The organism is Clostridium sp. Cult3 (genome assembly GCF_021655115.1).
Taxonomy (GTDB): Bacteria; Bacillota; Clostridia; order Tissierellales; family Tepidimicrobiaceae; genus PPXY01.
The window spans coordinates 1-57,671 of sequence record NZ_PPXY01000023.1 but is presented as its reverse complement, the minus strand read 5'-3'; the positions used below and the strand labels follow the sequence as shown (position 1 = coordinate 57,671).

The 57,671-nt window shown below is 33.3% G+C and carries 62 protein-coding genes (1 of these 62 running past the window's edge); all 62 read left to right on the top strand.

Going from position 1 to position 57,671, the window contains the following annotated elements:
- Positions 1-1,083: the 3' portion of a type I DNA topoisomerase gene (gene topA, locus C3E88_RS05860; protein ID WP_236909233.1), read on the top strand. 1,002 nt of this gene lie to the left of the window's left edge; the window shows 1,083 of its 2,085 coding nt (coding positions 1,003-2,085); its start codon lies off the left edge, out of view; its stop codon occupies positions 1,081-1,083.
- 106 nt (positions 1,084-1,189) lie between these two features.
- A complete protein-coding gene (gene hslV / locus C3E88_RS05855; RefSeq protein WP_236909249.1) occupies positions 1,190-1,720 on the top strand; it encodes an ATP-dependent protease subunit HslV in 531 nt (176 codons plus the stop codon).
- Positions 1,721-1,732: 12 nt separating this feature from the next.
- A complete protein-coding gene (hslU, locus tag C3E88_RS05850; protein WP_236909232.1) occupies positions 1,733-3,118 on the top strand; it encodes an ATP-dependent protease ATPase subunit HslU in 1,386 nt (461 codons plus the stop codon).
- 16 nt (positions 3,119-3,134) lie between these two features.
- Positions 3,135-3,914: a GTP-sensing pleiotropic transcriptional regulator CodY gene (codY, locus tag C3E88_RS05845; RefSeq protein WP_236909231.1), complete on the top strand. Its 780-nt coding sequence runs from the start codon at positions 3,135-3,137 to the stop codon at positions 3,912-3,914.
- Between the two features lie 241 nt (positions 3,915-4,155).
- On the top strand, positions 4,156-4,563 hold the full coding sequence (gene flgB, locus C3E88_RS05840) for a flagellar basal body rod protein FlgB (RefSeq protein WP_236909230.1): 408 nt from the start codon (positions 4,156-4,158) through the stop codon (positions 4,561-4,563).
- Positions 4,564-4,565: 2 nt separating this feature from the next.
- Positions 4,566-5,003 carry a flagellar basal body rod protein FlgC gene (flgC, locus tag C3E88_RS05835; RefSeq protein ID WP_236909229.1) on the top strand — a complete coding sequence of 146 codons (438 nt, stop codon included), beginning with the start codon at positions 4,566-4,568 and terminating at the stop codon, positions 5,001-5,003.
- Between the two features lie 4 nt (positions 5,004-5,007).
- A complete protein-coding gene (fliE, locus tag C3E88_RS05830; protein ID WP_236909228.1) occupies positions 5,008-5,307 on the top strand; it encodes a flagellar hook-basal body complex protein FliE in 300 nt (99 codons plus the stop codon).
- Between the two features lie 31 nt (positions 5,308-5,338).
- A complete protein-coding gene (gene fliF / locus C3E88_RS05825; RefSeq protein WP_236909227.1) occupies positions 5,339-6,862 on the top strand; it encodes a flagellar basal-body MS-ring/collar protein FliF in 1,524 nt (507 codons plus the stop codon).
- A gap of 12 nt (positions 6,863-6,874) precedes the next feature.
- Entirely contained in the window at positions 6,875-7,879 is a 1,005-nt protein-coding gene (gene fliG, locus C3E88_RS05820; RefSeq protein WP_236909226.1) for a flagellar motor switch protein FliG, read from the top strand.
- Positions 7,872-8,633: a FliH/SctL family protein gene (locus tag C3E88_RS05815; protein ID WP_236909225.1), complete on the top strand. Its 762-nt coding sequence runs from the start codon at positions 7,872-7,874 to the stop codon at positions 8,631-8,633. Before fliG ends, C3E88_RS05815 begins: the two co-directional genes overlap by 8 nt.
- 5 nt (positions 8,634-8,638) lie before the next feature.
- A complete protein-coding gene (gene fliI, locus C3E88_RS05810) occupies positions 8,639-9,970 on the top strand; it encodes a flagellar protein export ATPase FliI (RefSeq protein ID WP_236909224.1) in 1,332 nt (443 codons plus the stop codon).
- Between the two features lie 16 nt (positions 9,971-9,986).
- Positions 9,987-10,430, top strand: coding sequence for a flagellar export protein FliJ (gene fliJ, locus C3E88_RS05805; RefSeq protein WP_236909223.1), 444 nt, complete (start codon positions 9,987-9,989; stop codon positions 10,428-10,430).
- An 11-nt stretch (positions 10,431-10,441) separates the two neighbouring features.
- Positions 10,442-11,695 carry a hypothetical protein gene (locus C3E88_RS05800; RefSeq protein WP_236909222.1) on the top strand — a complete coding sequence of 418 codons (1,254 nt, stop codon included), beginning with the start codon at positions 10,442-10,444 and terminating at the stop codon, positions 11,693-11,695.
- Between the two features lie 31 nt (positions 11,696-11,726).
- The gene (locus tag C3E88_RS05795; RefSeq protein WP_236909221.1) at positions 11,727-13,070 is read left to right on the top strand and encodes a flagellar hook-length control protein FliK; all 1,344 of its coding nucleotides are present in this window, start codon (positions 11,727-11,729) and stop codon (positions 13,068-13,070) included.
- A gap of 12 nt (positions 13,071-13,082) precedes the next feature.
- Positions 13,083-13,487, top strand: coding sequence for a flagellar hook assembly protein FlgD (locus tag C3E88_RS05790; protein WP_236909220.1), 405 nt, complete (start codon positions 13,083-13,085; stop codon positions 13,485-13,487).
- Positions 13,488-13,502: 15 nt separating this feature from the next.
- The gene (locus C3E88_RS05785; RefSeq protein ID WP_236909219.1) at positions 13,503-13,883 is read left to right on the top strand and encodes a TIGR02530 family flagellar biosynthesis protein; all 381 of its coding nucleotides are present in this window, start codon (positions 13,503-13,505) and stop codon (positions 13,881-13,883) included.
- 76 nt (positions 13,884-13,959) lie between these two features.
- Entirely contained in the window at positions 13,960-15,351 is a 1,392-nt protein-coding gene (locus tag C3E88_RS05780) for a flagellar hook protein FlgE (protein WP_236909218.1), read from the top strand.
- A 48-nt stretch (positions 15,352-15,399) separates the two neighbouring features.
- A complete protein-coding gene (locus C3E88_RS05775; RefSeq protein ID WP_236909217.1) occupies positions 15,400-15,612 on the top strand; it encodes a flagellar FlbD family protein in 213 nt (70 codons plus the stop codon).
- Positions 15,613-15,615: 3 nt separating this feature from the next.
- Positions 15,616-16,401, top strand: coding sequence for a flagellar motor protein (locus C3E88_RS05770; protein WP_236909216.1), 786 nt, complete (start codon positions 15,616-15,618; stop codon positions 16,399-16,401).
- Positions 16,401-17,117: an OmpA family protein gene (locus tag C3E88_RS05765; protein WP_236909215.1), complete on the top strand. Its 717-nt coding sequence runs from the start codon at positions 16,401-16,403 to the stop codon at positions 17,115-17,117. Before C3E88_RS05770 ends, C3E88_RS05765 begins: the two co-directional genes overlap by 1 nt.
- Before the next feature lie 21 nt (positions 17,118-17,138).
- Positions 17,139-17,564, top strand: coding sequence for a flagellar basal body-associated FliL family protein (locus tag C3E88_RS05760; RefSeq protein ID WP_236909214.1), 426 nt, complete (start codon positions 17,139-17,141; stop codon positions 17,562-17,564).
- A 19-nt stretch (positions 17,565-17,583) separates the two neighbouring features.
- A complete protein-coding gene (gene fliM / locus C3E88_RS05755; protein WP_236909213.1) occupies positions 17,584-18,576 on the top strand; it encodes a flagellar motor switch protein FliM in 993 nt (330 codons plus the stop codon).
- Entirely contained in the window at positions 18,569-19,708 is a 1,140-nt protein-coding gene (fliY, locus tag C3E88_RS05750) for a flagellar motor switch phosphatase FliY (protein WP_236909212.1), read from the top strand. The genes fliM and fliY overlap by 8 nt, the downstream gene beginning before the upstream one ends.
- Before the next feature lie 32 nt (positions 19,709-19,740).
- Complete coding sequence (locus tag C3E88_RS05745) at positions 19,741-20,103, top strand: response regulator (RefSeq protein ID WP_236909211.1); 363 nt, start codon at positions 19,741-19,743, stop codon at positions 20,101-20,103.
- 2 nt (positions 20,104-20,105) lie between these two features.
- Positions 20,106-20,615: a flagellar biosynthetic protein FliO gene (locus C3E88_RS05740; protein ID WP_236909210.1), complete on the top strand. Its 510-nt coding sequence runs from the start codon at positions 20,106-20,108 to the stop codon at positions 20,613-20,615.
- The gene (gene fliP, locus C3E88_RS05735) at positions 20,599-21,357 is read left to right on the top strand and encodes a flagellar type III secretion system pore protein FliP (RefSeq protein WP_236909209.1); all 759 of its coding nucleotides are present in this window, start codon (positions 20,599-20,601) and stop codon (positions 21,355-21,357) included. The genes C3E88_RS05740 and fliP overlap by 17 nt, the downstream gene beginning before the upstream one ends.
- Positions 21,358-21,367: 10 nt before the next feature.
- A complete protein-coding gene (gene fliQ / locus C3E88_RS05730; RefSeq protein WP_236909208.1) occupies positions 21,368-21,637 on the top strand; it encodes a flagellar biosynthesis protein FliQ in 270 nt (89 codons plus the stop codon).
- A gap of 16 nt (positions 21,638-21,653) precedes the next feature.
- Complete coding sequence (gene fliR, locus C3E88_RS05725; protein WP_236909207.1) at positions 21,654-22,430, top strand: flagellar biosynthetic protein FliR; 777 nt, start codon at positions 21,654-21,656, stop codon at positions 22,428-22,430.
- Positions 22,431-22,434: 4 nt separating this feature from the next.
- Positions 22,435-23,523: a flagellar biosynthesis protein FlhB gene (gene flhB, locus C3E88_RS05720; protein ID WP_236909206.1), complete on the top strand. Its 1,089-nt coding sequence runs from the start codon at positions 22,435-22,437 to the stop codon at positions 23,521-23,523.
- Positions 23,524-23,534: 11 nt separating this feature from the next.
- Positions 23,535-25,562, top strand: coding sequence for a flagellar biosynthesis protein FlhA (flhA, locus tag C3E88_RS05715; RefSeq protein WP_236909205.1), 2,028 nt, complete (start codon positions 23,535-23,537; stop codon positions 25,560-25,562).
- Positions 25,559-26,650 (top strand): flagellar biosynthesis protein FlhF, encoded by a 1,092-nt coding sequence (locus tag C3E88_RS05710; RefSeq protein ID WP_236909204.1) that lies wholly within the window; start codon positions 25,559-25,561, stop codon positions 26,648-26,650. Before flhA ends, C3E88_RS05710 begins: the two co-directional genes overlap by 4 nt.
- The gene (locus C3E88_RS05705; protein ID WP_236909203.1) at positions 26,634-27,524 is read left to right on the top strand and encodes a MinD/ParA family protein; all 891 of its coding nucleotides are present in this window, start codon (positions 26,634-26,636) and stop codon (positions 27,522-27,524) included. Before C3E88_RS05710 ends, C3E88_RS05705 begins: the two co-directional genes overlap by 17 nt.
- 1 nt (position 27,525) lies before the next feature.
- On the top strand, positions 27,526-28,191 hold the full coding sequence (locus tag C3E88_RS05700; RefSeq protein ID WP_236909202.1) for a flagellar brake protein: 666 nt from the start codon (positions 27,526-27,528) through the stop codon (positions 28,189-28,191).
- The gene (locus C3E88_RS05695) at positions 28,192-29,238 is read left to right on the top strand and encodes a protein-glutamate methylesterase/protein-glutamine glutaminase (protein WP_272878451.1); all 1,047 of its coding nucleotides are present in this window, start codon (positions 28,192-28,194) and stop codon (positions 29,236-29,238) included.
- Positions 29,239-29,240: 2 nt separating this feature from the next.
- On the top strand, positions 29,241-31,616 hold the full coding sequence (locus C3E88_RS05690) for a chemotaxis protein CheA (protein WP_236909201.1): 2,376 nt from the start codon (positions 29,241-29,243) through the stop codon (positions 31,614-31,616).
- A gap of 13 nt (positions 31,617-31,629) precedes the next feature.
- Entirely contained in the window at positions 31,630-32,061 is a 432-nt protein-coding gene (locus C3E88_RS05685; RefSeq protein WP_236909200.1) for a chemotaxis protein CheW, read from the top strand.
- 13 nt (positions 32,062-32,074) lie between these two features.
- A complete protein-coding gene (locus C3E88_RS05680; RefSeq protein ID WP_236909199.1) occupies positions 32,075-32,683 on the top strand; it encodes a chemotaxis protein CheC in 609 nt (202 codons plus the stop codon).
- 1 nt (position 32,684) lies between these two features.
- On the top strand, positions 32,685-33,167 hold the full coding sequence (locus tag C3E88_RS05675) for a chemotaxis protein CheD (RefSeq protein ID WP_236909198.1): 483 nt from the start codon (positions 32,685-32,687) through the stop codon (positions 33,165-33,167).
- Positions 33,168-33,190: 23 nt separating this feature from the next.
- Positions 33,191-33,937 (top strand): FliA/WhiG family RNA polymerase sigma factor, encoded by a 747-nt coding sequence (locus C3E88_RS05670; protein ID WP_236909197.1) that lies wholly within the window; start codon positions 33,191-33,193, stop codon positions 33,935-33,937.
- Positions 33,938-33,950: 13 nt separating this feature from the next.
- The gene (locus C3E88_RS05665) at positions 33,951-35,363 is read left to right on the top strand and encodes a DUF342 domain-containing protein (RefSeq protein ID WP_236909196.1); all 1,413 of its coding nucleotides are present in this window, start codon (positions 33,951-33,953) and stop codon (positions 35,361-35,363) included.
- A gap of 10 nt (positions 35,364-35,373) precedes the next feature.
- A complete protein-coding gene (locus C3E88_RS05660; protein ID WP_236909195.1) occupies positions 35,374-35,688 on the top strand; it encodes a hypothetical protein in 315 nt (104 codons plus the stop codon).
- A gap of 28 nt (positions 35,689-35,716) precedes the next feature.
- Positions 35,717-36,178, top strand: a complete 462-nt coding sequence (locus tag C3E88_RS05655; RefSeq protein ID WP_236909194.1) for a hypothetical protein — start codon at positions 35,717-35,719, stop codon at positions 36,176-36,178.
- Between the two features lie 141 nt (positions 36,179-36,319).
- Positions 36,320-37,027, top strand: a complete 708-nt coding sequence (rpsB, locus tag C3E88_RS05650; protein ID WP_236909193.1) for a 30S ribosomal protein S2 — start codon at positions 36,320-36,322, stop codon at positions 37,025-37,027.
- A gap of 74 nt (positions 37,028-37,101) precedes the next feature.
- Positions 37,102-37,749: a translation elongation factor Ts gene (tsf, locus tag C3E88_RS05645; protein WP_236909192.1), complete on the top strand. Its 648-nt coding sequence runs from the start codon at positions 37,102-37,104 to the stop codon at positions 37,747-37,749.
- A gap of 78 nt (positions 37,750-37,827) precedes the next feature.
- The gene (gene pyrH, locus C3E88_RS05640) at positions 37,828-38,544 is read left to right on the top strand and encodes a UMP kinase (protein ID WP_236909191.1); all 717 of its coding nucleotides are present in this window, start codon (positions 37,828-37,830) and stop codon (positions 38,542-38,544) included.
- 2 nt (positions 38,545-38,546) lie between these two features.
- Positions 38,547-39,104 carry a ribosome recycling factor gene (gene frr, locus C3E88_RS05635; RefSeq protein ID WP_236909190.1) on the top strand — a complete coding sequence of 186 codons (558 nt, stop codon included), beginning with the start codon at positions 38,547-38,549 and terminating at the stop codon, positions 39,102-39,104.
- Between the two features lie 51 nt (positions 39,105-39,155).
- Positions 39,156-39,899 (top strand): isoprenyl transferase, encoded by a 744-nt coding sequence (locus C3E88_RS05630; protein WP_236909189.1) that lies wholly within the window; start codon positions 39,156-39,158, stop codon positions 39,897-39,899.
- The gene (locus C3E88_RS05625) at positions 39,900-40,679 is read left to right on the top strand and encodes a phosphatidate cytidylyltransferase (protein ID WP_236909188.1); all 780 of its coding nucleotides are present in this window, start codon (positions 39,900-39,902) and stop codon (positions 40,677-40,679) included.
- A 20-nt stretch (positions 40,680-40,699) separates the two neighbouring features.
- Complete coding sequence (gene rseP / locus C3E88_RS05620) at positions 40,700-41,713, top strand: RIP metalloprotease RseP (protein WP_272878450.1); 1,014 nt, start codon at positions 40,700-40,702, stop codon at positions 41,711-41,713.
- 4 nt (positions 41,714-41,717) lie between these two features.
- Positions 41,718-42,767 (top strand): flavodoxin-dependent (E)-4-hydroxy-3-methylbut-2-enyl-diphosphate synthase, encoded by a 1,050-nt coding sequence (gene ispG / locus C3E88_RS05615; RefSeq protein WP_236909186.1) that lies wholly within the window; start codon positions 41,718-41,720, stop codon positions 42,765-42,767.
- Positions 42,768-42,790: 23 nt separating this feature from the next.
- Positions 42,791-43,465 (top strand): MgtC/SapB family protein, encoded by a 675-nt coding sequence (locus C3E88_RS05610; protein WP_236909185.1) that lies wholly within the window; start codon positions 42,791-42,793, stop codon positions 43,463-43,465.
- Between the two features lie 14 nt (positions 43,466-43,479).
- Positions 43,480-47,766, top strand: coding sequence for a PolC-type DNA polymerase III (locus C3E88_RS05605; RefSeq protein WP_236909184.1), 4,287 nt, complete (start codon positions 43,480-43,482; stop codon positions 47,764-47,766).
- 162 nt (positions 47,767-47,928) lie between these two features.
- Positions 47,929-48,393 (top strand): ribosome maturation factor RimP, encoded by a 465-nt coding sequence (gene rimP, locus C3E88_RS05600; protein WP_236909183.1) that lies wholly within the window; start codon positions 47,929-47,931, stop codon positions 48,391-48,393.
- Positions 48,394-48,408: 15 nt separating this feature from the next.
- Positions 48,409-49,458 carry a transcription termination factor NusA gene (gene nusA / locus C3E88_RS05595; RefSeq protein ID WP_236909182.1) on the top strand — a complete coding sequence of 350 codons (1,050 nt, stop codon included), beginning with the start codon at positions 48,409-48,411 and terminating at the stop codon, positions 49,456-49,458.
- Between the two features lie 18 nt (positions 49,459-49,476).
- Entirely contained in the window at positions 49,477-49,746 is a 270-nt protein-coding gene (gene rnpM, locus C3E88_RS05590) for an RNase P modulator RnpM (RefSeq protein ID WP_236909181.1), read from the top strand.
- Positions 49,747-49,790: 44 nt separating this feature from the next.
- Complete coding sequence (gene infB, locus C3E88_RS05585) at positions 49,791-51,809, top strand: translation initiation factor IF-2 (protein WP_236909180.1); 2,019 nt, start codon at positions 49,791-49,793, stop codon at positions 51,807-51,809.
- 15 nt (positions 51,810-51,824) lie between these two features.
- Complete coding sequence (rbfA, locus tag C3E88_RS05580; RefSeq protein WP_272878448.1) at positions 51,825-52,202, top strand: 30S ribosome-binding factor RbfA; 378 nt, start codon at positions 51,825-51,827, stop codon at positions 52,200-52,202.
- Positions 52,195-53,169 (top strand): DHH family phosphoesterase, encoded by a 975-nt coding sequence (locus C3E88_RS05575; protein WP_236909179.1) that lies wholly within the window; start codon positions 52,195-52,197, stop codon positions 53,167-53,169. The genes rbfA and C3E88_RS05575 overlap by 8 nt, the downstream gene beginning before the upstream one ends.
- Positions 53,170-53,173: 4 nt before the next feature.
- The gene (gene truB / locus C3E88_RS05570; protein ID WP_236909178.1) at positions 53,174-54,067 is read left to right on the top strand and encodes a tRNA pseudouridine(55) synthase TruB; all 894 of its coding nucleotides are present in this window, start codon (positions 53,174-53,176) and stop codon (positions 54,065-54,067) included.
- Between the two features lie 10 nt (positions 54,068-54,077).
- Complete coding sequence (locus C3E88_RS05565; protein ID WP_236909177.1) at positions 54,078-54,998, top strand: bifunctional riboflavin kinase/FAD synthetase; 921 nt, start codon at positions 54,078-54,080, stop codon at positions 54,996-54,998.
- Positions 54,999-55,126: 128 nt separating this feature from the next.
- Positions 55,127-55,390: a 30S ribosomal protein S15 gene (rpsO, locus tag C3E88_RS05560; protein ID WP_272878453.1), complete on the top strand. Its 264-nt coding sequence runs from the start codon at positions 55,127-55,129 to the stop codon at positions 55,388-55,390.
- Positions 55,391-55,487: 97 nt separating this feature from the next.
- A complete protein-coding gene (locus tag C3E88_RS05555) occupies positions 55,488-57,599 on the top strand; it encodes a polyribonucleotide nucleotidyltransferase (protein ID WP_236909175.1) in 2,112 nt (703 codons plus the stop codon).
- The last annotated feature ends 72 nt before the right edge of the window (positions 57,600-57,671 follow it).

Below are 57,671 nucleotides of genomic sequence, written 5' to 3'. Positions count from 1 at the left end.
AAGACATATAGCAACAAGAGTAAAAAAGAAACTCAAGATGCTCACGAAGGTATTAGACCTTCTTCGATATTGAGAAAACCTGAAGATATTAAAAAATCTTTAACTCCAGATCAATTTAAGTTGTATGATTTAATATGGAAAAGATTTGTAAGCTCTCAGATGAGTCCTGCTAAGTTTGATACTATTTCTGTTAAGATTATTTCTAATGGGAATATATTCAGAGCTTCCGGATCTAAGATGAGCTTTGATGGATTTTTAAAGGTATATAGCAATCAAGAAGATAAAGATAAGGACTTAGAAATACCTATTTTGGAGGAAGGAGAAAAGTTAAAGGTAAATAAAATCGAACCTAATCAACATTTCACTCAACCACCTTCTAGATATACTGAAGCTTCTTTAATTAAAACCTTAGAGGATTTGGGTATTGGTAGGCCAAGTACTTATGCACCGACTATATCTACAATATTAAATAGAGAGTATGTAAATTTAAATAATAGGTCTTTTGCACCTACAGAGTTAGGGATTTTAGTTAATGATTTGCTAGGAGAGTATTTTGAAGATATAGTAAACGAAGAATTTACTGCAGAATTAGAAGAAAAGTTGGATAGAATAGCAGAAGGTGATTATGAATGGCAGTTAGTAGTAGATGATTTTTATAAAGATTTCGAGGTAGTGTTGAGAAAAGCTGAGGAGGAAATAGACAAGATAGAAATTGAAGATGAAGTAACTGATGAAATCTGTGAAAAATGTGGCAGGAATATGGTTGTTAAGTATGGCAGATATGGAAAGTTCTTGGCTTGTCCTGGATACCCTGAGTGTAAAAACACCAAAGCCATAGTAGATGAACTGAATGTGCCTTGTCCTCTTTGTGGTGGAAATATAATTAGAAGAAGATCCAGGAAAGGAAGGATCTTCTATGGATGCAGTAATTTTCCAGATTGCAATTTTATTTCTTGGGATGAACCAATTGAGGAAAAATGCCCTCAGTGTAATGGAGTTTTGGTAAAGAAGAAGACTAAAAAGGGAACGAAAATTAGATGTATGGATAAGGAATGTGGTTATAGTAGGATCGAAAAAGAATAAAAAATTACTGTACATTTTGACTGATGTATAGTAATGTATAATATATATGATAGAATATTCAGAATACATTATCTTTGACGAATTTATTGGAATTGAGGTGTTGACAGTGTTAAAAGGTACCACTATCGTAGCGGTTAAAAAGGAAGGGAAAGTCGCTATAGCAGGGGATGGGCAGATTACCTTTGGGGATTCGACAATAATGAAAAATACTGCGAAAAAGGTTAGAAAAATATATGATGATAATGTTGTTGTAGGATTTGCTGGTTCGGTGGCTGATGCTCTAACTTTAGCAGAAATTCTAGAGGAAAAGTTGGAACAATATGGTGGGAACCTTAGAAGGTCTGCTGTGGAACTAGCTAAAGAGTGGAGAAGGGATAAGGTTCTAAGACGGCTAGAAGCTATGTTGATTGCAGCAGATAAGGAAAATTTACTTCTCATATCAGGAAACGGGGAAGTAATTGAACCGGAAGATGGAATCATAGCTATAGGCTCTGGGGGTAACTATGCCTATGCTTCTGGGAAAGCCCTCCTAAGACACTCAGAATTAACTGCAGAGGAAATAGCCCAGGAGTCCATCCTAATAGCTTCATCTATCTGTATATATACAAATAACTGTATTACCATTGAAGTAATTTAGGGGGGTTGTTATATGGTTGAACTTACACCAAAACAAATAGTAGAAGAATTAGATAAATATATTATAGGTCAGAACCCAGCCAAAAAGGCTGTTTCCATCGCCCTTAGAAATAGATATAGAAGGAACCTACTATCTGAAGAGTTTAAAGAAGAAGTCAAACCTAAAAATATTCTTATGATAGGACCAACGGGAGTAGGAAAAACTGAAATAGCAAGACGATTATCTAAACTAGTAGAAGCCCCTTTTATAAAAGTGGAGGCTACAAAGTTTACAGAGGTTGGATATGTTGGAAGAGATGTAGATTCAATGATTAGAGATCTGGTAGAAGAATCCATTAGAATGGTTAAGGTTGAAAAAATAGAAGAAGTTTATGAAAAAAGTGAGAAGATAGCAAATGAAAGGATTCTGGATATATTATTTCCATTGCCTTCAAAAAAAAGAGGTTCTAATCCTCTAGAAGCTTTGTTTAGTACTGAAAAAGAAGAGGACGAAAAGACTATAACTGAGAAAGAACTGATTATGAATAAACGTAAAGAAGTAAGGGAAAAATTGTTAAAGGGAGAATTAGAAAATGAAGTAATAGAAATAGATGTAGAAGATAATCATAATTCTACTATAGAGCTATTTAGTGGTTTGGGAATGGAAGAATATAATATTAATATGGAAGATATATTTGGGGATTTTTTACCAAAGAAAACTAAAAAAAAGAGAGTAACAATAGAAGAGGCTAGAAAGATAATTTGCAATCAAGAAGCACAAAAACTAATTGATATGGATGAAGCTATAAATATAGGTATAGCTAAAGCAGAAGAAACGGGAATTATATTCATAGATGAAATAGATAAGATTGCAGGCAAAGACTATGCTGGTGGACCAGATGTCTCCAGGGAAGGAGTTCAGAGAGACATACTTCCAATTATTGAAGGAACCACAGTTATGACTAAGTATGGACCTGTAAAAACGGATCACATATTATTTATTGCAGCTGGAGCTTTTCATGTTTCAAAGGTTGGTGATTTGATACCTGAAATTCAAGGTAGATTTCCAATTAGGGTTGAGCTAGAGAATTTAACTGAAGAAAACTTTGTAGAAATTTTGACCAAACCTAAGAATGCAATAATAAAACAGTACCAGTTGTTGTTAGGAACTGAGGGTATAGACCTAGAATTTACTGAAGAAGCCATCAAAGCTATTGCGAAAGTTGCATATATAGCAAATGAGCAGTCTGAGAACATAGGAGCAAGAAGACTGCAGACAGTTTTGGAGAAACTTTTGGAGGATATTTCTTTTGAAGCATCTGACCTAGATGCTGACAAAATAGTGGTAGATGAGACTTACGTAAATGAAAAATTGATGGAACATATACACCAAAAGGATATATCAAAATATATATTATAAAAGGAGGATACAATTGATGGAAAGTTTATTACAAAAAACAAGAAGATTAAATAAGACATTACAGAGTTCAGGTTCAAAGCCTGTATCGTTTCAAGAGCTAAGCATGATACTTAGTGAAATACTAGATGCCAATGTATATATTGCTAGCAAAAAAGGCAGGGTATTAGGATATGAGTTATCTACTGGGTTTGATTGTGATATAATTCAGTCAGAGATTGTGAATGAAAAGAGATTTCCTAAAAAATACAATGATGAATTGTTAAAAGTTAGTGAAACAAAAGAAAATGTAGAAGAAATCACTGAATGTGTATTCGATCAAATTTCAGAATGTGATTATCCAGATAAGATTGCGACTATAATACCCATAAATAGTGGTGGTGTTAGATTAGGAACTTTAGTATTAGCACGATTTGGTAGAGAATTTACCGAAGATGATTTGGTATTAGCCGAATATAGTGCTACAATTGTAGGAATGGAAATATTAAGGTCTAAGAGTGAGGAGATGGAGGAAGAAGCTAGAAAGAAAGCTGTAGTCCAGATGGCAATAGGGACTCTATCTTATTCTGAGCTAGAAGCTATGGAGCATATATTTGAAGAACTAGACGGAGATGAAGGACTATTAGTAGCAAGTAAGGTTGCCGATAGGGTTGGAATTACAAGATCTGTAATTGTCAATGCCTTGCGTAAGTTTGAATCTGCAGGGGTGATCGAATCTCGGTCTTTAGGTATGAAAGGTACGCATATTAAAATATTGAATGACAAACTATTAGAAGAATTGGAAAAGGTAAAAGAATAGCTATTAAGGAGAAAATAGTGGGATGTCCCACTATTTTTTTATATCCATAGGTCTTAAGATGGATTTGCCATTTTTCAGCAAAATCCTACTACAAATAAAGAGGATTTTCTGGTATTATGTAGAATATAAAGTTATATAAGCTTTTTTACTATAGAAAAAGGCTTTCAAATAGGAAATACTGACGATTTACGTTGAATTTTACTAGGTATTGTACTATTATTTAATGTAAAGAGGTGATAATGTGTTAAAGCAATTTTATAATAATGTAAACATTATGAATAAGGCCCTAGATGCTGTATGGCTTAGAAACAAAGCCATAAATCATAATATATCAAATGCCAATACTCCTAATTATAAAAGGTTAACGGTAAACTTTGAAGGTAAATTAAAAGAAGCAATAGATGGACAGGAGAGCAAGTTAACTAGAACCCATGGTAAACACCTACCTGTATCAAGAAAAATAAATGATATAGAACCAACAATAGATGTAGACAAAAAAACTTCCTATAGATTTGATAAAAACAATGTAAATATAGATACGGAGTCGGCAAATTTAGCAAAGAATACTATTATGTACAATGCTCTTATTAATCAAACAATAGATGAGTTTGATAAAATTAAAAATGTTATTAACGAAGGGAGTAAGTAATAATGAGTATGTTTGATTCTATCAACATAAGTGCCTCTGCACTAACTGCAGAGAAAACTAGAATCGATATTATCAGCAAAAATATGGCTAATGTAAATACTACCAGGGGAACTGGGGGATTGCCCTACAGGAGACAGATGGTAGTATTTGAAGAGGATAAGAAACCTTTTTCAGCTTATCTTGAAAAGTATAGCAACAAATTTAACGGTGAGGGGGTAAAGATCAGAGAAGTAGTAGAAGATGATACCCCCTTTAGATTAGTCTATGAACCAGGCCATCCTGATGCTGATGAGAATGGATATGTGATGTTGCCTAATGTAGATATGGTAAAGGAAATGGTAGATATGATAGATGCCCAAAGGGCCTATGAAGCCAATATTACAGCTATGAATGCAAGTAAATCAATGCTGATGAAAGCTTTAGAAATAGGTAGGAGGTAATTAGATGCAAGTTAGAACAATTTCTTCAAATAAGTTAACTATACCTTGGGAAGATGAAAAACAAAATCCCAAACCAGAAGAAACTAAAGAATTTAGCGCATTGTTAGGGGATGCACTAAATAAAGTAAACCAGTTACAAATGGAAAAGGATGAATATAAGGAGTTGCTCGTTACTGGAGGAATAGACAATCTACACGATGTGACTATTGCAGGGGAAAAGGCAAATATTGCTTTGCAATTGACCTTAAGCATAAGAAACAAGGTCGTAGAAGCCTATAGAGAAATAATGAGAATGCAGATATAGAAAATATTGCTGCAAGAAATGAGGTGTTAAGGTGGGGGAAACAATACAGCAAATGAGGAATCAATTAAATGAATATTGGCAGGGATTAGATAAGAGCAAGAGAAATAAAATACTTATTATTTCTGTAATTATTCTTCTTTCAATAATCATACTTTCAATTATACTTACTAGGCCTAAATATGAAGTGCTTTACGAAGACCTATCTCTAAAGGATATGGCTCAAATTACCAAAAAGCTTGACGAACTGGGAATTAAATGGAAAACCCCTAGTAAAGACGATACTACTACAATATTGGTTCCAGCAGATATGAAAAACAAAATTAAAATAGAGTTGGCTTCCTATGGACTTCCAAAAGAAGGTTACAGTTTTATGGATGCCTTTAATGACAGTAGCTGGACTATGACAGATTATGACAAAAAAGAGAGGATGAAATACGCTCTTCAAAGTGAACTATCTTCAACCATATCGGATATTGATGGAATTGAAAATGCTACTGTGTACATAGATGTTAAAGAAGGTACTGGGTTTGTATTAGAAGAGAACAAAATGGAAACGACTGCATCGGTATTTATAGAAAAAGCCGATAATAGACCTTTAAAAGGTGAAACAGTTATTGCAATAAAAAATTTAGTAGCAGGATCTATAAACATGGATCCGGAAAATGTTCAAATTGTAGACAGTGAAGGTAGATTACTAACCGATGAACAGGATGAAACGGACTTTTTAATGACGGATCAATTTACTATTAAAAACAACTTGGAACTTCGTATAAATGATAGTTTGAGGGAGTTTTTAGAAAATGTATTTGGTCGTGGCAATGTGGACATTAGATCTAGTGTGAAGATAAACTTTGACAGTGAAAAAACTACTATTGTTGAATTTGCTCCTCCTGTTGAGGGAAATGAAGAAGGGTTAATTAGGAGCATGGAACAGATAGAAGAACACATGGTAGGCAATGCAGCAGGAGGCGTACCTGGAGCAGATTCAAATGTTGACGAAGAAGATTATCAGATGCTAGAGGATGGGAACGAAAGATATGACAAGATAAGCAATACTATAAATTATGAACTAGATGAAATAAATAAAGAGATTAGGAAAGCACCGGGCCAAGTAGAGGATATTACAGTGGCAGTGCTTATCAATAGAAATGCTATAATTGATGGTGAATTTACATCAGGCTTAGAAGAAGAAATTGCTGATTTAATCTATGCTGCAACGGGTCTAGATACAAAACAAGTAGAAGTAAAGGCTCAAAACTTCAGAAGAGATGATCTAGATGCAGCAGAGGACAAAAGAGAGATTAATTGGCTAGCATTTATATTAGCAGCAATTGCAGCATTTTCTATAGCAACGTTTGTTGTGTATAGAAGGAAAAAAGAGAAAGATATTGATGAACTTGAACCAGAGTTAGACGATGTAACTCTAATAGAGACTGAAGTAAAAGATCTTGAATTTGAAACAGAAGAATCGAAAATGAAAACACAGATTGAAAAACTTGTAGATAATAAACCAGATGCAGTTGCACAACTACTAAGAACTTGGCTAAATGAATAGGGGCGATTTAATATGGCGAAAAGACAATTTGATGGGAAAGAAAAGGCTGCTATACTGTTAATTTCTTTAGGTCCGGAGAAGTCAGCAGAAATCTTCAAACACTTAAGTGAAGAGGAGATCGAAGAGCTTACATTGCAAATCGCAAATACTCGTATGGTATCATCAGAGGAAAAAAAAGAGGTTATTGAAGAATTTTATCAAATTGCATTAGCTCAAGAGTATATTTCCGAAGGAGGAATAAACTATGCAAAGGAAATATTGGAAAGGGCTGTAGGTCCTGACAAAGCTGTTGATATTATTAATAGACTTACTTCATCTTTACATGTAAGACCTTTTGAATTTATTAGAAAGGCAGACCCAAACCAACTATTAAATTATATACAAAATGAACATCCTCAAACCATAGCATTAATACTCTCTTATCTTAATCCTGGACAAGCAGCTCAGATTTTAGCTAGTTTGCCACCAGAAAAACAGGGAGAGGTTACAAGGCGAATTGCCATAATGGATAGGACATCTCCAGAAGTTGTAAAGGAAATTGAAAAGGTATTAGAGACCAAATTTTCTGGTATGCTATCTCAAGATTTCACTACCACTGGAGGGGTACAATCAGTCGTTGATATACTAAATTCTGTAGATAGAGGAACGGAGAAATTTATTATGGAAGAACTAGATATAAGAGATGCAGAGCTGAGTGAAGAAATTAGAAGAAGGATGTTTGTATTTGAGGATATTGTATCTTTAGATAATAGAAGTATTCAAAGAATTACTAGAGAAATCGACAATTCCCAATGGGCTATTGCATTAAAGGGTGCTAGCGAAGAGGTGAAAGAAGTCGTATTTGCAAATATGAGTAAAAGACTTGTAGAAATGATAAAAGAAGACATAGAATTTATGGGACCTGTTCGGATTAGGGATATTGAAGAGGCACAGCAAAACATAGTAAATATAATTAGAAAACTTGAAGAAGATGGAGAGATAATCACTCCTAGAGGAGGAGATGAAATCATTGTCTAATATCATTAAATCTACAAGAGTCATAGAGAGAAGTGTAATATCTAGGGATAAAAAGGATGCTGAAACAGCAATAGATGAATCTCTATTAGAAGAGGCTAGAGAAAAATACGAAGAAATAATTACAAATGCAAATAAAAAATCAAACCACATAATTAATTCTGCATATGAAAAATCTGAAGAAGTATTAAATGATTCTTATGAAAGAGCCCAGGAGCTATTTAAGGATGCTGAAGTTAATGGATATGATAAAGGCCATAAAGTTGGCTACAAGGAAGGATATGAGCAGGGATACGAAAAAGGGTATGGAGAAGGGAAAAAGGATTCAGAGGATCTAATATCTGAGGCACTGGATATTAAAAAATATTATATAGAGAAAAGAAATAGATTGTTAAGAGATTTAGAAGGGGATTTAATTCAACTTGTCATATCAGTATATGAGAAGGTGCTATATGAAAAAGTTGAAGAAGATGAAGAACTGATAGTATCTCTAATATTAAATGGAATAGACAATCTAGAAATATCACAAAAGCTTACCATAATAGTGTCACAGGAGGACAAGGATATGGTAGAGAAGTCGAAAGATATTATATTAGCTAAGGCAAGTTTAGTCGACGAAATTGATATACGTGTAAATAGCGATATGATTAAAGGTGATTGTATATTAGAGACTTCAAAGGGGAACGTGGATGTAAGTATCCATAATCAGCTGGAGGAAATTAAGGATTTATTACTAACAATATTAAGTAATGAGTGATATATATGGAACAGACATTAGATATAAAAAAATACATAAGGGAAGTTAATAGAAGAAGATTTATTAAATATACTGGAAAGATCACAAAAGTCACTGGTTTAACTATAGAATCAGATGGACCTATAGCTACAATTGGTGAACTATGTTATATATATCCTCACAACAGTTTAGAACCAGTATTGGCAGAAGTAGTAGGTTTTAAGGATGATAAAATATTACTTATGCCTTTAGGGGATATGGAAGGAATTGCATCGGGTAGCTCAGTGGTTGCCAGTGGAAAAACTCTAAGGGTTAATGTAGGCGAAGCACTTATCGGCAGAGTTATAGACGGGCTAGGCAATCCTATTGATGGCAAGGGACCTATTAAGACGGAAAAGACTTATGCTGTATCTAACTCTCCCCCTAACCCATTGGAGCGTAAAGTAATATCAGAACCCTTATCTTTTGGAATTAAGGCTGTTGATGGATTACTAACCTGTGGCAAAGGCCAAAGAATTGGTATATTTGCAGGAAGTGGAGTTGGAAAAAGTACCCTTATGGGTATGGTTTCTAGAAATAGTTCTGCTGACATCAACGTAATAGGTTTAATAGGAGAGAGAGGAAGGGAAGTTAGGGAATTCCTGGAGAAGGATTTAAAGGAGGAAGGATTAAAAAAATCTGTTGTGGTAGTAGTTACTTCAGATCAACCAGCTCTTATACGGGTAAAGGGAGCTTTAGTAACTACTGCTATTGCTGAATACTTTAGGGATAGTGGCAGGGATGTAATGCTTTTAATGGATTCCCTTACTAGATTTGCAATGGCTCAAAGAGAAATTGGGCTAGCTATAGGTGAACCTCCTGTAACTAGAGGGTTTACTCCTTCGGTATTTGCAATAATGCCTAAGTTACTAGAAAGGGCTGGCACTTCTTCTAAAGGTACTATAACAGGTTTATATACGGTATTAGTAGACGGGGATGATCTAAATGAGCCAGTAACGGATACCGTTAGGGGAATTATAGATGGACATATTATACTATCTAGAAAGTTGGCAAATCAAAATCATTATCCGGCTATAGATGTTTTAGCGAGTGTGAGTAGGGTTATGCCAAATATCATAGACAAAGAACATTTGAGAATGGCAAATGCTATAAAAGATGTAATGGCAACATATAGGGAGTCGGAGGATTTAATAAATATTGGTGCCTATAAAATGGGTTCAAATAAAAAAATAGATACAGCTATAGAATTAAAAGAAAGTATTGATGGATTTCTGACCCAGGAGGTTTTAAAAAGTTATCCGTTTGAAGAAACCATTTCTATGATGAATGAAATATATAGTCAAATAAATAATACTTAGGTAGGAGGAATGGCAGATGGTGAATTTTAACTTTAGGCTAGAGAGGGTTCTTAACTACAAAAAAACCGTGGAAGATTATAAGAAAAGTCAATATGGTATGGTGCAACAAAGATTACACAATGAAGAAAATAAATTAGATGAGTTCAATCAGTATAAAAACAATATAAAAGATGAAAAAAACGTGACAGCCGTCAAGACAAAGGTTGGAAATTTAGCTATGTACAACAATTATATCAATGATCTGAGCAAAATGATAAGAGCACAGGAGAAAGTTGTAACGAAAACTCGAGATGATGCTAATGAAGCAAAAGAAGAGCTGATAGCGGCTGCTAAGGAAAAGAAAATATTTGAAAAGTTGAAAGAACACGAATATGAAGAACATCTATATCAGCTGAAAAGAGATGAGGAGAAACAGACAGATACGATTACAAGCTACAGGTCTAGTACCCAACAACAGTAGGGGGAGTAAAAATGGAAAAAGTGGACAATGTGGAGAATATAGACAATGCAAAAAAGGAGAAAAAGCCTAAGTTAAAATCGATATTTATTATTGTGCTGGTTGTCATACCTTTATTAATATTAACTTTCAGGTATTTCAATAATAAATCCTTTAAGAACAAGGTAAATAATCTATTAGGCAAGCTACCAGGCGCTGTAGGAGAGCATTTTACTTTATCGTCCAATGATGTAGATGGAGAATATAAAAAAAATTATTTAGCTAACTACTTTTCATCTCTTGATAATGAAGCAGCTGCTGACAAACTATATATAATCAAGAAGGAAGATGAAAAACTTTATGCGGAAATAATTAGGATCATGAATTCAAACTCTTCATCAAAGACTGGAGAAATAATCACGCTAGTCAGAAATAGAGAGCAAAGAAAGAATCTACTATCCTCAATTTATGATGAAATCAAGATGGAAGAAGAAAGTATGTTTTTTGATGAAATAAATAGATTGGAAAATCAAGATTTGCTGATTACAATAAATGAAATAACTAATAGGATAGAGGAAGATAAGGAATTTAAAGATAATTTGACTGAAATATTTAGTTTAATGAATGAGGATAAGGTAGCGGATATACTGTATTATCTAGATGAACCAAAAAAAGATGAGATCCTATACTCTTTAAGTGGTAACAAAAAAGCTAATGTTGAAAGCAAATTACTTGATAAAAGGACTCAGTACATAAAGTTAGGGGATTTAGCAAGATTGTATGAAGTAAAACCTGCAGAAACGGCTGTTGAAGAGATAGGTAGTACTGAAAATTATAAAATAGATGAGTTAGGTACTATCTATAGAAATTTATCCGTTCTAAAATCAGCTGAAATACTTTCAAAAGTTGATGATGATGATTTTATCCAGGAATTATTCAATGCCATAAGGAAACAAGAAGAATTAATTGGCAGTGAGGAATCTATTGCTGCAGAAATCAGTAAATCAATACAGTTTATGACTGAGTACAATAAAAAAGTTGATGATCTGGTTTTGGTATATGAAAAGATGAGTCCAAACAAAGTGGCAAAAATTGTAGAAAGAATGATGGAAAATGACAATACTGTAACACAGTTAGAAATATTTGCTGAACCAGTTTATGAAATATCTGATGCTACTATTGTAGTAGATGTTTTATCTAGGATGGGAAAGAAGACTTTATCTAATGTTATGAATTATGTAAGTACTGATAAAGCCTCTACACTAACTCAGATGTTAGTTAGACCATAGATTAAAGATTTTTTTGCGAGGAGGTGAAAACATGTTAGATACAAGTTTTATACTAGAAAACGTGAAGTTGTCTTCAAACAATTCACATTCCAATACTACACTTCTAGTGGATGATAAGAGCAAGGATTTTTCAAAAATACTTGAAAAACAAAAACATGTGCAGAACAAAGTGGAACATAGTTATGGACATAATAAAAATCCAATAGATAAAGTAGAGACACATAAAAAAACTGAGAAGGATTCTATAGATAATAAACTACCCACGGAAAAAGAGGATGAAATAGAAGAAAGTATAATAGATGATCTGTTGGTATTGATAAATTCCCTTTACCAGATATTAGATGAATTGAGCTTTGATTTAGAAAATACAGAAGATATGTCACAACTTCAGCTAGATCTAGAATCAATCATTTCTAGACTTGGACATGCAATAGATGAAAATTTAGATCCAGAATATATTATAGAGGAACTATTAGAAGACGTTGAAGACTTGTTTTTGAAGAAGGACATTCATCTGAACCAAGATACTATGGATGCAGATAATAAAATAATAGCTAAAGAAATGGAACAAATTCTTACGGAATTAAACAAACTTAAAACAAACATTAAACCAACAGGAGTAAGGCATAAATCTACAATTGAAAAAAGCTATGGCGGAATAGAAAATTTAGATGGCTTGAGAAATCAACAGGAACTTGCAAATATTCAAAATGAAGAAGTAGGTGTAGAGGTAGAACCAGATAAAAACATTGAAAATAAAGAAGAAATGTTTGAGGAGAAAAATCTAAACTTAAGGGAAGTAATAGCTGATGATGTGCAAGAATTACCCCAAGAACAGTCAACAGAGGTGCTAGAGACTAATAATCCTATACTGGAAATGGTAGATAGGTCAACATCTATGGAAAATTTAGAAGTAAGAGAACAGGATTTAAAGGAAATTTCTCAAAAAGACTTATTTAAACAGATAGTAGATAAGGTAAAATTAATCCAAGATGATTTTAAGCAGGAAATAAGAATTAAGTTGAAACCAGAAATCCTGGGAGAATTAATGCTGAGGATGGAAATGGAAAAGGGTGATGTTGTAGCAAAGATAATGGTAGACAACTATAGGACTAAGGAGATATTAGAAACAAATCTTTATCAACTTAAGGAAGATATGCGGGAGAACGGTTTAGAAATTAAAACCTTTGAAGTATTTGTGGGAACAAATGAAGACTTTGAAAGGGAAGGTAGACAAGAATTTTATTTAAACAGAAAAAATAATAAATTTAAGATTAATAACAAAGAAATTGATGGAGTGGAAACCTATGTAAACAATACTACGGAGAAGCTGGTTGGACTTTATGAAGGAGGACGATTAAATTTACTAGCCTAAGGAGGTGGAAGGATGAAAATTGATAATACAGAGTATAAAGAGTATATCCATTATTTTGATGATAAAAAGGACGAAAAACCATTAGAGACTAGAAAAAACGACTTAGATAAAGATGCTTTTTTAAGGTTATTGACTACTCAATTAGCTAATCAAGACCCATTAAACCCGATGGAGGATAGGGAATTTATTGCACAATTAGCTCAGTTTACTTCCTTAGAGCAAATACAAAACCTAAATAAAAATGTGGAGAATTTAGGAGAAGAGTTGTTGGACTCCATTGACGGTTTAAATTTAAACCAAATTCAAGCCAATGTTCAAATACTTAAGGAGATAACTAATATTAGAAAGGCTATGGAAAGCTACTTTGATATGGAACCTATACCTGAAGGACCTGGAGAAGGGGAAAATATTGAATAGACAGGGATGATTAATATGAATGATATTCATATAAAGCAATTAGAAAACCGATTGATTAATTCATCTCCTATCAATAATTCTTATAAGAAGTTAGAGCAGAAGAACTTTGAAGAGATACTTGGTAGAGCTCAAAGGAAAAATGATGAAATTAAGTTTTCCAAACATGCTATCACTAGAATGAATACAAGGGATATAGCATTAAGCAACGAGGAGATGGATAGGTTAAAATATGGCTTTAATAAGGCAGAAGAAAAAGGCGTGAAGGATGCTCTCATACTAATGGGAGACAAAGCCTTTATCGCAAGTATTAAAAACAAGACTATAATAACAACAGTAAATAAAGAACAGTTAAGAAACAACGTATTTACTAATATTGACGGGGCAGTCATTGTATAGCCGGACCTGATAGGAGGTTATATATATCTGATTGAAAGAGGATATATAGCTGCCCAACTAATGGGAGGTAATAAGTATGATGAGATCAATGTATGCAGGTGTATCGGGTTTGAGGGTGCACCAAAATAAGATGGATGTCATAGGAAATAATATAGCCAATGTGAACACCATAGGCTATAAGAAAAACACTATGACCTTTCAAGAGGTGTTTAGTCAAGTAATTAGAGGAGCTAGTGCTCCCCAAGGGGGTAGAGGAGGTACCAATCCTCAGCAAATAGGATTGGGTGTAAATATTGGTTCCATCAATACTATCCATACCAAAGGGCCAGCCCAAAGGACGGACAACCCAGAAGATTTGATGATAGATGGAGAAGGATTCTTCGTGGTATCTGACGATACTAATTTTGAAAATAGATACTACACTAGGGCGGGGAACTTTACTTTAGATAGAGATGGAAACTTAGTTACAGCTGATGGATATAAGGTGTTAGGGTACTTAGCTAATGAAGAGGGAAATATAACATCGGAGGTTGGAGGAATTCGAGTTAATAAGTCAGAAACTAAGGCACCTACGGCAACTGAGAAGATATATTTCGAAGGGAATCTAGATTCTAGAAATGAGGAAGGAGATTCAGGTGCATATAAGGCAGATACGGTCATTAAGGATAGTCTGGGAAATTCTTATATAATAACTTTTAAGTTTGTTAAAAGACAAAGCGAGGGAGAAGGAGAAGAAAAAGTACACAATTGGACTATGAGCTTGGACAGAATAACGGAACAATCAACAGGAAATTATGTGGAAGTTCCAGCGGGTGTATTAGAAGGGGATTCATTAGGGCTAACCTTTGATGCTAATGGAAAATTGATCGAAATTGGGGACAAACCTGTAAAGGGTGACAATGTAGAAGATTTTACAGTGAAATTAACTAATTTAAATGGTATTAAATTCGATAGAAACAAAGCTGGAGACAAAATTGGTGAAATAGAACCATCAGGAAATTTTAAGGATATAACCATATTTGATTCTAATAACAGTGATAGCTATAGGCTACTTACTCAGCATGCTAATGATATGGATGCAAAACCCCACGCTAAGGATGGAAATTCATCAGGTAAATTAGAAGGATATTCTATCGACGCTACAGGTACTGTATTAGGCGTATTTACAAATGGTGAAAGGAAAGCCTTAGGCCAGATTATATTAGCTAAATTTGACAACTCAATGGGACTTCAAAAAATAGGGAACAACTTCTTCGTAGATACCAGAAACTCAGGCGAACCCCAATTTGGAAAGGCTGCTAGTAGCGGCTATGGGCCAATTGCAGCTGGTACATTAGAGATGTCTAATGTAGATCTATCTATGGAATTTACAGAGATGATTACTACTCAAAGGGGTTTTCAGGCCAATTCTAGGATCATCACAACATCCGATGAGATGTTACAAGAACTAGTTAACATGAAAAGATAATTTATTTAGGTAGGGTAGATCTACCCTACCTAAAAAAGGTGGGATACTATGATTAAGGTAAAAAGATTAAATGGAAAAGAATTTGTAGTGAATAGTGATTTAATACTGTATGTCGAGGAAACCCCTGATACGGTTATAACATTAACTACTGGACAAAAAGTAGTAGTTGTAGAAACTGTAGATGAAATAATAGATAAAGTTATTAATTTTAAATCTAGATCTATTGAATGTAAAAGAAGAGTTGAAGAGAAAGAGGTGTAGCAATTGGATATATCAACGGTTGTTGGTCTCTTTTTGGGACTTGTGTTTATCATAGGGGGTATTGTTACATCAGGGGAGCTAGGTTCATATTTTCACTTACCCTCTTTAATTATTGTATTAGGTGGAACTATAGCTTCAACTTTAGCTAGTTTTCCCATAAAAAATTTTCTTAATACTTCTAAGGTTATTAAGAAAGCCTTCGTATACAAGGAGACTTCTCCCGATGAAGTAATTGAAGAAATAATTAGCTTGGCCAATGTAGCGAGAAAAGAAGGCCTTCTCTCTTTGGAAGAATATGCAGAGAATTTAGAGGATGAATTTTTAAAAAAGGGAATTATGTTGATAGTTGACGGTACAGATCCTGAACTAGTAAGAAACATATTGGAAACAGAGCTAGTGTTTTTAGAGGAAAGACATATGGAAGGTCAAAGTATATTTGAAACTATGGGTACATATGCTCCTGCATTTGGTATGATTGGTACATTAATAGGGCTTATAAATATGTTGAAATATTTAGATGACCCTAGTGCTATAGGACCAAATATGTCTGTTGCATTGGTAACTACTTTTTATGGCTCCATGTTAGCTAATGTAATCTTCTTACCCTTAGCTAAAAAGCTAAAAGTAAGAAGTAAATCAGAAATATTGGTTAAGGAGTTAATGGTAGAAGGCTTGTTATCAATACAGGCAGGTGAAAATCCAAGGATAATAGAAGAGAAACTTAAAACTTTCATACCTCCTGAAATGAGAAGGGATTATAGAAAGCAGATGGAGAGAGAGGGAGTATAATGAAAAAAAGAAGAAAGACGGAAGAAAGCAACACTGATAGTTGGCTGACAACCTATAGCGACCTGGTAACTCTTCTATTATGTTTTTTTGTACTTTTATTTTCTTTTTCGAATATTGATGCACAAAAATTTAGAACTATAATGAGTAGTTTTCAAGGCGGTACGGGAGTACTAGAAGGAGGAACAACCTTAGAACTTGGTGAAAATGCTGAGTCGTCAGAGGATCTATTAGAAGAAGATTTAGAAAAACTAAAAGGTATTTTAGAAGAATATGCTGATAGCGTTGGGCTTGGAGCAGAGATTCTTCTTTCTGTAGAAGAAAGGGGTCTTATAGTTCGCTTTATGGACAATGTATTGTTTGATTCAGGAAAAGCTGAATTGAAGCCAGAATCTATAGAAATATTAGAAACCGTAGCAGAAATATTAAATAGGGATGAGTTCCGAGATAGATTGATTAAGGTAGAAGGTCACACGGACACAGATCCAATATTATATTCTAAAAAATATCCAACTAATTGGGAGTTGTCCTCTACTAGGGCTACCAATGTATTAAGGTATCTTGTGGAGGAAGAAAACATAGACGGTAGTAGAATCTCCTCTTCGGGTTATAGCTATTACAGACCAATAGCTCCCAATGATACAAGGGAGAACAAAGCTAAAAATAGAAGGGTGGATATTGTTATATTAAGATCTTCCTTTGAAGAAATAGAACCTTAGCAGGTGAAATGGAGTGATAATATGAATAATAGAAATACAATACTGGTAGTTCTTTTAATAATAGTTGTTATTTTGGCAGTTGTAGGAATTGGATTAGGTGTTGTATTTTATCGAAATAATAATGCCAACGTTTCTAATAGAAAACATACTGAAACTTTTAATTTGACCTTACAAGACATGTATTGCAATATTAAAGATAGTAAAAAAATAGTCAAGGTTAAAACAACTATAGAAACAAACAACAAAAAAACTTTAGAATTCCTAGAGGAGAAACAATTTTTAATAAGGGATGATATAAATAAGATCATCAGAAGTAAAACAGAAGAAGAACTCCAAGGGGAAGAAGGACAAGTGAAGTTACAGAAAGAAATTAATGAAAGTTTGATAAAATTGTTTAACGATGAGACCATAACTAATGTATATTTTGATGATTTGATTATACAGTAAGGAGGGGAGGTGGAGGCCATTGTCTGAAGTACTATCACAAAATGAAATTGATGCACTACTTCAAGCTTTGAGTTCTGGAGAAGTAGATGTCGAAGAAATACAAGAGGTAGAAAGTTCAACCAAAGTAAAAAAGTACGATTTCAGGAATCCACAAAAAATAGCAAAGGACCAATTAAGAACATTGGAAATAATCCATGAAAACTTTGGTAGACTACTCCAAACATTTTTGTCTGGATACTTAAGAGCACCAGTCAAGATATCAATTTTAACTGTAGATCAATTCGCCTATAATGAATTTAGCAATGCAATCTCTAATCCAGCATTTTTAAGCATAATTGATTTCAGACCATTGAATGGTCAAATCCTCATGGATATATCAACAAATGTTGTATACTCCATATTAGATAGGCTTTTAGGTGGAGACGGTACCGAGAAACAAGAAATTAGGGCATTTACTGAAATAGAATTATCATTGCTAGATAGTATGATAGAAAAGATAATGCCTATTATCCAAGAAGCTTGGGGTAATGTAATCCAATTGAAACCAACGTTAGATAAGATTGAAGTCAATCCACAATTTGCTCAAATAGTGCCTCCGAATGAAACTATTGCTCTTGTGACCTTGAATATAGAAGTTGGTTCAACAGAAGGAATGTTAAATGTTTGTATACCCCATCTTGTTATCGAACCAATATTAGATAAACTTAGTACTAAATATTGGTTTTCAACAGAACAGAAGGAATTATCCGAAAAGGAAATGTTGGCTATAAAGGAAAGAATGTTAGAGACAAGAGTGCCAGTAAAAGTTGAATTGGGTTCAACTTTTGTGAGAATAAGAGATGTTTTGGATTTGCAAGAAGGAGATGTAGTAAAATTAAATAGAAGCACAGATGAAAGGGCTAGGGTTAGAATTGGCTCCCAGATCAAATTTTTAGGCGATATTGGTGTATCTAGAAATAAGATGGCAATTAAAATAGCAAAGGTTGTAAAGGATGGTGATGAATATGACTAAAGACATGCTTTCGCAAGAAGAAATTGATTCTCTACTAAAAGGTACAGAGGATATAAATGAGGATTATGTTGAAAATGATGTAGTATCGGAAATTGAAAAAGATACAATAGGCGAAATTGGCAATATAAGCATGGGAACTGCTGCAACAACTTTATCCACTCTATTAAATAGAAAAGTCATAATTACAACTCCAACGGTTACAGTAACTACTACTGGAGAGCTTTCCTACGAGTATCCGATTCCATTTGTTGCAGTTGATGTAAAGTATAGGGAAGGATTTGAAGGTTCAAATGTATTGATGATAAATGTAGATGATGTAAAAATAATAACCGACATAATGTTGGGAAACAATGAAATAGATACAGATAGGGAATTAACAGAGTTGGATTTAAGCGCTATATCGGAGGTAATGAACCAGATGATGGGTTCCGCATGTACTTCTTTATCGGAAATATTTATGAAAAAAATAGATATTGAGCCTCCAAAATCATATGAAATAACTTTTGATGAAGGAAGGGAAACTTTAGAAGTTTTAAAAAGTTCTGATCCTATAATTAAAGTGTCCTTTAAAATGATCGTTGATGATTTAATAGATAGTGAACTTATGCAATTAATACCTTTAGAATTTGGACAGGATATGGTAGAAAATCTATTAGGGGATACTTCTCAAGATCAAGATGTAGAGACCGCAAATTCTATGGATTACGAAGATGAATATAATCTAGATAGTCCAAATAATTTAGTAGAAAAGGGTATAGATAGTTATAATGCAACTATAGAAGAAACGCCTATAAGGGAAAAAGAGTTTGATAAAGATAAAAAAGACCCTGTAGTCATTAAAAAACCGCAGTTTGAAACCTTTGACACCGATGTTGATGTCAGTTATAATGAATCTATTGATTTAGTTGGTGATATACCAGTTGAGATTACTGCTGAACTAGGAAGAACTACCAAAAAAATTGGTGAGATATTAGAATATGGCCCAGGTACTGTAGTGGAATTGGATAAGTTAGTTGGGGAGCCTTTGAATATCTATGCAAATGGAAAATATATTGCAAAAGGAGAAGTCGTTGTAATCGATGATAATTTTGGCATAAGAATAACGGATATAGACAATTCCTATGGCAAGTAACGGGTAATAAAATTTCAAAGGGAGGAATCAATATGGCAAAAGGAATTTTAATCGTAGATGATGCTTCATTTATGAGGATGATGATAAAAGACATCCTCACAAAAAATGGTTTTCAAGTAGTGGGAGAAGCTGAAAATGGAGTAAAAGCAGTAGAAAAATTTAAAGAACTAAACCCAGAATTGGTTATAATGGATATTACAATGCCAGAGATGGATGGAATTCAAGCTGTAAGGGAAATAAAGAATATAGATGGAAATGCAAAAATAGTAATGTGTTCTGCAATGGGACAGCAAGCTATGGTTATAGAGGCAATACAAGCAGGGGCTAAGGATTTTATTGTAAAGCCCTTCCAAGCTGATAGAGTCATAGAAGCTGTAAAAAAGGTCTTGAGCTAAGAATGGACAATAGTAAGCAAAGATTTAGCCTAATATTCATTATGGCATTATTAACAAAGGATATAGCATATGCTGTAGGTCCAGACTATGGCATGGGAAAGGCTGTATTTAAGCTGATATTCTATACGGTAATATTTATATTGGTAATAATAGCAGCAATTTATGGTACTAGGTTTATAGCTAAAAGCTCTAAAAAGTTTGTTAATAGCAAATACATGAGGATTGTTGATATTTTACATCTAGATGCTAATACAAAAATAACATTAGTAGAGATAAAAAATTATATATATGTGTTTGCTATTAGCAACAACAACATTGAAATGGTAGATAAATTTCCTAAAGAGGAAATAGAAACAACTATAGATTTTGATGAACAATTGGACAAGTATAAAAATATGAATGTAGACAATCGAACTTATATAAATAGATTTAAAAGTAATATTAGTAAATTTTTTATCAAAGCTAATAAATTAATTGATAAGGAAGACGAAAACCATGAAAAAAAGTGTTAAAGTTCTTTTACTTGCAATTACAATAGTAATTTTAACCACAGGAGTTACTTACGCACAACCAGAGATGTCTTTATTTGGGAAAAACATAAGATTAGAAGATAGCAAAGACCCTCAAAATTATGTATTTTCTCTTCAAATACTATTTGTTTTAACCATACTTACATTAGCACCTTCTATATTGATAATGATGACTAGCTTTACACGAATTATAATCGTATTGTCATTTATTAGAAATGCATTAGGTCTTCAACAAACACCTCCTAATCAGGTGGTTATTGGTTTAGCTTTGTTTTTAACATTTTTTATTATGGCGCCTATTGCTACTCAGATAAACAATGATGCGATACAACCCTTCCTAAAGGAGGATATAAATCAAGAAGTAGCTATTGAAAGGGCAATGGATCCAATTCGTAAATTTATGTTTAAGCAGACCAGAGACAAGGATCTAGGTTTATTCTTAAATATGAAGAATATGGAAGGGGTAAATAAATTAGAAGAAATACCTAATCATGTTTTGATACCAGCATTTGTCATTAGTGAATTAAAGACTGCTTTTCAAATTGGATTTGTAATATACATTCCATTTTTAGTTATAGATATGGTGGTATCAAGTACACTAATGTCAATGGGTATGATGATGTTGCCACCTGTTATAATATCATTACCTTTTAAAATTTTATTGTTTGTATTGGTTGATGGGTGGAATTTAATAGTTAAATCTTTAGTATTAGGCTTTAAGTAGAGGTGGTAAAATGAATCATGGTGATGTTTTAAAGTTAGCTCAAGATGCAATAAGGACTATTTTGGCAGTTTCAGCGCCCATGCTAATTGTTAGTTTAATCGTTGGATTAATAGTTAGTATCTTGCAGGCTGTTACCCAAATTCAAGAGGCAACACTAGCCTTTGTACCTAAGATCGTTGCTGTATTACTGTCTTTGCTCATATTTGGACCTTGGATTTTAAAAGTTATCACTCAGTTTGCAACGGATTTGTTAAACAACATTAATCTTTACATACAGTAGATAGGTGGTTACAATAATGTATACTTTTGACCTATTATTAGATAAATATGAACTTTTTTTGCTGGTATTAGTTAGGACCTCTGGGATATTCTTAATATCTCCTTTTTTTAGCTCCCAGAATGTACCTAATATTATGAAAGCTGGTTTTTCTTTTATATTATCTATTCTAATAACTTTAACATTAGATATTGGTCCTGACTATTTAGAATTAAACTTTGCTGTCTTAATTGCTAAGGAATTGATGGTTGGTTTTATCATTGGATTTATTAGCTATGCATTTTTTTCAACTTTTTATGTAATGGGACAGATAATAGATATGAAGATTGGTTTTGGAATGATAAATGTAATGGACCCTCAGCATAAGGTGCAAGTGCCTTTAATGGGTAATTTCTATTATATATTAGCTTTCCTGCTTCTATTATCTATAAATGGTCACCACACCATTATTAATGCATTGGTAGATAGCTATGAATTTATACCCATCGGTAAATTTACCATTGGAGAGACTTCAGCTTTTATGCTGATAGATGTTTTGTCTAAATCCTTTGTAACTGGTTTTAAATTAAGTGCACCTGTAGTAGTTATAATATTTTTAACGGATTTACTACTGGGAATATTATCAAGAACTATACCTCAAATGAATGTATTTGTTGTTGGTATGCCTTTGAAGATATTGATTGGGCTAATAATTATTAGTGTGTCAATTCCTATTTTTTATACTATGGCTACGGGAGTTTTTAATGAAACTATTGAGGAAATCTATTACTTTTTTAGATCCTTTGTAAAAGGATGATATTATGGAAAAAAAGATTGATTTACAGCTATTTGCAGAAGCTGAGAAAACGGAAAAAGCAACGCCTAAAAAGAGAAGGGATGCAAGAGAAGAAGGGCAGGTTTTACATAGCAGGGAAGTAACTGCAGCCTTTATTCTTTTTACGACATTTTTAGTTCTAAAAGTATATGGAAAGTATGGATTTAACTATCTTTTGGAATATATGACAAGGGTTTATAAAAATATTGAAAATATTGACCAGTTATTTTATGAAAACAATTTAATGATTGGATTTACAAAGACCGTAGGAATTTTTTTTGGTTTAGCAATTCCTATTTTAATTACAGCCTTTATAGCTGCCTTGGCAATTAACTATTTACAAGTAGGATTTTTATTTACTACTAAACCTTTGAAAATAAAACTGGATCGAATAAATCCAATAGAAGGATTTAAAAGGCTATTTTCTAAAAGAGCATTAATGGAATTGTTGAAGTCTATTTTAAAAATACTTCTAATCGGATATTCTGCCTATTCTTTTATTAAGAATAACATTACACGTATTATAATCTTACCAAGGCTAGAACCTACGATAATTTTCAGGAATATTGCAGATATATCTTTTAGTTTTGGCATTAGGATTATAGGAGTGTTAACTGTCCTTGCTTTTTTAGATTATCTATTCCAGTGGAGAGAATATGAGAAAAACCTAATGATGACTAAACAAGAGATAAAAGAAGAGTATAAACAAACGGAAGGAGATCCTCTAGTTAAATCTAAGATAAGAGAGAATCAACGAAAGATTGCAATGTCAAGGATGATTCAAGAAGTACCAAAGGCTGATGTTATTATAACCAATCCTACTCATATAGCTATTGCTATAAAGTATGATAGGGAAAGGTACCATGCGCCTTATATACTGGCTAAAGGTGTTGACATAATTGCTGAAAATATAAAAAGAGTTGGAGAAGAGAATTCTATACCAGTAGTAGAAAACAAACCTTTAGCTAGGGCTTTATATGATTCTGTAGAGATAGGGGATGTAATCCCGGAAGAATTATATGAAGCTGTTGCTGAAGTTTTAGCTTATGTATATAGTTTAAAAGATGATTATTAGGGGGAAAAAGGATGAAGTTTGGTGATATAGTTGTTGCGTTAGGGGTTATTGCAATAGTTATAATAATTATTATACCTATTCCTAAATTTTTACTAAGTATTTTATTGAGCTTAAATATAGCTTTTTCTTTGCTTGTACTATTAATATCTATGTACTCAAAAGATGTACTGGAGATATCTATTTTTCCATCTTTGCTATTGATTGCAACCTTGTTTCGCCTCTCCCTTAACATATCAACTACTAGGGGAATATTAAAAGATGGAGATGCGGGAAGGGTAGTAGAAACCTTTGGAAAATTTGTAATACAAAATGATCCAGTTGTTGGATTTATTATATTTATTATTATCGTAATCGTTCAGTTTGTAGTTATAACAAAAGGAGCAGAAAGAGTAGCGGAAGTATCAGCAAGATTTACTTTAGATGCTATGCCTGGAAAGCAGATGGCTATAGATGCTGATTTAAACTCTGGCTTAATAACGGAAGAAGAAGCGTTAAAAAGAAGAAAAGATGTACAGAGATATGCGGATTTTTATGGTGCTATGGATGGAGCTACTAAATTTGTAAAAGGTGATGCTATTGCTGGAATAATTATTACCATTATTAATATAGTAGCAGGTTTAGCAATTGGAATTTCAAATGGTATGGCCTTTAGGGAAGCTATGCAGAGATATACATTGTTAACTGTTGGTGATGGTCTAGTTAGCCAAATACCTGCATTGTTAATTTCAACTGCTACCGGTTTGGTAGTAACTAGGGCAGCCTCTGAAGCCAATTTAGGACAGGATTTAATAGAACAACTATTTGGAAACAACCCTAAATTGCTATATATAATCGCAGGCTTGATGGTGTTTTTAGGAGTTTTTACACCTTTACCTACACCAACATATGTGATTTTGGGAATGACATTTGCTTTTTTAGGCTACTCCATGAGCAAAGCTGTTAAAGAAGAATTTGTAGAACCTGTAGAAGAAATATCAGAAGCTGAAGAGTTAAGGAAGCCCGAAAATGTTTTAGGTCTGCTGAAAGTAGATGATATAGGGTTGGAATTTGGATATGGGCTAATACCCTTAGCAGATATAAATCAGGGAGGCGATTTATTAGATAGAGTCGTTATGATACGGAGACAAATTGCCATGGAACTAGGATTAATCGTGCCAATTGTACGTTTAAGAGACAATATTCAATTAAATCCTAATGAATATGTCGTTAAAATAAAGGGGGTCCAAGTAGCTAAGGGGGAAGTGTTATTTGACCATTATTTAGCTATGGATCCAGGTACTGGAGAAGGTGACATTGAGGGAATTGATACCATAGAGCCAGCTTTTGGTCTTCCAGCTAAATGGATTACCGAAAAGGAACGGGAAAAAGCTGAAATATTTGGATATACAGTAGTAGATCCACCTTCTGTTATTGCAACCCACTTAACAGAAGTAATAAAGGAAAGGGCCTTTGACCTAATAGGAAGACAAGATGTACAGTTGTTAATAGACAATGTTAAAGAAGAATACCCTGCTGTTGTTGAAGAAGTAGTTCCCAAAGTATTGACTATAGGTGAAGTGCAGAAGGTTTTATCTAATCTTCTAAGAGAACAGATTAGTATCAGGGATATGGTAACCATATTAGAAACCTTAGCAGACTATGGTAGTGTAACTAAAGACACGGACTTACTTACTGAATATGTTCGGCAACGATTGTCAGGATACATCACTAATAAGTATGTTGATAATAGTGGGCTAAATGTAATAACATTGGACAGTGAGGTAGAAGAAATAATAATGAATTCAATTAACAGAACTGAGACAGGTTCGTACCTTTCTCTAGAACCAAATACTGCTCAGAGAATATTGAATAACACTTTAAAATCAGCACAAAAATTAACTGCTATTGGAGAACAGCCTATTGTATTGACGGCTCCTATAGTAAGGATTTATTTTAAACGACTAACGGAACAGATTACTAGAGATTTAATAGTTTTATCCTATAGTGAAATAGAGCCATCGGTAGAAGTTCAATCTGTTGGGATGGTGAGCTTACGATGAAGGTAAAAAAATTTTTTGGAGCAACGAACCATGAAGCAATACTAAAAATGAAAAAAGAACTAGGGCCAGATGCAGTTATCTTGAGCACTAGGACCGTTAGGGAGAAGGGGATTTTGGGTTTTTTTAAAAAACCAAAGGTTGAAATTGTTGCAGCTTTTGAGGAAAAGGATTTATTACATTCTCAAAAGCCTAGTGATAAATTTGATAAGATAAATAGGGAACTTAATAACTTGAAATACATGGTTGAGGAAATATCTCAAAATGTATCACAAAAACAATATGAGTTGCCAGAAGAACTTGTAAACTATCACACTAAACTGATTGAAAATGGTGTAGAGTATTATACTGCTACTTCTATTTTAAAAGTATTAGGACAACAGGTTAATCTTGAGGGCAAAGACGAACAAGCAATTAGAAACATTGTCAAATATACTTTAATGGAATATATAGGCGATGCTAAACCCTTGGATTTAAAAAAAGGGGTTCAAAAGACTATATTTTTTATAGGACCAACAGGAGTTGGAAAAACTACAACATTGGCAAAGTTAGCAGCTCAACTGGTCATGGAAAATGAATATGATATAGGCCTAATAACTTCCGATACTTATAGGATTGCAGCTGTAGAACAATTAAAAATTTATAGTGATATATTAGAATTACCATTAGAGGTTGTTTATGATGATGAAGATATGTATAAGGCTTTGGTTACATTTAAGGATAAGGATATAATACTAGTAGATACTGCTGGAAAGAATCATAAAGAAATTGATAAAGATGATGGTATTATAAAGACGATGAATTCCATCAATAATAAAGAGACTTATTTAGTTATTAGCGGAACTACGAATTACAACACATTAAAGTCAATAATACACCACTATGAATTTATTGAAGATTATTGTATTATTTTCACGAAAATCGATGAAGCAGAAGGCTATGGAAATATCTTAAATGCTAAATATTTAACGAAAAGACCAATATCATATATAACTACAGGCCAAAACGTACCCGATGATATAGAAATATTTGATAGAGAAAAGACAGTATGTTGGCTTATTGGGGAGAATGTATATGAAAGATCAAGCTGAGAAATTAAGAAACATCATGGAAGGAAAAAATAATAAAAAAAAGAACTCTATAACAAAAAATAAAGCCAAGGTATTAGCTATTACCAGCGGAAAGGGTGGTGTTGGCAAGACTAACTTTGCTATAAATTTAGCTATCTCTTTGAAACGTTTAGGATATAGAGTATTAATACTTGATGCAGATATCGGATTAGCCAATATTGAAATATTGACGGGCACAAATATGAATTATACTATTGCAGACCTAATTAAAAAAGACAAGGATATATTTGATATAATCGGAGAAGGACCTGAGGGACTAAAAATTATATCTGGTGGTTCTGGAATCTATGAGTTATCGATGATGAGTGATAAAAACATCAATATACTATTAGATGAAATGGAAAAACTTGAACATGAAATGGATTATATAATTATAGACACTGGTGCTGGAGTTTCTAATGTTGTATTAGACTTTGTAATGGCTTCTGATGAAACAATACTAATAACTACGCCAGATCCAACTTCTTTAATGGATGCCTATACTATAATAAAGGCTTTGACAACTAATGGTTATAAAGGTAAAATAAATGTAGTTGCAAATATTGTCGAGAACAGGGTGGAGGCCAATAATATTTTTAATAAGCTCAATAAAGTATCTAATAATTTTTTAGATGTGGAATTGTTTTATCTAGGATATCTCCAAAGAGATAATATTGTAAATAAAGCTGTTAAAAACCAGCAACCTTTTTTATTACTTAACCCTTCGTCTAACATATCTAAAAAGATAAACATTATGGCGTTGAAGTTTGTCAATCCTTCAAAACACGATAACTTGAAAAAGAGTGTTGGATTTACTCAAAAGCTAAAAGAACTGTTGTTTGGAAGAGGTAGATAAGATGAGCAAAAGAAAAGATTGTATAGGTATCGGAGATCGGATTGAAATCGTTAGAACATCTCTTAGAGGGGAAAAATCCTACCCTAGCCAAGTGTTGGATATTACCCCAGAAGGCAACTTTGTAGTAAGTGGACCTATTTGGCAGAACCAAATAATTCCAATACATAAAGGTGAAAAGATTAAGATAAGCTATATTGTAAAAGATAAAGGTAGATATGCTTTTGAAGCCATAGTTACAAGAAGAGAATACGAGAACATCTATAATCTAGAAGTTCAACAAAAATCTGATATTAAAAAGTATCAAATGAGGCGATATTATAGATTCGAAACTTCAATTCCAGTGGCAAAAGAATATATGATCAAATCAAAGAGACATGAGGAAGTCATTGTGGAGCAATGCAAGACCAAAGATATAAGCGGCAGTGGTATTAAACTATATTCGAACTACAAGCATAATATAGGAGATATTGTTAGATGTATATTTGAAATTGATGGACAAGTTATCAATGTTAAAGGCAAAGTATTAAGGGTAGAAGAAATAGATACTTTCGATTACATTTATAGTTTGGGAATAGATTTTATTGATATTAGTGAAGAAAATAGAGATATTATAATAAAATTTATATTTAGGGAAGAACGAATTTTGATAGAAAAAGGATTGATCTAATTGATAAAACTACTAGTAGTAGATGATTCTCTATTTATGCGTAAAATATTAACAGATATATTACAAGAAGACGAAGAAATTTCCGTAGTAGGTGAAGCTAAGGACGGGAAGGAAGCTTTGGAAAAAATTCCCTTATTGAATCCGGATGTTATTACTTTAGATATTGAAATGCCTATAATGGATGGAATAACAACTTTAAAATATATAGTTGAACAATATCATATTCCTGTAATAATGATTAGTAGCTTGACAGAGGAAGGAGCTTGTCATACTTTAAAAGCATTAGAAATGGGGGCAGTAGATTTTATTGCAAAACCTAAAAATATATTTGGAATAAATGCTGAGCCTATAAAACGTGAAATAATAAACAAGATAAAATCTGTCGCAGAATCTAAAGTTAAGCTTAACAATAACAAAAGGAATATACCTAAAATCACTAGACAGGACTATGCCCGATCTATCATGACAGATGGGTATGAATATATAGTAGCAATAGGTACTTCAACAGGTGGTCCTCGAGCATTACAAAGTGTAATACCTTTATTGCCTGAAAATTTAAATGGAGCTATATTGGTTGTACAACACATGCCACCTAATTTCACTAAATCATTAGCAGATAGATTAGATGTATTATCTAGTATTAAGGTGAAAGAAGGAGAGAATGGAGATGTTTTAAAAAGGGGGCATTGTTATATAGCGCCTGGTGATTTTCATATGAGAATAAGGAATGAAGATGGACAAAACATCATTAGGCTTAGCAAGGAACCACCTATAAAAGGCCTAAGACCTGCAGTAGACATACTAATGGAATCGATAGCTAGATTAGAACATTATAAAAAGATAGGGATTGTTATGACGGGAATGGGTATTGATGGTTCCAAAGGTGTTATTCAAATAAAAAAATCAAAAGGTTATACTATAGCTCAGGATAAAGACTCTTCCGTAGTATTTGGTATGCCTAAGTCTGCAATTGATACTAATCATATCGATAAAATAGTTCCTTTGGACAATATTGCTCACGAAATTGTGAGTATAGTGGGGGTGTAATTATGGATCTAGATTTTAATCAATATGTAGACGTATTTGTAGAGGAAACGAAAGAACATCTACAAAATATGAATGAAGCATTGTTAGAACTTGAAAAGGATATTACCAATGAATCTCTAATTAATGAGATATTTAGAGTTGCCCATACCTTAAAAGGTATGGCAGGTACCATGGGATTTACAAATATCGCTAACTTAACACACGAAATGGAAAATGTACTTCAGGAAATTAGAAACAATACTATTACCCTCGATGAAAGCATAATAGATATTATATTTGAGTGCTTTGATAACCTAGACTATTCTGTTAACTTTATAGCCGTTAATGGTGAAGAAGCTGAAGATAGTCATGAAGATTTAGTAAATAGATTAAGAGCTATAATTAATAAAGATATAAAAGAGCCAGAAATATACGACGAAACCAAACTTAACAGTGTAGAAGATACAGAACTAAGTCAATATGCAATAAAAGCCATTCAAGAGGCGGAAAAGAGGGGATTGGTCTCATATAAAATAGATATAAGTTTAAATCCCCAATGCATGCTAAAGTCAGCTCGAGCCTTTATTGTCTTTAATACGCTAGAATCTATGGGAGATATAATATATTCCAATCCTTCAGTAGAGGACATTGAGGATGAAAAGTTTGATTTAAGTTTTACTATTGTATTGATTTCGCAAGAAAATCAAGAAACAATACAAAAAGGATTAGAGAGTATAGCCGAGATTGATAGCATCCATATAAATACTATGAAAGATAAAGATTTTACTGGGTATAAAAAGAATATAGGCATGAAAGAAAAGAAACAAATAGGGGAATTAGATGAATATGTACTAAATCTGGTAGGTGAGGCAAAGAACAAAGGATTGACCTCATATAAAATAGATATAGGTTTGAATTCTCAATGTATGCTAAAGTCAGCTAGGGCTTTTATTATTTTTAATACATTAGAATCTATGGGAGATATAATATATTCTAATCCTCCGGTAGAGGATATTGAAGATGAAAAGTTTGATTTAAGTTTTACAGTTATTTTGATTGCCAAAGTTGACCAATATAAGTTGAGGAGGGAATTGGAAAGTATAGCTGAAGTCGATAGTGTAGCACTTACTCCAGTAGAAGAAGTTAATGTGGGATTGCAACGAAAAGGAATAAATCTCAAAACAAAAAGTGATGATAAAAAAACTAGCGGTGTTTCAAAAGATAAGAAATCTAATATTGTAAGTCGAGAAAATAGAATCGGAAAAACTGTCAGAGTAGATATTGATCGTTTGGATAATTTAATGAACCTTGTATCGGAGTTAATAATAATAAAGACTAGAATGGATGATTTAAGCGAAACATCTAATAAGGATAATATGGTAGAAGCAATTGAATACTTAGAAAGGATAACTACAAGTCTTCATGATGCAGTCATGAAAGTACGAATGGTACCTATAGAGCGAGTATTTAATAGGTTTCCACGAATGGTACGGGATTTATCTAAGGAGCTAAACAAGGAGATAGATCTTCAAATGTCTGGCGAGGATACAGAAGTGGATAGAACCGTTATTGACGAAATAGGAGATCCTTTGATTCACATAATTAGAAACTCTATCGATCATGGTATAGAAATGCCACAGGAGAGGGCTCAACAAGGCAAGCCAAAAGAAGGAACTGTAATACTCAAGGCCTACCCCGATGGCAATAATGTGGTTATTGAAGTTGTTGACGATGGAAGGGGTATAGATTCTACGGTAATTAGAGACAAAGCAATACAAAAAGGAATTATAACTGAGCAGGAAGGAGATATGCTTAGTGAAGAAGAGATAATTGCTTTATTATTTACTCCGGGATTTAGTACCTCCAATGAGGTTTCTGATATTTCAGGGAGAGGTGTAGGTTTAGATGTAGTTAAAAGTAAGATAGAATCAATAAATGGATCTGTTGAAATAGATACAAAACTTCACTCTGGAACTAAATTTATCATTAGAATTCCTCTGACCCTTGCAATTATACAGGCATTATTAGTTAGATTAGGGGATGAAATATATGCTATACCTCTAAGTTCCATTACGGAAATTACGGATATCAAAAAGGATAGTATTAGAAACATCCAAGGTCAAGAAATAATGTTGTATAGAGGGAAAACAATTCCTGTAGTGAAACTAAATCAGCTTATGAACATTGAGTCTAATGATTTTTCTGATGAATATGTAGTGGTAGTAGTACAAAAGGGAGAAAAACAAGCAGGTTTATTGGTAGATAGCTTAATAGGTCAACAGGAAATAGTTATAAAGCCTATGGGCAAATACCTATCAAATATAAAATATCTATCAGGAGCTACCATATTAGGGAATGGTAGTATTTCGCTAATACTAGATGTAAATTCATTGATATAAAGGAGGACCGGCTATGTCTTCTGAAGCTGAAAATAAATATGTAATATCTAAATTAGGTGAAGAATATTATGGTTTACCTATATATAATGTAATATCCATAGAAAAGATGGGCAAAACCACTAGGGTGCCTAATGCACCCGATCATGTTACAGGTGTAACTAATTTAAGAGGTGAAGTAATTCCCGTAATAAATTTGAGAAGAAAACTAGGCATGGAAGAACAAGAGGTAGATAAAAACTCTCGAATAGTCATCGTTACGGTAGATGATATAGTTGCAGGATTAATCGTCGACTCTTCTTCGGAGGTGTTAGAAATCCGTAAGGAAAATATAGACAAGCCTCCTACAAGTGAAAATAACAAATTCATAGAATATGTAAGTGGAATAGGTAAAACCTCAGATAGGTTAATTATCCTATTAAACCTATCTAAAATATTGGAATATTAAGGGAGCGCTAACTATGGATGTGGAAAACTTAAACAATATGATGATAGATGTATTAGGAGAGATAGGTAATATTGGCTCTGGAAATGCCGTTACAGCCTTATCGAGCATGTTGTCTAAACGTGTAGATATGAGTGTGCCTCAGGTAAGAATTTTAGAATTTAATGAGGTTGCAGCGGTATTGGGGGGAGAAGAGGAACTGGTTGCTGGTATATATCTAGATCTTAATGATGAAGTTGAGGGAAATATAATGTTTATATTGGATATAGAATCGGCTATCAATTTAACCAATATGTTATTAAATAGAGATTACACCGTAGAGGAATTAGATCCTATGGCCATCTCTGCGTTATCAGAGGTGGGTAATATATTAGCTTCTTCCTATGTTAATTCTTTGAGTGCTTTAACGGGACTAAAAATAACAGTTTCTGTACCATCTTTAGCCATAGATATGGCAGGAGCGATTTTAAGTGTACCGGCTATTCAATTTGGTTGTATCGCTGATCAAGTTTTATTTATTGAAACTGTATTTGAGGAAGGGGAAAATACTGTAAAGGGCAATCTGTTTTTATTACCGGATATGAGCTCTTTTGAAAAAATACTATCGAGTTTAGGGGTATTGTAATATGGGAGTTATTAAAGTTGGAATGGCAGATTTAAACGTGATTAAAGCACCTGGGATATTGACAACTCTTGGCTTAGGTTCATGTGTAGGTATAGCTTTATATGATAAACCTAATAGAGTTGCAGGTTTAGCTCATATTATGTTACCTTCTAGTAAGGAGATAAAAAACAACGAAAATAAAGCTAAATTTGCTGATACGGGTATTGAGTTATTGATAGCAAGGATGGTTAAAGAAGGGGCTGTAAAAGAGAGACTAATTGCAAAGATTGTTGGTGGTGCTCAAATGTTTTCCTTTAACAACAATAGTAGTATATTAAAAATTGGAGAAAGAAACATACAAGCTACCAAAGAAAAGTTAAAGGAATTAAACATTAGAATCATCTCTGAGGATACTGGTGGAAACTATGGTAGAACTATTGAGTTAGATGCAGAAGACGGTTCATTATTGGTAAAAACAATTGGACATGGCGTTAAGGTCATTTAGTTTCCTACAGGGAGGTAATTGTAGTGAATAGGGATGAATTATGGTTAAAATATTCGAAAACAAAGGATAGAGAAATAAAACAACTAATAATTGAAGAATATTTAGATTTAGTAAAAATAATGGCAGGTAGAATGTATAATTACTATGCTAGCAAGGTAGAATACGATGATTTGGTAGGCTTTGGAGTAATGGGGCTAATAGATAGTATTGAACGCTATGATATTACTAAAAATATAAAATTTGAAACTTATGCTCAAATTAGAATAAAAGGAGCTATTATAGATAATATAAGGAAGTTGGATTGGATTCCCAGATCTTTAAGAAAAAGGTCTAAAGAAATACAAGATGCCATGATAAAGTTAGAAAATGATTTGGGAAGAACACCATCTAATATTGAATTAGCAAAATATTTAAACATTTCATTAGATGCGCTAGAATCTGCATTGGCCGATATATCGACGTTCAACATTACATCCTTAGAGGACATACTAATCAACAAAGGGGAGCATAATATTGAAGATGAAAATAAAACTGATACACCGGAACAAATATACGAAGATAAGGAATTAAAAGAAATACTAGTAGACACAATAGATAGACTGCCAGTAAAAGAAAAGACAGTAATATCTTTATATTATTATGAAGAATTAACTTACAAGGAGATTGGGTATATTTTAGAGCTGTCAGAGTCTAGAATATCGCAGATACATAGTAAGGCTATATTAGGGCTTAAAAACCAACTCATAAAAGAAGGGCTTATTGAAAGCTGATGGGAGGTATTATATGTTGAAAATTTCTCCAAATATAATACTTGATATTTCTAGGGATGGAATGAATGGATTTATTACATTGGTTCAGGACGAAGGCAATAGTGTTTTGGAAAGAAAGTCTCAAGGAGATCTAAAATATAATCAAATACATATAGAGAAGATAATTAATCAAGTAAAGGATATTATTAAGGTAGGGTTAAAAGAGGACGAATTGAAAAGGTTGCTACAAAATGAGTATTACGGTGAAAGGACCTGTATTGCCAAGGGAATAGAACCATTGAATGGGAAAGACGGGTATATAAAATATCACTTTGATGTAGAGAAAAAACTAATTCCAAAGTTATTAGAGGATGATACTGTTGATTATAGGGAATTGGGAATCATCAATAATGTAAAAAAAGGAGATATATTAGCTGAGCTGGTCCCCCCTTTAGAAGGACAAAATGGATACAAAGTAACTGGAGAACCAGTACCCTATAAGAAGGGAAAAATCCCAAGACTTAGATTTGGTAAAAATGTTAGACTTCTGGATAATGGAATGTATTTAGCATCCGAAAAGGATGGGTTAGTGGAATTAAAAGATGGAAGGGTTATTGTATCTGAAGTATTTGAAGTAGATAATGTGGACAACAAGGTTGGAAATATTGATTTTAATGGTACCGTTATAGTAAAGGAAAATGTTTTAAATGGATTTCAAATAAGAGCTGAAGGTGATGTAGAAGTTAGAGGAGTGGTGGAAGGCGCATATATTGAAAATAATGGAGATATAGTAGTTAAACAAGGTATACAAGGTTATAATAGGCTAACTATAAAAACCAAGGGGAATGTGGTTACGAAGTTTGTTGAAAATGCTATATTAGATGTTGGGAGAAATATTGCAGCTGAAGCTATTATGCATAGCCAGGTTAGCAGTAAAGACAGTATAACCGTACTGGGAAAGAGAGGGTTAATAGTAGGTGGTGTATGTAGAGCTGGAAGAGAGATTAGAGCCAATACCATAGGTTCTACTATGGCCACGGTGACTGTTTTGGAGGTAGGCGTAGACCCTAATACCAAGTTAAGAATCGAAGAGTTAAAAAACAGTATCGATACTATAGAAGATAATTTAGGCAAGATTACAAAATCCTTAGTTTTGTTAGATAATCTAAAGAAGACTAATCGTTTAAATGATGAAAAGGCACGGATGTATGTTAGATTATTAAAAACAAAAGATAGCTTATTAAATGAGCTACAAAAGCTAAAAGATGAGTATGAAATTATAAAAGTTAATATGGACAATGTAAATAGAGGTAGAATAAAAGTAGCAGAGACTGTATATCCTGGAGTAAGAATAATCATAGGAAGTAGCACTTTTTATGTGAGGGATGAATTGGAAAGGTGTACTTTTTACAGGGATGGAGGGGAAATAAGAGTAGGTCCCTATTAGGAGTGATTTTATGTCAATTAGACCTGTTGACTATACTAGTTTGGTTTCCAAAGCTCAAGAGGTATCTAAAGTAAAACAAATAGAAAATGACAAACCAAAGGTCCAAGCAGAGCAAGGGCTTGTACAGCAGGAAAGACGGATAAAACAGGATATTAGCAAAGTTCGGGATACCAACAAAACAGAGAATTCTACAATAGATACAAACAAAAGGAATAAGAATAATAAGAATCAATATAAGAGGAAGCAAGATGATGGAGATGAAGAAAAGAAAAAGGATAATATAGACAATGATAGTATTGGCGGAACTATAGATATTAGAATATGATTTGAGGTGCATTATATTGAGCATTCTATTGATAGCTATTGGAGTAATATGTATTATTTTTTCCTTAGTGTATATTAATAAAATTACAAAAGAAGAGAAAGATATTTATGATGAATTAATTCATATTCATCACAATATCAAAGATTATTATCTTTTTATCGAAAACAGTCTTGAAAGTTTTGAAGAATTAATAGATTTAAGTTTAACCAAGTTTGAAGATTTTAAAGTGAATGTTGGAGCTAATAAAGAAGAGAAAAAAGAATGTGATAATTCTAACAGAGATGGGGATATCAAACAACTGGTGAAGAAACCTGTAACAAAGAATGACATTAATAAAACCAACACATTAACTATAGAAATATATGATGAAATTGTAAGCTTAAATAATAAAGGATTTTCTGTTGAAGAAATTGCAAAAAAATTAAATAAAGGTATTAGAGAGGTAGAAATAATAAAAAAAATTCAAGATAATCTATATGGAAATAATTAATTGTAATATATTGATTAATAGCTTTGTATATGGTATACTACTAGAGTGATTACACACATTCCTTGATACTTAAGGTAGTGCCTAAGGGTTCCTTAGGTAGATGATGGGAGTGGAGGAATAAAACTTGGAGGTGAATAGAATATGTCAGTTATTACTATGAAAGGTCTTTTAGAGGCGGGAGTTCATTTTGGGCATCAGACTAGAAGATGGAATCCCAAGATGGCTGAGTATATTTTTACTGAAAGAAATGGAATCTATATTATAGATTTGCAAAGGACAGTAAAAAAGGTAGAAGAAGCTTATGACTTCATGAAAGAAATTGCTGCTGAAGGTGGTCAAGTCCTATTTGTTGGGACTAAGAAACAGGCTCAAGAAGCAATTGAAGCTGAAGCTAAAAGATGTGGCATGCATTATGTGAACCAAAGATGGCTTGGAGGAATGCTTACCAATTATAAGACTATCAGGAAAAGGATCGATAGGCTTCATGAGCTAGAAAAGATGGAGGAAGATGGAATATTCGATGTTTTACCTAAAAAGGAAGTAATACAACTTAACCACGAAAGGGATAGACTTGAAAAATTCCTATCAGGTATTAAAAACATGGATAGAATTCCAGATGCATTATTTGTAGTAGACCCTAGAAAAGAAAGAATAGCAGTAAACGAGGCAAGAATACTTGGCATACCTGTAGTAGCTATAGTGGACACTAATTGCGACCCAGATGAAATCGACTATGTAATACCAGGAAATGATGATGCAATTAGAGCTGTTAAATTGCTAACGGAAACTATGGCGAACGCTATATTAGAGGGTAAACAAGGTGAACAAATAGAAGATGTGGAAGAATAAAAAAAGGGTAAGGGTTTAAAGGGAGGTATTCCCTTACGGCTCTTACCATTTTTAACAATAAGAGGAGGGATTAGATGAGTATTAGTGCTGCACAGGTAAAAGAGTTGAGAGAGAGAACTGGAGCTGGAATGCTTGACTGTAAAAATGCTTTAGTAGAAACCGATGGGGATATTGAAAAAGCGGTTGTTTTACTTAGGGAAAAAGGGTTATCAAAGGCTGCTAAAAAATCAGGAAGAATAGCAGCTGAAGGTTTGGTTGATGCATATATACATGGTGGTAGAATTGGAGTTTTAATAGAGGTTAATTCCGAAACTGATTTTGTAGCAAAAACTGATGAATTTAAGGATTTTGTCAGGGATATGGCTATGCAAGTAGCAGCTTCGAGCCCAAAATATGTAAGTAGGGAAGATGTTCCAGAGGAAGAAGTAGAAAGAGAGAAAGAAATATTAATCCATCAAGTTGTAAATGAAGGAAAACCAAAGCATATAGCTGAAAAAATAGTTGAAGGAAGACTGGAGAAGTTTTATGAACAAATATGCTTATTAGATCAGCCTTTTATTAGAGAGCCAAGTATCAAGGTACAAGATCTGTTGAATGAAAAAATTGCTAAGATAGGTGAAAATATCAAAATTAGACGATTTGAAAGATATGAAGTGGGAGAAGGTTTAGAAAAAAGAGAAGAAAACTTTGCTGATGAAGTAGCAAAGCAGATGAATATGTAATTTAATGGAGAACAACTAGTTGTTCTCCATTTAAATAAGATATAAGACAACTTACCAACTATACAAGGGAGGGTTTGTATGACGGAACCAATTTTTAAGAGGATTGTGCTAAAACTAAGTGGTGAGGCTTTAGCTGGTGATAAAGGACATGGAATAGATGCTGAAACTGTTAATAGGATTTCTAAAGAGATTAAGAGTTTACAGGATATAGGAGTAGAAGTAGCGATAGTAGTAGGTGGCGGTAATTTTTGGAGAGGCAGGAGTGCAGAGACAATGGATAGGACAACTTCTGACTATATGGGAATGTTAGGTACAGTAATAAATGCTTTAGCTCTACAAGATGCTCTAGAAGACATTGGAGTTATAACAAGAGTTCAAACAGCTATTGAGATGAGACAAATTGCTGAACCATACATAAGAAGAAGAGCAATACGCCATCTTGAAAAGGGTAGAGTTGTTATATTTGCAGCTGGTTCCGGGAATCCCTATTTTTCAACAGATACTGCGGCTGCATTAAGGGCCGCTGAAATAGAAGCAGAGGTAATTTTGTTGGCTAAAAAGGGAGTAGATGGAGTTTATGATTCTGACCCATATATTAATTCATCTGCTAAAAAGTTTGACACCCTAAGATATATTGATATTCTAAATATGGGGTTAGGGATTATGGATTCTACTGCGACTTCTTTATGTATGGATAATAAAATACCATTGATAGTTTTTGGTATTGATGAACCTAATAATATTATTGATGTAGTATTAGGGAAAAAAATAGGTACTCATGTAAAGGAGGAGTAAATATGTATTTAGATATTCATAAGGAAGCAGAGGAAAAGATGAAAAGAACGATAGCTGTTTATCAAGAAGAACTTCAGGGGATTAGGGCGGGAAGAGCAAATCCAGCTTTATTGGACAAGATTACTGTGGATTATTATGGTACCAATACGCCTTTGAATCAAGTGGCCAGTGTTTCAGCACCAGAACCAAGATTGTTGGTTATTAAGCCATGGGATGTAAATTTAATTCCAGCAATTGAAAAAGAAATATTGAAGTCGGATCTAGGATTAAATCCATCAAATGATGGCAAGTTGATCAGATTACCAATCCCAATGCTTACTGAGGAAAGGAGAAAGGAATTAGTAAAACTTGTTAGAAAAAATGCAGAAAATGCAAAAATTGCAATAAGAAATACGAGAAGAGAGTCCAATGATACAATTAAGAAAATGGAGAAAGATAAAGAAATAAGCGAGGATGAGAGAAAGTTAGCTGAAGATGAAATGCAAAAGATAACAGATAGATTCATAGAAGAAATAGACAAAATAACCGACAAAAAAGAAGAAGAATTACTGGAGATTTAAGTTTTCCCCTTCTGATTTGGAAGGGGTTTTTGATGATGGGGGGGCAGTATCATGAACAAAAAGGAACTATTAGAACTAAAAAATAAGATAGATATAAACAATATCCCTAATCATGTGGCAATTATTATGGATGGTAATGGAAGATGGGCAAAGAAAAGATTTTTACCTAGAACTGCAGGTCATCAAGAAGGAATGAAGCGTGTAATTGAAATTGTGGAGGTGGCTGAAAAGCTTGATATAAAATATCTATCCCTATATGCTTTTTCAACTGAGAATTGGAAACGACCAAAAGATGAAATCGATGGACTTATGAAACTACTAGTTCAATATATAAGAAGTGAGCTGGATAGAATACACAAAAATAATGTAAGGATTCAAACTATGGGAGATATTAGTAAACTACCCAAAGTTCCTAGGCAAGAAGTAGAAAAAGCCGTAGAAAAAACAAAAAACAATACGAACATGATTCTTAATATTGGATTAAATTATGGAGGTAGGGATGAAATTCTCCGTGGAGTAATGAATATTTTAGAAGATATAAAAATGGGTAAAATAGATGAAGAGGATATAAATACAGAAACTTTTTCCAATTACCTATATACTAAAAATATACCAGATCCAGATTTATTAATAAGGCCAAGTGGTGAATTGAGATTAAGTAATTTCATGTTATATCAAATAGCCTATACGGAATTTTGGTTTTCGGATATTTACTGGCCTGATTTTAAAGAAGAACATTTGTACAGAGCCATTATTGACTATCAAAAAAGAAACAGAAGATTTGGAGGAATTTAAGTGAAAGAATTATTAATGAGAACGGTTACTGGTTTAATTTTAGTTCTATTAACGGTATTAGTAGCTTCAAAAGGTGGAGTTCTCATGGCCTATTTTACCTTTCTATTATCCATAATTGGTTTAAGAGAGTTTTATAATGCCATTGAGGGCCAAGATGTATCTCCGATAAAACCTATAGGATATATAAGTTGTGTATTATTTTTGTTCCACTGGTTAGATTACGAGAGGTTTTCTTTGATGTTTATATTGTATTTTTCCATAATAGCACTATTAATATCACTAATATTCATTAATAATAAGACCTTTTATGATATTAGTATAACTTTTTTCGGGATTTTTTACATACCTTTCTTATTCCAGCATATCCTATATTTAGGTGGAAGCATATATATATGGTTAGTATTTATCATAGCTTGGGGGACGGATACTTCTGCCTATGTATTTGGGAATCTATTTGGTAAGAAAAAGTTATGTCCTAATCTCAGTCCCAACAAGACTATAGAAGGTTCTTTAGGGGGGATATTAGGGCCTGTATTATTGACCTATATATTTGCTAAATACTTAAAATTAGAACATATTTGGAAACTAATACCACTATCTATAATAGGAAGTATAATGGCTCAATTAGGAGATTTATCAGCATCTAAAATCAAAAGAATCTCCAATATTAAGGACTTTGGTTTCATAATACCTGGACATGGTGGGGTATTGGATCGATTTGATAGTATATTGTTTACAGCTCCTCTTGTTTATTATTATGTAAATTGGTTTATATTGTAAAAAAATAGGTGGTGATTAAATTGCTAACAGCAATAGCGGCAATATTTGTCTTTTTGATGGTAATATTATTTCATGAATTTGGACATTTTATAGTTGCAAAATTAGTCGGTATAAAAGTTAATGAATTCTCTATTGGCATGGGGCCAAAGATATTTCAAAAGAAAAAGGGAGAAACAAAGTATACCATTAGAGCTTTGCCTATAGGTGGGTATGTAAGTATGGAAGGCGAAGATGAAAATTCTGATGATCCAAGGAGTTTTAGCAAAGTTTCGGCTCCATCTAGAATAGCAGTTGTAGCAGCTGGGGCAATTATGAATTTTGTGTTGGCAATAATTGTATTTTCTATTGTATCATATAGTATGGGTATGCCAACCACCACCATTTTGGAAACCATCGAGGAGTCACCAGCAGAAAAAATTGGTATACAAAGTGGGGACCAGATATTAAGTATAAATGATAAAGAAACTAATAATTGGGATAGTGTTGTTGATGAAATAAGCAAATCTATTCCTGGTGAAGATATGACCATAGTACTATTACGGCATGGAGAAAGTATAAAGTATACTATAAAGCCTGAAACAAATGAGGAAGAAAGGACCATTATTGGTATAGTACCAGAACTCCATAAATCTTTTTCATCGTCTATAAAGGGTGGTTTTCAAAAGACTGGATCTATGCTAAAGCTCATGTTTGAATTTATTAGGATGGCTTTTAGGGGGCAGGTAAGCACTAAGGATCTTTCTGGTCCTGTTGGTGTTATATATGCCATAGGTGAAACAGCTAAATATGGCATTGTAAACTTATTATATTTGCTTGGATTTATTAGCGTTAATTTGGGTTTTTTCAACCTTTTACCTATACCAGCTTTAGATGGAAGTAGGATCATATTTTTGATTATTGAGATAATCAGGGGTAAACCAATAGACCCCGAAAAGGAAGGGTTTATCCACTTTGTAGGTTTTGCTTTGTTAATTGTTTTGATGATAGCTGTTACTTATTCAGATATTATTAGATTTAATCTATTTAGAAGGTGATTTAATGGAAAGAAAAAAGACTAAGAAAATCATGGTAGGCAATGTGGCAGTTGGTGGGGGGAGTCCCATTACAGTTCAATCCATGACTAACACCAGTACTAAAGATATAGTGAGTACGGTAAGTCAAATTAATAAATTAGAAGAGGCGGGTTGTGATATTATCCGCGGAGCTATAACGGATTTAGAAGATGCAAAAGCTGTGAGGAAGATTAAAGAAAACATAAGGATACCTTTTGTTGCTGATATACAATTTGATTATAGATTAGCCATTGCAGCTGTTGAAAATGGCGCTGATTGCCTAAGGATAAATCCTGGTAATATTGGTTCAGAGACTAGAGTAAGGGAGGTTGTCAGTGCTTGCAAAGAAAGAGAAGTGCCAATAAGGATAGGAGTAAACTCTGGTTCTATAAAAAAAGAATATCTAGATAAATATGGTGGAGTAAACGAGAATGCTATGGTATATAGTGCATTAGAACAGATAAGATTACTCGAAAACTTAAACTACGAAAATATGAAAATATCTCTAAAGGCTAGTTCTGTACCTTTGACTATTAAAACCTATGAAAAAATATCTGAAATCATTAATTATCCCTTGCACTTAGGAGTTACTGAAGCTGGCCCAATATGGAGAGGCACAATAAAATCGGCTGTTGGCATTGGTACTTTGCTTTCCATGGGAATTGGAGATACTATCAGAATATCCTTAACAGGAGATCCATTAGAAGAGGTAAAAGTAGGAAAGGAGATCCTAAGATCATTAGGCCTATTAGAGGAAGGAGTTGAGATCATATCATGCCCTACCTGTGGCAGGACAAATATAGATCTTTTTAAATTAGTAGATAATGCAGAAAAGCGACTAGAGCACATTAAAAAACCTCTAAAGGTAGCAATTATGGGCTGCCCTGTAAATGGACCTGGTGAAGCTAGGGAAGCGGATATAGGTATTGCAGGAGGACAAGGAGAAGGATTGATATTTAAAAAAGGCGAGATTATCAGAAAAGTAAAGGAAGAAAATTTAATAGACGAACTGATTAAAGAAATAGAAAACCTTTAAATATTCTGTAGAAGGGTGTTTTTATGCTAAATAATAAACAGGTTGTTACTAGACTTGTGGTTTCCATAATACTATCAGGCTTTATTGGTTTAGATAGGGAAAGTACAAAAAAACCTGCAGGATTGAGAACCCATATGTTAGTATCTTTAGGTTCTACGTTGGTAATGCTATTATCACTATATTTAAATTCAATGTTTACTAGTATTGAAGGTGGATATTATTCTGATAGATTATCAGCGCAAGTAATAAGTGGTATTGGGTTTTTAGGTGCTGGGACTATTTTGCGTAGAGATAGTGGTATAGTAACAGGCCTGACGACGGCTGCCAGTTTGTGGGTTGTTGCTACTATTGGACTAGCAGTAGGCGCAGGTTTTTATCTAGGAGCTATACTCACCACAGCCTTGGTAGTTATTACCTTAATGGTTTTTCAAAAGGCAGGTAAAAGAATTAGGCCGAAGGGCTATCATATTTTTTCTCTTAGTATAATCTCTATTGACAAACCTGGACAAGTTGGGAGAATTGGTCAGATTCTCGGCAACTACGATGCTAATATATTGAGCATTGATTACGAGCATAAAGACGATAATTTAATAGAGATTGATCTTGAAATAGCAATGAAGGAACCGAATATTAAATACAATTTACTTAACTCCATTATGAGTATTGAAAACATAATAGAAGTATCCCATAGAAGTTGAAGGGGAGGCTAGATATGAAACAACAAAAAACTCAAAACCTACAACTATCACAACTATTGGCAAGAAATAATATATCAATAGATTACGAGATAGATTCTTTATTTATCAAAAATGTTAAGGTTTATATGAGCACTTATACTATTGAGGTAATATTATGCTCAAATAAAATTGTTAGTGAGAAAGTTTTAGATAATATAGAAAATGTGTTGAAATCTAGATTTGATGAATTTAATTTATTACTGATGATAGAATATGAGATTGACAGTAGCATTGAAAACATTATGGATGTATATTGGGAAAATATTTTATATTTTATTGAAAAAGAGATTCCTTCAAGTAGTTCTTGGATTGAAGAATTGGATTTTCATATTATAGATAATTCTATTGTGATCCATGTAACTAATAGGGTTATTAATTATGCGTTGGAAAATAACAAGATTCCATTAAAAATCAAAAAGAAATTAATGGATGAATTTAAAATAGATTTAGATGTAATATTGGACAATTCAAAGATTTTAGAAAATGGTGATGAGATAATTAAGAAGACTATAGAAGAAGAAAAGATAATCTCTTTAGAAACCATAAAAAATATTAAAAATGATACAGAAAAGAAAAAAAACAATAAAACATTGGTTACCAGTGGAGACTACGTATTTGGCAAGAAGATCCGTGAGGAACCTATGAAAATAAAGGATATTACAACTGAGACGGGGACAGCTGTAATTGTTGGTGAAATATTCCACCTAGAAACTAGAGATATTAGAGGTAATAGGAAATTAGTAACCTTTAACATTACAGACTTAACGGATTCTATGACTATTAAGGTGTTTTTAACGGAAAAACAATTTGATGAGTTTATTGCAAATGTTAAGGAAGATTTATATGTAAAGGTGGAAGGAGATATAATATTTGATAATTTCTCCAAACATCTTGTTTTAATGCTAAAATCATTAAACTTATTGGAAAAAGAAGAAAGAATGGATACTTTTGAGAAGAAGCGTGTTGAACTCCATCTACATACTCAAATGAGCTCCATGGATGGTATAACTAGCTTCAAAAAACTAGCTAAAAGGGCTAAAAAATGGGGTCATAAAGCTATAGCAATTACGGACCACGGTGTAGTACAAGGATTCCCTGAAGCTATGGAAGCGGGTGCAGAATTAGGGCTTAAAATTATATATGGGGTAGAGGGATACTTAATCAACGACAACAAACCAATTATAACTAATTATAACGAAGATGAAGTTTATAATACCTATGTAGTATTTGATATTGAGACCACAGGCCTATCCCCTACTAATGACAGAATAACGGAAATTGGAGCAGTAAAAATAAAAGATGGTAATATTATAGATGAGTATAGTCAACTAATTAACCCAGAAAGGCCAATTCCAAATAATATAGTAAAACTTACTGGCATTACCGATGAAATGGTTGCTAACAAACCCAAGATAGAAGAAGTTTTACCAGATTTTAAAAAGTTTATCCAAGATTCAGTATTGGTAGCCCACAATGCTTCTTTTGATATAGGTTTCTTAAGAGAAGGTTTCTTAAGACTTGAAAAATCTTTAGAAAATCCAATCATTGACACATTAGAACTTACTAGAGCCTTATTTCCTCAACTGAAAAGGCATAGACTTGATGTAGTTGCAAAACATCTAAATGTAAGCTTAGTCAACCATCACAGAGCTGTGGATGACGCAAAAGCCACTGCAGAGATTTTTCTTAAGTGTATGGCTATGTTAGATGAGAATAATATTGATGATTTTTGTCAAATAAACAAACTGTCGGCTAATAAGGATATTTCCAAAGAGAGACCCTATCACATAATTATACTAGCAAAAAATCAGGAAGGATTAAAAAATCTATATAAACTTATTTCTAAATCACATTTAAACTTTTTTTATAGAAGACCCCGAATACCTAAATCCTTATTATCTGAGTACAGGGAAGGTCTAATAATTGGAAGTGCATGTGAAGCTGGAGAACTATATAGTGCAATCCTTAAAAACAAAGATTTTAATGAAATAAAGAACATTGTAAGTTTCTACGATTATTTAGAAATACAGCCTATAGGCAATAATATGCACTTGTTAAGAAATGGGCTTGTCAAAAACGAAGATGAATTAAGGGAAATTAATCAACGAATTGTAGAGTTAGGTGATAAATTTAATAAGCCGGTGGTAGCTACTGGTGATGTACATTTTTTAGATCCAGAAGACGAAATATATAGAAGAATATTAATGACAGGGCAAGGCTATTCCGATGCAGATTTTCAACCACCACTATTTTTAAAAACTACAGATGAAATGTTAGAGGAATTTGATTACCTAGGGAAGAAAAAAGCAGAGGAAGTGGTAATAAAGAATTCTAATATACTAGCTGATGAAATAGAAGATATCAAGCCAATTCCAGATGGTACCTACCCACCAATTATTGAAGGAGCAGATGAGGAATTAAAGGAAATAACCTATAAAAGGGCTGTAGAAATATACGGCGATCCTTTACCAGATATTGTTAAGAAAAGACTAGATAGAGAACTGAACTCCATAATAGACAATGGATATGCTGTAATGTATATAATTGCACAAAAACTGGTATGGAAGTCGATGGAGGATGGATATCTTGTTGGTTCTAGGGGATCTGTCGGTTCATCTTTTGTAGCAACTATGAGTGGTATCACTGAAGTAAACCCTCTTGTTCCACATTATGTATGTTCAAAATGTAAATATAGCGAATTTATTGAAGATGGGTCTATAGGCTCTGGTATAGACCTACCAGATAAGGAGTGTCCAAAATGCGGCACTAAACTAAACAAGGATGGTCATGACATTCCTTTTGAAGTTTTTCTGGGGTTTGAAGGAGATAAAGAGCCGGATATAGATTTAAACTTTGCTGGAGAATATCAGCCCAATGCCCATAAGTATACAGAAGAATTATTTGGTGAAGGATATGTTTTTAGGGCAGGGACTATTGGTACTATTGCTGAAAAAACAGCCTATGGGTTTGTAAAGAAGTACCACGAACAAAAGGGCATAAGCGTTCACCCAGCGGAGATCAATAGATTAGTTGCAGGTTGTACTGGTATAAAACGGACTTCGGGACAACATCCAGGTGGTGTTATGATCGTACCAAAATATAAAGACATATATGATTTTACGCCAATTCAGTATCCAGCCGATGATAAGAAGTCAGGAGTAATAACCACTCATTTCGATTACAATTCTATCAGTGGTAGAATACTTAAATTGGATATATTAGGCCATGATGTTCCGACGATAATTAGGATGCTAGAAGATATTACAGGAGTAGAGCCGAAGGATATCCCATTAGATGATGAAGAAACTATGAAATTATTTACTAGTACTGAACCATTAGGTATCGAACCCAAAACAATAAACACTGAAGTTGGTACTTTGGGCATTCCTGAGTTTGGTACTAGGTTTGTTAGACAAATGCTTGTTGACACTCAACCAAGTACATTTTCAGAATTAGTTAGAATTAGCGGTCTGTCCCATGGAACAGATGTATGGTTAAATAATGCCCAAAATCTTGTAAGAAATGGTACAGCTTCTTTAAGCCAGGTTATTTCTACTAGGGACGACATCATGTTATATTTAATCTATTCAGGACTAGATAAGAAAACATCTTTTAAGATAATGGAGAAAGTAAGAAAGGGAAGAGGATTATCTGAAGAAGAAGAGGATTATATGAGGTCCTCCAATGTACCAGAGTGGTATATTGATTCCTGCAAAAAGATAAAGTATATGTTTCCTAAAGCCCATGCAGCTGCTTATGTAATGATGTCTTTTAGAATTGCTTATTTTAAGGTTCATTATCCGGAAGCATTTTATGCAACTTACTTTACTACGAAAGCTCAAGATTTTGATGCTCACTTGGTTTTACAGGGAAAAGGTGTTGTTGATGATAGGATTAAAGAATTAGAGAGTACTTACAATGAATTAACTGCCAAGGAGAGAAATCAATTGACTGTATTAGAAGTGGTTCAAGAAATGTATGCTAGAGAACTAAATTTTGAAAAAGTTCATCTATATAATTCTCATAGCGATAAATTTTTGATTGGTGACAAGGGAATTTTACCGCCTCTTAAAAGCTTAGAAGGCGTTGGCGAAACAGTTGCTAGAAAGATTGTTGAAGAACGTAATATAGCAGAGTTCTTATCTATAGAAGATTTAGTGACCAGAGCAAAGGTGAGTAAACCAGCTTTAGAAGCTTTGAGAGAACATGGATGTCTATCTAATTTACCTGAAAGCAATCAAATTAGCCTTTTTAATATTTGATTTTTTCTAACTATATGATATAATTGTAGTGATAACAACAACAGGTTAATTGTACTTAAGAGAGTGGGCCATCCCACTCTTAATTTGTTTGATTAGCCCATATAATAGGTATATTTATAAATACCATTACAAAAAATAGATATAATTTGCGGAGGTGATACTTTGAATAGAAGGAATATTATCAAACTTATCGGAGAGCATTGCGAGCCTATAGTAGAAGATTTAGGATATGACTTGGTAGATATAGAATTTGTAAAAGAAAATGGGGAACAATTTTTAAGGTTTTTCATAGGTAAAGCTGAAGGGATAACTATTGATGACTGTCAAAAGGTTAGCGAAGTGCTAGGAAATAAATTAGATGAATTAGATCCTATACAGGATAGCTATTATTTAGAGGTTTCATCTCCAGGACTAGATAGACCTTTAAAAACAGATAAAGATTTAAATAGAAACATTGGAAAAGATATAGAGATAAGCTTATATAGAAATATAGATGGTAAGAAGAAATATTCTGGTCAGTTAATAGGTTTTAGCCAAGAAGATATTACTATCAAGGAAGAGAACCAAGAAGAAAGGGCAATTCAAAGAGATGCTATCTCAAATATTAAATTATCGGTTAAATTTTAAGGGAGGGTTAAGTTAATGAATGCAGAGTTTATTGAAGCCCTTGAAGAGATAGAAGAAGAAAAGGGAATATCAAAAGAGGTAATCTTCGAAGCTTTAGAATCTGCACTTATTTCTAGCTATAAGAAAAACTTTGGATCATCGCAAAATGTAGAAGTTGAAATAGACAAAAACTTTGGATCAGTTAAAGTATATGCAAAGAAAGCAGTAGTCGAAGATGTGGAAGATGATCTAATGGAGATAAATGTAGAAGAAGCTAAAGAAATTGATGAAAAGTATCAGTTAGGAGATGTAGTAAACATAGAAATAACACCAAAAAATTTTGGAAGGATAGCAGCACAAACGGCTAAGCAGGTAGTAATACAAAGGATAAAGGACGCAGAAAGAGATGTAATATATGATGAGTTTATTAATAGAGAAAATGAGATAATAACTGGTATGATACAGAGGATAAGCAAAAATAATGTCTATATAGATCTAGGTAAAACTGAAGGCATATTGCCACCAACAGAACAAATAGAAGGAGAAGTATATAAGCAAGGTGACAGGCTAAAGCTATATATATTAGAAGTTAAAAAGACCACAAAAGGGCCGCAGATTATTCTCTCTAGATCTCATCCTGGGCTGGTTAAAAGACTATTCGAACTAGAAGTGCCAGAGATACATGAAGGCGTGGTAGATGTATATGCAATATCTAGAGAAGCAGGTTCACGAACTAAGATTGCCGTTTTTTCAAAGGATCCGAATGTAGATCCGGTTGGGGCATGCGTTGGATTTAAAGGAAGTAGGGTAAAAGCTATTGTTGATGAATTAAGTGGTGAAAAAATCGACATTATAATCTGGAGTAAAAACATTGAGGAATTTATTGCGAATAGTTTAAGTCCTTCTAAGGTAATAAAAGTTGAAGCAAACGAGAAGGAAAAATCTGCACTAGTTGTAGTACCAGATTATCAATTATCACTAGCTATTGGTAAGGAAGGTCAAAATGCAAGATTAGCTGCAAAGCTTACCAATTGGAAAATAGATATAAAAAGTGAAAGTCAATATGAAGAAGGATTGATTTCATAGAGATAGTGAGGTGATAATTTGAAAAAAAAGAAAATACCCATGAGAAGATGTATAGCTTGTGACCAAAACAGACCTAAAAAGGAGCTAATTAGAATTGTTAAGGACAGAGATGGTCACATAGAGGTGGATTTGACAGGTAAGATGAATGGTAGGGGAGCATATATTTGTTCAGATGAAGATTGCTTAGCAAGGGTAATAAAGAATAAAAGACTTGCTAGAACACTGGAAATAGATATACCAGATGAAATATATAACAAATTAAAGGATGCAATAATTGATTCTAAATAAAGCAATATCAATCATCACCTGTAAAAACATTGGGGGTGTATAGTTTGACAAAAATTAGAGTATATGAGTTGGCAAAAGAACTTAAAATAACTAGTAAGGAACTAATGGATATAATGAATGAGATGGGATTAGATGTTAATAGTCATATGACTACAATAGAAAATAGTGAGGCAGAAACCGTTAAAGAACTTTTTATAGGAGAAATGCAAAAAGAAGACGAGATAAAAAATAATGGAAAGGAAAAAGCTAAAAAAGAAGACAAGATGAAAATGGATAACAAAAATGAAATCAAGGAAAATATAAATGGAGAAGTAGAAAAAACAACAATAGAAATAGAAGATACAATAGTAGTTAAGGATTTGGCTGATCAAATGGGCATAAGTTCAGCAGAATTGATAACTAAATTAATAGGTTTGGGAGTAATGGCTAGTCAAAATCAATCTATAGATTTTGATACAGCGAGTATTATAGGAGAAGAATTTGGATTTGAGGTTGTTAAATTCGAACCATTAGAGGAAGAGGATGAATTTGACTTAGATTATGAAGATGATCCTGAAGATTTGAAACCTAGGCCACCGGTAGTTACAGTTATGGGCCATGTAGATCATGGTAAAACATCATTACTAGATGCTATTAGAAAAACCCATGTTACTAAGCAAGAAGCTGGAGGGATAACACAACATATTGGTGCCTCTATTGTTAACGTTAAAGGAGAAAAAATAGTATTCTTAGATACTCCTGGTCATGAGGCCTTTACCTCTATGAGAGCTAGGGGCACTCAAGTTACAGATATAGCTGTACTTGTTGTTGCAGCAGATGATGGTGTTATGCCACAAACAGTGGAAGCAATTAATCATGCTAAGGCTGCCAACGTACCTATTATTGTAGCAATAAACAAAATAGATAAACCAGATGCCAATATAGATAGAATAAGACAAGAATTAGTAGAATATGGGTTAGTAGCAGAAGAATGGGGTGGAGATACGGTTAATGTACCTGTTTCTGCATTGAGAAAAGAAGGTATTGATGATCTGTTAGAAATGATATTGCTTGTAGCAGAAATGCAAGAACTGATGGCTAATCCTGATAGAAAGGCAGTAGGCACAGTCGTTGAAGCTCAATTAGATAAGGGAAGAGGGCCAGTAGCAACAGTATTAGTTCAAAAAGGAACTCTAAGAGTAGGGGATATGGTAGTTTGTGGAAGTGCAAGTGGTAGGATAAGAGCCATGTTTGATGATAAAGGTAAAAATGTAAAAAAAGCAGGTCCTTCTATTCCTGTAATGATTTTGGGTTTGTCTGAAGTACCTCTATCTGGGGACGTTCTCTATGCGGTAGAAGACGAGAAAACTGCGAGAACCTATGCAGAGAGGAAAAAGGAGCTAGATAGGGAGGAACAACTAAAATCTACACAAAAAGTGTCTTTAGACGATCTATTTGAAAAAATACAATTAGGAGAAATAAAAGAGTTAAATATTATTATAAAAACTGATGTGAGAGGGACTATAGATGCAATTAGGCAATCTCTTGAAAAGTTGGAAAACGAAGAGGTAAAAGTTAATATCATCCATGGAGGAGTTGGAGGCATTACGGAAACTGATATTATGTTAGCAGCTGCATCCAATGCAATAATTATTGGATTTAATGTAAGACCAACGCTAAATGCTCTAGATATAGCCAAAGAAGAGAAAGTTGATGTTAGAACTTATAGAGTTATATATGATGCTATTGCTGATATTGAAGCTGCTATTAAGGGTATGTTAGAACCAAAATATGTAGAACAAGTTATAGGGAGAGCTCAGGTTAGAGCCACATTTAAAGTTCCAAATGCTGGTACTGTAGCTGGTATCTATGTTCAAGATGGAAAAATCACTAGAAATAGTAATATACGACTATTAAGGGATGATATTGTAATATTTGAAGGCAGTGTATCATCATTAAAAAGATTTAAAGATGATGTAAGGGAAGTGTTAACTGGTTATGAAGGCGGTTTAGGCCTTGAAAACTATAATGATATAAAAGAGGGAGATGTTTTAGAAGCATATATATTGAAAGAAGTAGAATAGTAAGGAGTGCATTCCATGGATATAAAAAGGATTAATAGGATATCTGAAGAAGTTAGAAAGACCGTATCAGAATTGCTTACAACGGAAATTAAGGATCCACGCATAAATCCTATGATTACCGTAACAAAGGTTGAAGTTACTAGAGATTTAAGTTTTGCAAATATATATGTATCTGTATTAGGAGATGAAAAAAATAAGGAAGATACATTAGAGGGTTTAGAAAGTGCTAAAGGATTCATTCGGAAGGAAATTGGAAATAGAGTAGATTTAAGGTACGTGCCAGAGCCTATATTTCATCTAGATGAATCTATTGAACGGGGAATATACATGTCAAAATTAATCGATAAAGTAAATAAGGAAGACAAAGAGAAGAGGAGAAATTCCGATGACTAATTCCTTTAAAAGTTCAATAAATGAAGTAATTGATGTTATTCGAAAATCTAAGAATATATACATTGCTTCCCATGTACAACCAGATGGTGATAATATAGGCTCTACATTAGCTTTAGGGATGGCCTTAAGAAAGATAGATAAAGATGTTAAAGTTATCAAGGTAGATGACATTCCTAAAAATTATTGGTTTTTACCAAATATAGAAATGATTAGGGAATACGATATTGAGGAGAATATTGATACATTTATCGCTTTAGACAGTAGTGACCTAGAAAGGCTAGGTATAGGTAAACAATTTGCCCTACAGGCTAAAAATATTATCAATATAGACCATCATATTTCTAATAATAACTATGGTCATATTAATATAGTATCTCCTTCAGCTGGTGCTACAGGAGAAATAATCTATGAATTGATTAAGGACGCTGGAATACCTATAGATAAGGATATTGCAACTTGTTTATATACAGCTATAAGCACGGATACTGGAAGTTTTATGTATAGCAATACCACATATTCAACCCATTTAATTGCTGCAGATTTAATCAAAACTGGAATTGATATAAACCATATTAATATCAACTTATATCAAAGTAGGAGCCTTGAGAGAACAAACTTATTTATAGATTCTTTAAACAGCTTGGAGTTATTTTTAGATGGAAAAGTAGGTATTGTTTCTGTAACCCAACAAATGCTCAAATCTAATAATGCAAGTTTAGAGGATACAGAAGGTATAGTATCTTTTATTCGAGATATAGATTCTATAGAAATTGCATGTCTATTAAAGGAAATGAAGAATGATGAAATTAAAGTTAGCTTGAGAAGTAAAAAGATGATAGATGTTTCAGAAGTGTGTGTTAAGTTTGATGGTGGTGGACATAAAAGAGCTGCTGGTTGCACTATTTACGGAACAATAAATGAGGCAAAAGATTCTATTCTTGATGAAATAATAAATTCTTTTAGGTGATCATATGGACGGTATAATAAATATTTTCAAACCAAAAGGATTAACTTCCCATGATGTAGTAAACATAATGAGAAAAATTACAGGGATAAGAAAAATTGGACATACAGGGACCTTAGATCCTAGTGCAGCCGGAGTTCTTCCCCTATGTATTGGAAGAGCTACTAGGATCAGTGAATATTTACTTGATATGGATAAAGAATATGTTGGAGAATTAAGTTTGGGTACTGCCACAGATACCCTAGATAGCGATGGTATGATAACAAACCATTCTTCAAAAAAGGTTAGTAAAGAAGAGATATGCAATGCTTTTAATGGATTTCAAGGTAGGATACTTCAGGAGCCACCTATGTATTCTGCACTAAAGTATAGTGGGAAAAAACTGTATGAGTTAGCTAGAGAGGGTAAAGTTGTTAAAAGAGCATGTAGAGAGGTTTTTATATACGATATCAAAATATTAGCAAATATTGGGAATAGAAGTGTAATCTTCTACACTAAATGTTCAAGGGGAACATACATAAGAACTTTATGTGATGATATAGGGAAGGTTTTAGGTACTTATGGGCATATGTCTTACCTAATGAGAGTGGGCGTGGGGGATTTTAAAATAGAGGATAGCTATAGCCTTGACTATTTAAAAAACCTAGATGAAAAGGAGTTAGAGACGTTGATTCTCCCAATGGATAAAGCTTTAACTCATATGGATAAGGTAGTGGTGGAGGATAAGTATTATAATAAATTGAAAAACGGTGCCTTAGTTCCATTATTTAAAAACATGACTAGGGAATACGATAAAAATTCGTTATTAAGAATATATTCTAAGGATACATTTATTGGGATAGGTAGGGTTATTAGGAAGGATAATATATATTATATAAAGATGTGTAAAGTTCTAATATAAGGTGATGAATATGGAGATTATAGATTTAAATATTGATGAAAAGTCTAACTATAAAACAGCAGTTGCCTTAGGAAATTTCGATGGGATCCATTTTGGGCACAAATATTTAATAGAAGATACTGTAAAAAAAGCCAAGCATAAGAAATTAAAGCCTGGGGTCCTATTATTTAGGAATCACACTAAAACCATATTAAATAACGATCGGGATAGTATTCCTATCCTTACTTCAAATGAGCAAAAATTAAAAATATTAGAAGAACTTGGCGTGGAAGTTGTCTATATCATAGATTTCGATGAGAGTCTGATGAAGTTATCTAGTGAAGAATTTGTAGAAAATATAATAATTGGAAAATTAAATGCTAAACTGATTACGGTTGGATTTGATTATAGATTTGGATATAAAGCAATGGGAAACAGTGAATACTTAAAGGAATTAGGGAAAAAAGAGGGATTTGAAACCAATATTGTTATGCCTATTACTATTGAAGATCAAATTGTTAGTAGCACCATAATACGAAATCTATTAATGAAAGGACAGGTAGAAAAGGCAAACAAATTCTTAGGGCGATATTATACTATTTTAGGCCATGTAGTCGAAGGAAGCAGTAGGGGAACAAAACTAGGATATCCTACAGCAAATATTAGACTAGACGACAACTACGTGATACCTAAAATAGGGGTATATAAAACCATAACCATAGTAGATAGCAAACAGTACTTAAGCTTAACTAATATTGGGTACAATCCTACATTTAATGAAAATAAATTAAAAATAGAAAATCATATTTTGAACTTTAATAAAAATATATATGGACAATTGATTGAGGTATTATTTGTTAATTTTATTCGAGATGATATAAAATTTAATTCTGCTAAAGAATTAATTGATCAAATAAAAAGTGATATATATTATATAAAAGCTCATCAATGAGGTTTACAATTGAATATATATATGATAATATTATTTTGGTAGTGTTACCTTTGGCTATGTTTATCGTTTCCTCGGCGATTTACTTAGCTATTGGTGAATTTATAATAGAGGAGGTAAAATAGATGACAATGACTAAGGAACAAAAAGCTCAAATTATCGAAGAGTACAAATTGCATGAAAATGATACTGGATCACCAGAAGTACAAGTTGCAATTTTAACCTACAGAATCAACTCATTAACTAATCATCTTAAGACCCATAAGAAAGACCATCATTCAAGAAGGGGTTTATTTAAAATGATAGGTCAAAGAAGAGGTCTTTTGAATTACTTGCAGAAAAATGATATTGAAAGATATCGTGCTTTAATTGAAAAACTTGGAATTAGAGGTTAATAAGAGCGGGGACATTCCCGCTCTATTGATTTATTTAGTGTTTTAATATGATTAATAGGTTATAATAATAGTAATTATCTTATGAAGGAGTGAGAAAATGGAAAAGCAGTTTCAATACAACTTAGCAGGTAGACCTCTAACTGTAACTATTGGAAAAGTTGCTGAACAAGCTAATGGAGCATGCTTGCTACAATATGGAGATACCGTAGTGTTGGTTACGGCTACTGCATCTAAAGAACCAAGGGAAGGAATAGACTTTTTCCCACTAAGCGTAGATTTTGAAGAAAAGCTATATTCTGTTGGTAAAATACCAGGTGGATTTATAAAGAGAGAAGGCAAACCTAGTGATAAGGCTATACTAACTTCACGATTAATAGATAGACCTATTCGTCCTCTTTTCCCTGAAGGATATAGAAATGATGTACAAGTTATAGCAACTGTCTTATCTGTGGATCAAGATTGTACACCTGATATTGTGGCTATGATTGGTTCTTCCATAGCTTTATCTATATCTGACATACCATTTAATGGACCAACAGCCTCGGTATTGGTAGGCTTAATTGATGAAAGATTAGTAATCAATCCTACTGCTGAGGAAAGAGATCGATCAGATATGCATTTAGTTGTTTCTGGAACTAAAGATGCAATAATGATGGTTGAAGCAGGGGCAAATGAATTACCTGAATCAGTTATGTTGGAGGGTATTTTGTATGCTCATGAAGAAATCAAAAAATTATGTAAATTTATAGAGTCTATTCAATTGGAAGTGGGCAAAGAAAAGCAAGAATATCAAGTGTTTAAACCAGAGGAAGAAATAGAAGACAAAGTTAGGGCATTTGCGTCTGAAAAACTTGTTTCAGCTATACAAACAGTAGAAAAACAGGAAAGAGAAGAAAATATAGAGGAAGTTAAAGAAGAAACAGTAAATAAGTTTATAGAAGAATATCCTGAAAATGAAAAGGACATATATGAAGTTCTAGATGAAATTATAAAAGAAGAGGTAAGGCGATTAATATTAGAAGAAGGGATAAGGCCAGATAATAGAAAAGTTGGTGAGATACGACCTATAAGCTGTGAAGTAGGGATGCTTCCAAGAACCCATGGCTCAGGATTATTTAAGAGAGGTCAAACTCAGGTGCTTACTGTTGCTACCTTAGGTGCTTCTAGCGATGTACAAATAATAGATGGAATTAGCGAGGAAGAATCAAAACGGTATATGCACCATTACAATTTCCCGCCTTATAGTGTAGGAGATACAAGGATGTTAAGAGGTCCAGGAAGACGAGAAGTAGGCCATGGTGCATTAGCTGAAAGGGCTTTAGAGCCGGTAATCCCAGGAGAGGAAGAATTTCCTTATACTATAAGATTAGTATCAGAAGTACTGAGTTCAAACGGTTCAAGTTCTCAAGCTAGCGTTTGTGGTAGTACATTGGCCCTCTTAGATGCAGGAGTACCTATAAAAGCTCCTGTAGCAGGTATTGCTATGGGATTAATAAAATCCGATGAAAAAGTAGTTATTTTGACAGACATACAGGGATTAGAAGACCATCTGGGAGATATGGATTTTAAAGTTGCTGGAACTAGAGAAGGTATTACTGCAATTCAAATGGATATAAAAATATCTGGCATCGATAGACCCGTATTAGAGGAAGCGTTATCGAAAGCTAAAGAAGCTAGATTTTTTATTTTAGATAAAATGAACGAGGTAATTTCTAAGCCAAGGGAAGAATTATCACCTTATGCTCCAAGGATATTTACTATGCAGGTTCATCCTGATAAGATAAGGGATATCATTGGCCCTGGTGGCAAGATGATCAACAAGATAATTGATGAAACAGGGGTTAAAATTGACATAGATGATGATGGTAAGGTTTCTATTGCTGCTGATGATGTCAAAAATGGAGAAAAAGCCATTGAATTAATTAATAGAGTTATCAAGGATGTGGAGGTAGGGGAAATCTATCTAGGTCAGGTAGTAAGAACGGTGCCCTTTGGCGCTTTTGTTGAAATACTAAATGGCAAAGAAGGTCTTGTTCATATTTCCAACATAGCTCATGAGAGGATAAATAAAGTAGAAGATGTGTTAAATGTTGGGGATGAAGTACTGGTTAAGGTAATAGATATCGATAATCAAGGTAGAATCAATCTATCTAGGAAAGCTACTTTACCTAAGGAAAATAAAAAATCGGATAATGAAAGTAGGAAATAAATGCATGAACCAAAAACAGGTTCATGTTTTTATTTTATTAAATTAAATATATTTTTTATTCCTCTGAATATA

Bases quoted from the DNA above. Each gene is read 5' to 3' on its own strand.
- C3E88_RS05610 (WP_236909185.1), top strand. From the start codon at position 42,791: ATGCTAAATAATAAACAGGTTGTTACTAGACTTGTGGTTTCCATAATA.
- fliE (WP_236909228.1), top strand. From the start codon at position 5,008: ATGCAAGTTAGAACAATTTCTTCAAATAAGTTAACTATACCTTGGGAA.
- fliR (WP_236909207.1), top strand. From the start codon at position 21,654: ATGTATACTTTTGACCTATTATTAGATAAATATGAACTTTTTTTGCTG.
- fliP (WP_236909209.1), top strand. From the start codon at position 20,599: ATGAAAAAAAGTGTTAAAGTTCTTTTACTTGCAATTACAATAGTAATT.
- C3E88_RS05685 (WP_236909200.1), top strand. From the start codon at position 31,630: ATGTCTTCTGAAGCTGAAAATAAATATGTAATATCTAAATTAGGTGAA.
- C3E88_RS05605 (WP_236909184.1), top strand. From the start codon at position 43,480: ATGAAACAACAAAAAACTCAAAACCTACAACTATCACAACTATTGGCA.
- C3E88_RS05765 (WP_236909215.1), top strand. From the start codon at position 16,401: ATGAAAAAAAGAAGAAAGACGGAAGAAAGCAACACTGATAGTTGGCTG.
- hslU (WP_236909232.1), top strand. From the start codon at position 1,733: ATGGTTGAACTTACACCAAAACAAATAGTAGAAGAATTAGATAAATAT.
- C3E88_RS05800 (WP_236909222.1), top strand. From the start codon at position 10,442: ATGGAAAAAGTGGACAATGTGGAGAATATAGACAATGCAAAAAAGGAG.
- C3E88_RS05745 (WP_236909211.1), top strand. From the start codon at position 19,741: ATGGCAAAAGGAATTTTAATCGTAGATGATGCTTCATTTATGAGGATG.
- fliY (WP_236909212.1), top strand. From the start codon at position 18,569: ATGACTAAAGACATGCTTTCGCAAGAAGAAATTGATTCTCTACTAAAA.
- C3E88_RS05630 (WP_236909189.1), top strand. From the start codon at position 39,156: ATGAACAAAAAGGAACTATTAGAACTAAAAAATAAGATAGATATAAAC.
- C3E88_RS05690 (WP_236909201.1), top strand. From the start codon at position 29,241: ATGGATCTAGATTTTAATCAATATGTAGACGTATTTGTAGAGGAAACG.
- C3E88_RS05785 (WP_236909219.1), top strand. From the start codon at position 13,503: ATGAATGATATTCATATAAAGCAATTAGAAAACCGATTGATTAATTCA.
- rpsO (WP_272878453.1), top strand. From the start codon at position 55,127: ATGACTAAGGAACAAAAAGCTCAAATTATCGAAGAGTACAAATTGCAT.
- C3E88_RS05780 (WP_236909218.1), top strand. From the start codon at position 13,960: ATGATGAGATCAATGTATGCAGGTGTATCGGGTTTGAGGGTGCACCAA.
- fliJ (WP_236909223.1), top strand. From the start codon at position 9,987: ATGGTGAATTTTAACTTTAGGCTAGAGAGGGTTCTTAACTACAAAAAA.
- fliG (WP_236909226.1), top strand. From the start codon at position 6,875: ATGGCGAAAAGACAATTTGATGGGAAAGAAAAGGCTGCTATACTGTTA.
- C3E88_RS05565 (WP_236909177.1), top strand. From the start codon at position 54,078: ATGGAGATTATAGATTTAAATATTGATGAAAAGTCTAACTATAAAACA.
- C3E88_RS05705 (WP_236909203.1), top strand. From the start codon at position 26,634: ATGAAAGATCAAGCTGAGAAATTAAGAAACATCATGGAAGGAAAAAAT.
- nusA (WP_236909182.1), top strand. From the start codon at position 48,409: ATGAATGCAGAGTTTATTGAAGCCCTTGAAGAGATAGAAGAAGAAAAG.
- C3E88_RS05790 (WP_236909220.1), top strand. From the start codon at position 13,083: ATGAAAATTGATAATACAGAGTATAAAGAGTATATCCATTATTTTGAT.
- flgC (WP_236909229.1), top strand. From the start codon at position 4,566: ATGAGTATGTTTGATTCTATCAACATAAGTGCCTCTGCACTAACTGCA.
- C3E88_RS05740 (WP_236909210.1), top strand. From the start codon at position 20,106: ATGGACAATAGTAAGCAAAGATTTAGCCTAATATTCATTATGGCATTA.
- fliI (WP_236909224.1), top strand. From the start codon at position 8,639: ATGGAACAGACATTAGATATAAAAAAATACATAAGGGAAGTTAATAGA.
- ispG (WP_236909186.1), top strand. From the start codon at position 41,718: ATGGAAAGAAAAAAGACTAAGAAAATCATGGTAGGCAATGTGGCAGTT.
- codY (WP_236909231.1), top strand. From the start codon at position 3,135: ATGGAAAGTTTATTACAAAAAACAAGAAGATTAAATAAGACATTACAG.
- flhA (WP_236909205.1), top strand. From the start codon at position 23,535: ATGAAGTTTGGTGATATAGTTGTTGCGTTAGGGGTTATTGCAATAGTT.
- C3E88_RS05700 (WP_236909202.1), top strand. From the start codon at position 27,526: ATGAGCAAAAGAAAAGATTGTATAGGTATCGGAGATCGGATTGAAATC.
- C3E88_RS05680 (WP_236909199.1), top strand. From the start codon at position 32,075: ATGGATGTGGAAAACTTAAACAATATGATGATAGATGTATTAGGAGAG.
- C3E88_RS05710 (WP_236909204.1), top strand. From the start codon at position 25,559: ATGAAGGTAAAAAAATTTTTTGGAGCAACGAACCATGAAGCAATACTA.
- pyrH (WP_236909191.1), top strand. From the start codon at position 37,828: ATGACGGAACCAATTTTTAAGAGGATTGTGCTAAAACTAAGTGGTGAG.
- fliQ (WP_236909208.1), top strand. From the start codon at position 21,368: ATGAATCATGGTGATGTTTTAAAGTTAGCTCAAGATGCAATAAGGACT.
- frr (WP_236909190.1), top strand. From the start codon at position 38,547: ATGTATTTAGATATTCATAAGGAAGCAGAGGAAAAGATGAAAAGAACG.
- C3E88_RS05660 (WP_236909195.1), top strand. From the start codon at position 35,374: ATGTCAATTAGACCTGTTGACTATACTAGTTTGGTTTCCAAAGCTCAA.
- C3E88_RS05665 (WP_236909196.1), top strand. From the start codon at position 33,951: ATGTTGAAAATTTCTCCAAATATAATACTTGATATTTCTAGGGATGGA.
- C3E88_RS05795 (WP_236909221.1), top strand. From the start codon at position 11,727: ATGTTAGATACAAGTTTTATACTAGAAAACGTGAAGTTGTCTTCAAAC.
- C3E88_RS05775 (WP_236909217.1), top strand. From the start codon at position 15,400: ATGATTAAGGTAAAAAGATTAAATGGAAAAGAATTTGTAGTGAATAGT.
- tsf (WP_236909192.1), top strand. From the start codon at position 37,102: ATGAGTATTAGTGCTGCACAGGTAAAAGAGTTGAGAGAGAGAACTGGA.
- C3E88_RS05575 (WP_236909179.1), top strand. From the start codon at position 52,195: ATGACTAATTCCTTTAAAAGTTCAATAAATGAAGTAATTGATGTTATT.
- flhB (WP_236909206.1), top strand. From the start codon at position 22,435: ATGGAAAAAAAGATTGATTTACAGCTATTTGCAGAAGCTGAGAAAACG.
- rpsB (WP_236909193.1), top strand. From the start codon at position 36,320: ATGTCAGTTATTACTATGAAAGGTCTTTTAGAGGCGGGAGTTCATTTT.
- C3E88_RS05675 (WP_236909198.1), top strand. From the start codon at position 32,685: ATGGGAGTTATTAAAGTTGGAATGGCAGATTTAAACGTGATTAAAGCA.
- C3E88_RS05555 (WP_236909175.1), top strand. From the start codon at position 55,488: ATGGAAAAGCAGTTTCAATACAACTTAGCAGGTAGACCTCTAACTGTA.
- rbfA (WP_272878448.1), top strand. From the start codon at position 51,825: ATGGATATAAAAAGGATTAATAGGATATCTGAAGAAGTTAGAAAGACC.
- truB (WP_236909178.1), top strand. From the start codon at position 53,174: ATGGACGGTATAATAAATATTTTCAAACCAAAAGGATTAACTTCCCAT.
- C3E88_RS05760 (WP_236909214.1), top strand. From the start codon at position 17,139: ATGAATAATAGAAATACAATACTGGTAGTTCTTTTAATAATAGTTGTT.